50 protein-coding genes, 1 tRNA gene and 1 riboswitch (2 of these 52 cut by a window edge) are annotated in these 57,671 nt (G+C 44.8%); of the genes, 28 read left to right on the top strand and 23 right to left on the bottom strand.

Going from position 1 to position 57,671, the window contains the following annotated elements; genetic code table 11:
- The 7 genes from secA to ACFPIK_RS07420 form a co-directional block, all read left to right on the top strand.
- Window positions 1-3,326, top strand: partial view of a preprotein translocase subunit SecA gene (gene secA, locus ACFPIK_RS07390; protein ID WP_377913769.1) — the 3' portion only. 55 nt of this gene lie to the left of the window's left edge; only the last 3,326 of its 3,381 coding nucleotides appear in the window; its start codon lies off the left edge, out of view; the stop codon is at window positions 3,324-3,326.
- A gap of 6 nt (window positions 3,327-3,332) precedes the next feature.
- Window positions 3,333-3,875 (top strand): hypothetical protein, encoded by a 543-nt coding sequence (locus tag ACFPIK_RS07395; RefSeq protein WP_377913771.1) that lies wholly within the window; start codon window positions 3,333-3,335, stop codon window positions 3,873-3,875.
- Entirely contained in the window at window positions 3,856-5,046 is a 1,191-nt protein-coding gene (locus ACFPIK_RS07400; RefSeq protein ID WP_377913773.1) for a M20 metallopeptidase family protein, read from the top strand. The genes ACFPIK_RS07395 and ACFPIK_RS07400 overlap by 20 nt, the downstream gene beginning before the upstream one ends.
- A gap of 56 nt (window positions 5,047-5,102) precedes the next feature.
- Window positions 5,103-5,876, top strand: a complete 774-nt coding sequence (locus ACFPIK_RS07405) for a S1/P1 nuclease (RefSeq protein WP_377913775.1) — start codon at window positions 5,103-5,105, stop codon at window positions 5,874-5,876.
- 83 nt (window positions 5,877-5,959) lie between these two features.
- Complete coding sequence (locus ACFPIK_RS07410; RefSeq protein WP_377913777.1) at window positions 5,960-6,610, top strand: response regulator; 651 nt, start codon at window positions 5,960-5,962, stop codon at window positions 6,608-6,610.
- Between the two features lie 82 nt (window positions 6,611-6,692).
- Window positions 6,693-7,193 carry a type II RES/Xre toxin-antitoxin system antitoxin gene (gene parS, locus ACFPIK_RS07415; protein ID WP_377913779.1) on the top strand — a complete coding sequence of 167 codons (501 nt, stop codon included), beginning with the start codon at window positions 6,693-6,695 and terminating at the stop codon, window positions 7,191-7,193.
- A gap of 14 nt (window positions 7,194-7,207) precedes the next feature.
- On the top strand, window positions 7,208-7,651 hold the full coding sequence (locus ACFPIK_RS07420; protein ID WP_377913781.1) for an RES family NAD+ phosphorylase: 444 nt from the start codon (window positions 7,208-7,210) through the stop codon (window positions 7,649-7,651).
- 74 nt (window positions 7,652-7,725) lie between these two features.
- Here the strand turns inward: ACFPIK_RS07420 and ACFPIK_RS07425 are convergent, their stop codons facing one another.
- From ACFPIK_RS07425 to ACFPIK_RS07440, 4 genes are all read right to left on the bottom strand, one after another.
- Window positions 7,726-9,861: a protein-disulfide reductase DsbD family protein gene (locus ACFPIK_RS07425; RefSeq protein ID WP_377913783.1), complete on the bottom strand. Its 2,136-nt coding sequence runs from the start codon at window positions 9,859-9,861 to the stop codon at window positions 7,726-7,728.
- 164 nt (window positions 9,862-10,025) lie between these two features.
- The gene (locus ACFPIK_RS07430) at window positions 10,026-11,414 is read right to left on the bottom strand and encodes a dipeptidase (protein WP_377913785.1); all 1,389 of its coding nucleotides are present in this window, start codon (window positions 11,412-11,414) and stop codon (window positions 10,026-10,028) included.
- A gap of 147 nt (window positions 11,415-11,561) precedes the next feature.
- Window positions 11,562-11,885 carry a type II toxin-antitoxin system PemK/MazF family toxin gene (locus tag ACFPIK_RS07435; protein ID WP_111391436.1) on the bottom strand — a complete coding sequence of 108 codons (324 nt, stop codon included), beginning with the start codon at window positions 11,883-11,885 and terminating at the stop codon, window positions 11,562-11,564.
- Window positions 11,882-12,109, bottom strand: a complete 228-nt coding sequence (locus tag ACFPIK_RS07440) for a DUF2281 domain-containing protein (RefSeq protein WP_377913788.1) — start codon at window positions 12,107-12,109, stop codon at window positions 11,882-11,884. Before ACFPIK_RS07440 ends, ACFPIK_RS07435 begins: the two co-directional genes overlap by 4 nt.
- Before the next feature lie 95 nt (window positions 12,110-12,204).
- On the opposite strand from ACFPIK_RS07440, the gene ACFPIK_RS07445 reads away from it, so the two are divergent.
- The gene (locus ACFPIK_RS07445) at window positions 12,205-13,179 is read left to right on the top strand and encodes an NADPH:quinone oxidoreductase family protein (protein ID WP_377913790.1); all 975 of its coding nucleotides are present in this window, start codon (window positions 12,205-12,207) and stop codon (window positions 13,177-13,179) included.
- Between the two features lie 221 nt (window positions 13,180-13,400).
- Here ACFPIK_RS07445 and ACFPIK_RS07450 read toward each other — a convergent pair.
- A tRNA-Val gene (locus ACFPIK_RS07450) sits at window positions 13,401-13,475 on the bottom strand.
- 114 nt (window positions 13,476-13,589) lie between these two features.
- On the bottom strand, window positions 13,590-16,406 hold the full coding sequence (uvrA, locus tag ACFPIK_RS07455; protein ID WP_377913792.1) for an excinuclease ABC subunit UvrA: 2,817 nt from the start codon (window positions 16,404-16,406) through the stop codon (window positions 13,590-13,592).
- Between the two features lie 239 nt (window positions 16,407-16,645).
- On the opposite strand from uvrA, the gene pnuC reads away from it, so the two are divergent.
- Window positions 16,646-17,263 (top strand): nicotinamide riboside transporter PnuC, encoded by a 618-nt coding sequence (pnuC, locus tag ACFPIK_RS07460; protein WP_377913794.1) that lies wholly within the window; start codon window positions 16,646-16,648, stop codon window positions 17,261-17,263.
- Window positions 17,250-17,783 (top strand): AAA family ATPase, encoded by a 534-nt coding sequence (locus ACFPIK_RS07465; RefSeq protein WP_377913796.1) that lies wholly within the window; start codon window positions 17,250-17,252, stop codon window positions 17,781-17,783. Before pnuC ends, ACFPIK_RS07465 begins: the two co-directional genes overlap by 14 nt.
- A gap of 64 nt (window positions 17,784-17,847) precedes the next feature.
- Here ACFPIK_RS07465 and ACFPIK_RS07470 read toward each other — a convergent pair whose 3' ends face one another.
- A complete protein-coding gene (locus ACFPIK_RS07470) occupies window positions 17,848-19,917 on the bottom strand; it encodes a S9 family peptidase (RefSeq protein WP_377913798.1) in 2,070 nt (689 codons plus the stop codon).
- 57 nt (window positions 19,918-19,974) lie between these two features.
- Here ACFPIK_RS07470 and ACFPIK_RS07475 point away from each other — a divergent pair, with 57 nt between their 5' ends.
- A complete protein-coding gene (locus tag ACFPIK_RS07475; RefSeq protein ID WP_377913800.1) occupies window positions 19,975-20,952 on the top strand; it encodes an alkaline phosphatase family protein in 978 nt (325 codons plus the stop codon).
- 164 nt (window positions 20,953-21,116) lie between these two features.
- Here ACFPIK_RS07475 and ACFPIK_RS07480 read toward each other — a convergent pair whose 3' ends face one another.
- On the bottom strand, window positions 21,117-22,679 hold the full coding sequence (locus ACFPIK_RS07480; RefSeq protein WP_377913802.1) for a M20/M25/M40 family metallo-hydrolase: 1,563 nt from the start codon (window positions 22,677-22,679) through the stop codon (window positions 21,117-21,119).
- Between the two features lie 71 nt (window positions 22,680-22,750).
- Complete coding sequence (locus ACFPIK_RS07485) at window positions 22,751-23,326, bottom strand: sugar O-acetyltransferase (RefSeq protein ID WP_377913804.1); 576 nt, start codon at window positions 23,324-23,326, stop codon at window positions 22,751-22,753.
- A 200-nt stretch (window positions 23,327-23,526) separates the two neighbouring features.
- Here ACFPIK_RS07485 and ACFPIK_RS07490 point away from each other — a divergent pair, with 200 nt between their 5' ends.
- From ACFPIK_RS07490 to ACFPIK_RS07515, 6 genes are all read left to right on the top strand, one after another.
- A complete protein-coding gene (locus tag ACFPIK_RS07490; protein WP_377913806.1) occupies window positions 23,527-24,414 on the top strand; it encodes an EboA domain-containing protein in 888 nt (295 codons plus the stop codon).
- 45 nt (window positions 24,415-24,459) lie between these two features.
- A complete protein-coding gene (locus tag ACFPIK_RS07495) occupies window positions 24,460-25,377 on the top strand; it encodes a TatD family hydrolase (protein ID WP_377913808.1) in 918 nt (305 codons plus the stop codon).
- 3 nt (window positions 25,378-25,380) lie between these two features.
- Window positions 25,381-26,295: a UbiA-like protein EboC gene (eboC, locus tag ACFPIK_RS07500; protein WP_377913810.1), complete on the top strand. Its 915-nt coding sequence runs from the start codon at window positions 25,381-25,383 to the stop codon at window positions 26,293-26,295.
- 71 nt (window positions 26,296-26,366) lie between these two features.
- A complete protein-coding gene (locus ACFPIK_RS07505) occupies window positions 26,367-27,521 on the top strand; it encodes a 3-dehydroquinate synthase (RefSeq protein WP_377913812.1) in 1,155 nt (384 codons plus the stop codon).
- A gap of 14 nt (window positions 27,522-27,535) precedes the next feature.
- Window positions 27,536-28,753 (top strand): metabolite traffic protein EboE, encoded by a 1,218-nt coding sequence (gene eboE / locus ACFPIK_RS07510; RefSeq protein WP_377913814.1) that lies wholly within the window; start codon window positions 27,536-27,538, stop codon window positions 28,751-28,753.
- A gap of 172 nt (window positions 28,754-28,925) precedes the next feature.
- Window positions 28,926-30,296 carry an alkaline phosphatase family protein gene (locus tag ACFPIK_RS07515; RefSeq protein WP_377913816.1) on the top strand — a complete coding sequence of 457 codons (1,371 nt, stop codon included), beginning with the start codon at window positions 28,926-28,928 and terminating at the stop codon, window positions 30,294-30,296.
- Here ACFPIK_RS07515 and ACFPIK_RS07520 read toward each other — a convergent pair.
- The 5 genes from ACFPIK_RS07520 to ACFPIK_RS07540 all read right to left on the bottom strand — a co-directional run bounded on the left by ACFPIK_RS07520 (window position 30,293) and on the right by ACFPIK_RS07540 (window position 34,048).
- Window positions 30,293-30,874, bottom strand: a complete 582-nt coding sequence (locus ACFPIK_RS07520; RefSeq protein WP_377913818.1) for an HD domain-containing protein — start codon at window positions 30,872-30,874, stop codon at window positions 30,293-30,295. The two genes, ACFPIK_RS07515 and ACFPIK_RS07520, sit on opposite strands and share 4 nt — an antisense overlap.
- A complete protein-coding gene (locus ACFPIK_RS07525) occupies window positions 30,874-31,767 on the bottom strand; it encodes a YitT family protein (RefSeq protein WP_377913820.1) in 894 nt (297 codons plus the stop codon). The genes ACFPIK_RS07520 and ACFPIK_RS07525 overlap by 1 nt, the downstream gene beginning before the upstream one ends.
- Window positions 31,768-31,907: 140 nt before the next feature.
- Window positions 31,908-32,510 (bottom strand): trimeric intracellular cation channel family protein, encoded by a 603-nt coding sequence (locus tag ACFPIK_RS07530; RefSeq protein WP_377913822.1) that lies wholly within the window; start codon window positions 32,508-32,510, stop codon window positions 31,908-31,910.
- Between the two features lie 34 nt (window positions 32,511-32,544).
- Window positions 32,545-33,159: a class I SAM-dependent methyltransferase gene (locus ACFPIK_RS07535; protein WP_377913824.1), complete on the bottom strand. Its 615-nt coding sequence runs from the start codon at window positions 33,157-33,159 to the stop codon at window positions 32,545-32,547.
- Window positions 33,146-34,048 carry a patatin-like phospholipase family protein gene (locus tag ACFPIK_RS07540; protein WP_377913826.1) on the bottom strand — a complete coding sequence of 301 codons (903 nt, stop codon included), beginning with the start codon at window positions 34,046-34,048 and terminating at the stop codon, window positions 33,146-33,148. Before ACFPIK_RS07540 ends, ACFPIK_RS07535 begins: the two co-directional genes overlap by 14 nt.
- A gap of 58 nt (window positions 34,049-34,106) precedes the next feature.
- On the opposite strand from ACFPIK_RS07540, the gene ACFPIK_RS07545 reads away from it, so the two are divergent.
- The 4 genes from ACFPIK_RS07545 (at window position 34,107) to ACFPIK_RS07560 (ending at window position 37,724) form a co-directional block, all read left to right on the top strand.
- Window positions 34,107-34,529 (top strand): VOC family protein, encoded by a 423-nt coding sequence (locus ACFPIK_RS07545; RefSeq protein ID WP_377913828.1) that lies wholly within the window; start codon window positions 34,107-34,109, stop codon window positions 34,527-34,529.
- Window positions 34,530-34,537: 8 nt separating this feature from the next.
- Window positions 34,538-35,602: an aminotransferase class I/II-fold pyridoxal phosphate-dependent enzyme gene (locus ACFPIK_RS07550; RefSeq protein WP_377913830.1), complete on the top strand. Its 1,065-nt coding sequence runs from the start codon at window positions 34,538-34,540 to the stop codon at window positions 35,600-35,602.
- Window positions 35,599-36,831, top strand: coding sequence for a serine hydrolase (locus tag ACFPIK_RS07555; protein WP_377913832.1), 1,233 nt, complete (start codon window positions 35,599-35,601; stop codon window positions 36,829-36,831). Before ACFPIK_RS07550 ends, ACFPIK_RS07555 begins: the two co-directional genes overlap by 4 nt.
- A gap of 308 nt (window positions 36,832-37,139) precedes the next feature.
- Window positions 37,140-37,724, top strand: coding sequence for a hypothetical protein (locus ACFPIK_RS07560; RefSeq protein WP_377914072.1), 585 nt, complete (start codon window positions 37,140-37,142; stop codon window positions 37,722-37,724).
- 314 nt (window positions 37,725-38,038) lie between these two features.
- Here ACFPIK_RS07560 and ACFPIK_RS07565 read toward each other — a convergent pair whose 3' ends face one another.
- Window positions 38,039-39,481 (bottom strand): DASH family cryptochrome, encoded by a 1,443-nt coding sequence (locus ACFPIK_RS07565; protein ID WP_377913834.1) that lies wholly within the window; start codon window positions 39,479-39,481, stop codon window positions 38,039-38,041.
- Between the two features lie 174 nt (window positions 39,482-39,655).
- On the opposite strand from ACFPIK_RS07565, the gene ACFPIK_RS07570 reads away from it, so the two are divergent.
- Both ACFPIK_RS07570 and ACFPIK_RS07575 read left to right on the top strand, forming a co-directional pair.
- Window positions 39,656-42,061 carry an alpha-L-rhamnosidase-related protein gene (locus ACFPIK_RS07570; RefSeq protein ID WP_377913836.1) on the top strand — a complete coding sequence of 802 codons (2,406 nt, stop codon included), beginning with the start codon at window positions 39,656-39,658 and terminating at the stop codon, window positions 42,059-42,061.
- Window positions 42,058-42,876, top strand: a complete 819-nt coding sequence (locus ACFPIK_RS07575; RefSeq protein WP_377913838.1) for a hypothetical protein — start codon at window positions 42,058-42,060, stop codon at window positions 42,874-42,876. Before ACFPIK_RS07570 ends, ACFPIK_RS07575 begins: the two co-directional genes overlap by 4 nt.
- Before the next feature lie 5 nt (window positions 42,877-42,881).
- Here ACFPIK_RS07575 and ACFPIK_RS07580 read toward each other — a convergent pair whose 3' ends face one another.
- The 3 genes from ACFPIK_RS07580 to ACFPIK_RS07590 all read right to left on the bottom strand — a co-directional run bounded on the left by ACFPIK_RS07580 (window position 42,882) and on the right by ACFPIK_RS07590 (window position 46,462).
- On the bottom strand, window positions 42,882-45,098 hold the full coding sequence (locus tag ACFPIK_RS07580; RefSeq protein WP_377913840.1) for a carbohydrate binding family 9 domain-containing protein: 2,217 nt from the start codon (window positions 45,096-45,098) through the stop codon (window positions 42,882-42,884).
- A gap of 86 nt (window positions 45,099-45,184) precedes the next feature.
- Window positions 45,185-45,613, bottom strand: coding sequence for a secondary thiamine-phosphate synthase enzyme YjbQ (locus ACFPIK_RS07585; RefSeq protein ID WP_377913842.1), 429 nt, complete (start codon window positions 45,611-45,613; stop codon window positions 45,185-45,187).
- Between the two features lie 3 nt (window positions 45,614-45,616).
- Window positions 45,617-46,462, bottom strand: coding sequence for a fumarylacetoacetate hydrolase family protein (locus tag ACFPIK_RS07590; RefSeq protein WP_377913843.1), 846 nt, complete (start codon window positions 46,460-46,462; stop codon window positions 45,617-45,619).
- Window positions 46,463-46,818: 356 nt separating this feature from the next.
- Window positions 46,819-46,915, top strand: a riboswitch (TPP riboswitch).
- A gap of 143 nt (window positions 46,916-47,058) precedes the next feature.
- On the opposite strand from ACFPIK_RS07590, the gene ACFPIK_RS07595 reads away from it, so the two are divergent.
- Window positions 47,059-49,446 (top strand): TonB-dependent receptor, encoded by a 2,388-nt coding sequence (locus ACFPIK_RS07595; protein WP_377913845.1) that lies wholly within the window; start codon window positions 47,059-47,061, stop codon window positions 49,444-49,446.
- Window positions 49,447-49,735: 289 nt separating this feature from the next.
- Here ACFPIK_RS07595 and ACFPIK_RS07600 read toward each other — a convergent pair whose 3' ends face one another.
- Together ACFPIK_RS07600 and ACFPIK_RS07605 are read right to left on the bottom strand one after the other, a co-directional pair.
- Window positions 49,736-50,848 carry an amidohydrolase family protein gene (locus ACFPIK_RS07600; RefSeq protein WP_377913847.1) on the bottom strand — a complete coding sequence of 371 codons (1,113 nt, stop codon included), beginning with the start codon at window positions 50,846-50,848 and terminating at the stop codon, window positions 49,736-49,738.
- 93 nt (window positions 50,849-50,941) lie between these two features.
- A complete protein-coding gene (locus ACFPIK_RS07605; protein WP_377913849.1) occupies window positions 50,942-53,494 on the bottom strand; it encodes a M14 metallopeptidase family protein in 2,553 nt (850 codons plus the stop codon).
- A gap of 93 nt (window positions 53,495-53,587) precedes the next feature.
- On the opposite strand from ACFPIK_RS07605, the gene ACFPIK_RS07610 reads away from it, so the two are divergent.
- Genes ACFPIK_RS07610 through ACFPIK_RS07620 form a run of 3 tightly spaced genes read left to right on the top strand, consistent with a single transcriptional unit; the run spans window position 53,588 to window position 54,245 of the window.
- The gene (locus ACFPIK_RS07610) at window positions 53,588-53,854 is read left to right on the top strand and encodes a PLD nuclease N-terminal domain-containing protein (protein WP_377913851.1); all 267 of its coding nucleotides are present in this window, start codon (window positions 53,588-53,590) and stop codon (window positions 53,852-53,854) included.
- Complete coding sequence (locus tag ACFPIK_RS07615; protein WP_377913853.1) at window positions 53,851-54,078, top strand: PLDc N-terminal domain-containing protein; 228 nt, start codon at window positions 53,851-53,853, stop codon at window positions 54,076-54,078. Before ACFPIK_RS07610 ends, ACFPIK_RS07615 begins: the two co-directional genes overlap by 4 nt.
- Window positions 54,078-54,245 (top strand): PLD nuclease N-terminal domain-containing protein, encoded by a 168-nt coding sequence (locus ACFPIK_RS07620; RefSeq protein ID WP_377913855.1) that lies wholly within the window; start codon window positions 54,078-54,080, stop codon window positions 54,243-54,245. The genes ACFPIK_RS07615 and ACFPIK_RS07620 overlap by 1 nt, the downstream gene beginning before the upstream one ends.
- On the opposite strand, the gene ACFPIK_RS07625 is transcribed toward ACFPIK_RS07620, so the two are convergent.
- Window positions 54,242-55,138, bottom strand: a complete 897-nt coding sequence (locus tag ACFPIK_RS07625; RefSeq protein WP_377913857.1) for a TIGR01777 family oxidoreductase — start codon at window positions 55,136-55,138, stop codon at window positions 54,242-54,244. The two genes, ACFPIK_RS07620 and ACFPIK_RS07625, sit on opposite strands and share 4 nt — an antisense overlap.
- A 164-nt stretch (window positions 55,139-55,302) precedes the next feature.
- Between ACFPIK_RS07625 and ACFPIK_RS07630 the strand changes: the two genes are divergently transcribed.
- A complete protein-coding gene (locus tag ACFPIK_RS07630; RefSeq protein ID WP_377913859.1) occupies window positions 55,303-56,502 on the top strand; it encodes a voltage-gated chloride channel family protein in 1,200 nt (399 codons plus the stop codon).
- On the opposite strand, the gene ACFPIK_RS07635 is transcribed toward ACFPIK_RS07630, so the two are convergent.
- Window positions 56,499-57,308, bottom strand: coding sequence for an ion transporter (locus ACFPIK_RS07635; protein ID WP_377913861.1), 810 nt, complete (start codon window positions 57,306-57,308; stop codon window positions 56,499-56,501). The genes ACFPIK_RS07630 and ACFPIK_RS07635 overlap by 4 nt on opposite strands.
- A 24-nt stretch (window positions 57,309-57,332) precedes the next feature.
- On the bottom strand, window positions 57,333-57,671 hold the 3' end of the coding sequence (locus ACFPIK_RS07640) for a bifunctional UDP-N-acetylmuramoyl-tripeptide:D-alanyl-D-alanine ligase/alanine racemase (protein ID WP_377913863.1). Its footprint extends 2,133 nt past the window's final position; only the last 339 of its 2,472 coding nucleotides appear in the window; its start codon lies off the right edge, out of view — the gene reads right to left on this strand; it ends in the stop codon at window positions 57,333-57,335.

Genomic DNA, 57,671 nt, shown 5'->3' on the forward strand with positions numbered 1-57,671 from the left:
GAGATATCAAAGAACTTCTCCCGAAAGTCACAGAGATCAATCAGATTTTTTCGGGATTAAAATCACTCAGTGATGATGGGCTGAGGGAAAAAACCCAAGAGCTCCGATTGAAAATCAACGAGCGGCTCAAGTCCATCGATGATAAAATCGTGGATCTTAAAAACCAAATTGAATCACTTCCTTCAGAAGCAATCCATCAAAAGGATCAGCTTTTCAATGAAATCGACAAGCTCGAGAAAGAGCGAGACTCCGAATTAGAAAAAGTCCTTGATGAGGTGATGACCCATGCTTTTGCAATTGTAAAAGAGACAGCCCGCCGATTCAAAGAACATGGAAAGCTCGAAGTATCAGCCAATATCTACGACAGAGAACTTGCAGCCCGAAAGCCAAATGTGGAAATCCAAGGCGAAAAAGCCATCTGGCATAACAAGTGGATCGCTGCCGGCAACGAAGTGGTGTGGGACATGGTCCATTATGACGTTCAGCTCATTGGTGGAATGGTCCTTCACAAAGGTAAAATCGCCGAAATGGCGACAGGTGAAGGAAAAACCTTGGTTTCAACCTTGCCAGCTTTCCTCAATGCGCTTTCTGGTAGGGGCGTGCATTTGGTAACAGTCAACGATTACCTCGCCAAGCGTGACTCCGAATGGAATGCTCCGATTTTTGAATTTCATGGATTGACAGTAGACTGCATCGATAAGTACCAGCCTAATTCTCCGGGGAGAAAGAGAGCCTATGCTTCTGACATCGTTTACGGTACCAATAATGAATTTGGCTTTGACTATCTCCGCGACAATATGGCCCGCGAAGCAGGTGATTTGGTGCAGGGTAAGCATCATTTTGCTATGGTTGATGAGGTTGACTCCGTATTGATTGACGATGCGCGTACACCATTGATTATTTCGGGCCCGGTTCCTCGAGGGGATGTACATGAATTTGATCAGATGAAGCCTAGGGTATCTACCTTGGTAGATGAGCAGCGAAAGCTGGTTCAGGGTTTTCTCGCTTCAGCCAAAAAGCATATTGCCGATGGAAATGAAAAAGAAGGAGGGTTGGCGCTTTTCAGAGCTTATCGAGGCATCCCGAAATATAAGCCATTGATCAAATACCTTTCTGAACCAGGCGTACGCGTAATCCTTCAGAAAACAGAAAATTACTACCTACAGGACAACAAGCGGAACATGCCTGAGGCAGACGAACCGCTTTTGTTTACCATTGACGAAAAAACCAATGTAATAGATCTGACAGATCGTGGTATCGAAGCCATGACTGCCAAAAACGAAGATCCAACCTTCTTTATTCTTCCGGATATCGGGGTTGTAATTGCAGATTTGGAGAAAGATTCCACTCTTGATGACAAAGAAAAGCTCATCCGAAAAGAAGAAGTAATCAAAGATTACAGCGTAAAAGCTCAACGCATCCATACTGTCAATCAGCTTTTGAAAGCTTATTGCATGTTTGAGCGTGATACGGAATACATCATCGTTGACGGCAAGGTAAAGATTGTCGATGAGCAGACTGGCCGTGTGATGGAAGGTCGTCGTTATTCTGATGGCTTGCATCAAGCCATCGAAGCCAAAGAAAATGTAAAAGTCGAAGACGCTACACAGACTTACGCAACGATTACGCTTCAGAATTACTTCAGAATGTACCACAAGCTAGCCGGTATGACGGGTACTGCGGAGACTGAAGCTGGAGAATTCTGGGAGATTTATAAGCTTGATGTAGTCGTAATTCCTACCAATAAGCCAATTATCCGTCAAGACAGAGAGGATAAAGTTTATAAGACAGTAAGAGAAAAATTCAATGCGGTCACGGATGAAATCAATGAGTTGGTAGCTCAAGGAAGACCTGTATTGGTGGGTACTACTTCCGTAGAAATTTCTGAAGTACTCAGCCGAATGCTGACGCTTAAGAAAATTCCTCATCAAGTATTGAATGCTAAGCAACATGCCCGAGAGGCCGATATTGTGGCAGAAGCTGGTAAGCCGGGCACTGTGACCATTGCGACCAACATGGCAGGACGTGGTACGGATATCAAGTTGACTCCTGAATCCCGAAAGGCCGGGGGTCTGGCGATCATCGGTACTGAGCGCCATGAGTCTCGACGAGTAGACAGACAGCTTCGCGGTCGATCCGGTCGTCAGGGTGATGTGGGTTCCTCTCAGTTTTTCGTTTCTCTAGAAGACAGCTTGATGCGACTTTTCGGTTCTGACCGCATCGCCAAGCTTATGGACCGAATGGGTCTTGAAGAAGGAGAAGTAATTCAGCATAGGATGATCACCAAGTCGATCGAGCGAGCACAGCGCAAGGTCGAAGAGAATAACTTTGGTACTCGTAAGCGCCTTCTGGAATACGATGATGTGATGAACTCACAGCGCGAAGTGGTATACAAGAGAAGAAGAAATGCACTGAAGGGGGATCGATTGGAGCTGGATATTCTCAACATCGTCTATGATGTCTGCGAGAGCCTCATTACAATGGGCAAATCGACCGAAGATGCCGAAAATCTCAGAATGAACATCTTCACCACTCTTGGGGTAGACTATCACCTTTCTGAAGGTGATCTCAAAACCAAAGATGCTGGCAAGTTGACTCAAGAGCTTTATGCCACAGCGTTTGAGACTTACCAAAAGAAAAATGGTCTCATTGCTCAGACAGCATTGCCTGTGTTCACCAGAGTTCAGGAAGAAAGAGGAGGCACAGTCAAAGATATTATGGTGCCAATCACGGATGGTATTAAGCAGATCGGTGTGGTGTGTAATTTGGAAAGGACAATTCAGACTGAAGGCCACGAATTGATCCGGGCTATTGAGAAAAACGTCTCCCTAGCTATCATAGACCAAAACTGGAAAGAACATCTACGAGACATGGATGATCTGAAGCAGTCGGTACAAAATGCCGTTTACGAGCAGAAAGACCCGCTTTTGATCTATAAGTTTGAGGCATTTGAGATGTTTAAGCGATTTATCGGCAAGCTAAATGAGGATATGATTTCCTTCCTGACCAGAGCTGATTTGCCAAAGCAGGATCCTGCTCAGGTCCAACAAGCTCAGGTACAGCGTGCTCCTGAGCCCAAAGTTCAAGCATCGAAAGCAGAAGTAGGAAGTACGTTGAATCCTGGAGCAAACCGTGCAGTAGCAGCCGCAGCTTCTGCAGGAAGACCTGCTCCACAGCCGGTGGCTCCTCGCAAAACAGAAAAAGTATATGGCAGAAATGATAAAGTCTCCGTTCAATACAAGGATGGAAGTACTAAGCTGGATGTGAAATATAAAAGTGTGGAGCAAGATATTTTGGACGGTGTTTGTGTGGTTATTGAAAATTAAAATTCAATGAAAAAACTCTGGGTAATTGGAATCTCTTTATTGGTCTTGGGATGCAAGTCCACAGTGATGGTGTCTTCGGATGGACCTACCTCATTTTCCGGTTATCAAGAAAATTTGGTTGCTTCCTTGCCTGAATATCCCGAATTCAAGTCGCCCGTTGATAAACCCAAGCCAGAGACCCTTTCTTCTTCACAGGCAGTAGACGGCCAATTGAGAGAATTGCAAAAGAGGATCTATGATAAGAATAAGTCCGAACCGTATTTTAGTGGTTTCACGGTGTTGGTCTATTCGGGAATTGATCGCAATGCTGCATTTAAATCCAGAGACGATCTTACCCTCTATTTTCCGGAAATAACTCCTGAGATGCAATATCAGCAGCCCCGGTATTTGGTAAAAATTGGTCAATACACCTATAAAGTGGAGGCTCAAAAGGCATTTTCCAGAATCAAAGCTCAATTTCCCACTGCACGAATTATTCAAGATAGATTCTTGAGAAAAGAATACGTGCCACCCGTTACTACCGATCAAAATGCTCAAGGACAGAATTAAATCCCTGGCAAAGGAATACAAAGAAGAGGTGATTGCCACACGCAGACATCTTCATGCAAATCCTGAGCTCTCTTTCAAAGAATTTAAGACCGCAGTATTTGTAGAAGAAAAACTACGCCAAATAGGTATTACCGAAATTGAATCTAAAGCTACTACAGGCTGGTCTGCCCTCATCAAAGGAAAAAACCCTGAGAAAAAAGTCCTAGCTCTGCGTGCAGACATGGATGCTCTCCCAATCGTGGAGGCTAATGATGTTCCCTACAAATCACAGAATCCTGGAGTCATGCATGCCTGTGGGCATGATGCGCATACTGCCTCTCTTTTGGGCGCTGCCAAAATTCTCCATGAAGTCAAAGACCAATTTGAAGGCACAATCAAGCTCATTTTCCAACCCGGTGAAGAATTGGTTCCTGGCGGCGCTTCCTTGATGATTAAAGATAACGTGTTGGAGAATCCCCGTCCCAGTTCGATTATAGGTCAGCATGTGATGCCTATGATTCCCGCAGGGAAAGTGGGTTTTCGTCCTGGTCTTTACATGGCTAGTACAGACGAGATATACATCACCGTAAAAGGAAAAGGAGGACATGGGGCGATGCCGGAGACATTTATCGATCCGGTATTGATTTCATCTCACATGATTGTGGCCCTTCAGCAGATTGTCAGCCGAGTAGCAAATCCCAAAATTCCATCTGTGCTTTCTTTTGGACGTGTTGAGGCATTGGGTGCTACAAACGTGATTCCCAACGAAGTGAAAATTCAGGGCACATTCAGAACACTTGACGAAGCATGGAGAGCCAAAGCACATGAAAAAATGCTTCAAATCGCTCACGGTATTGTAGAAGGAATGGGTGGTCAGTTGGATTTCGAAATCAGAAAGGGTTATCCATTTCTTAAAAACGAACCTGAGTTGACGGCTAGATCCATGGAGGCTGCCAGGGATTACCTCGGCGAAGAAAATGTTCTGGATTTGGATATCTGGATGGCTGCTGAGGATTTTGCGTTTTATTCGCAAGAAATTGATGGTTGCTTTTACCGATTGGGTACCCGAAATGAAGCCCGTGGAATTACCTCTGGAGTCCATACGCCGACCTTTGACATTGAAGAAGATGCGCTGGAAATTGGCGCAGGGCTGATGGCTTGGTTGGCTGTGTCCGAGCTCTCCAAAGGATAATTTTCCCTTAACTCAAAAATTCAGCGAAGGCATATCTTCGCATTTTTATTACAATTATGAAGAGAATACAAACCTTAACGCTTACACTTTTCTTCAGCCTTTTGGTTTCCCAAGCATTTGCATGGGGACAATTGGGTCATTACCTGATCGGGTATATGGCGGAGAAGCAAATGAAAAAATCCACGAAAAAGAAGATTGAAAAAATCCTCTTTCCCATGTCTTTGGGGAAAAGTGGTACCTGGATGGATGATATCCGATCTGATCGAAGCTATGATTATGCGACCACCTGGCATTACCTCAATAGTAAAAACGGAGAATATGATCCCAGTACTCAGGAGAAAACAGGCGACGCATATGAAGCTATTCAACGTATTAAAGCAGAGCTAAAGGCTGGTGGTTTGGATCCAAAGACAGAATCTGAAAAGCTGAAAATGCTCATTCATATGGTAGAGGATATTCACCAACCGCTGCATGTGGGCACTGGTGATGACCGTGGTGGGAATGACGTGAAAATTGAGTTTTTCAATCAGCCAACCAATCTTCATGCGCTTTGGGACAGTGGAATGATCGATCGTCAGGGAATGAGCTATACCGAAATAGGTGATGAACTTTTCCGTAGATTGACTCCTGAAATGCAGGCTAAATACCGTTCAGCTACGATGCTGGATTGGCTGAAAGAAGCCGTGAGCTACCGACCTATGGTTTACAAATTGCCAGAAAACAAGAAAATCAGTTATCAGTATATGTACGAAAATTACCACATTGCTGAGGAACGAATGATCGCAGCGAGTGTAAGGCTAGCTCAGATTTTGGAAGAAATCTACCCGTAATAGATCTAAAAAAATTTTCGAACGGCTTTTGTCTCCTAGGATGGCAGAAGCCGTTTTTTTATTTTCAATCAAACTTTTCAATTATGTCCATCAAACTTGCCATTGCTGAAGACAACAGCTTTTTGCTGAAAGCAATTCTTGAAAAAACAGCAATTTTTTCAGACATCGAAATCAAGATTCTTGCTACCAACGGAATAGAATTATTGGATAAGCTTGAAAAGAATTCCAATATCCACCTCATCTTGATGGATATCGAAATGCCCAAGATGAATGGGATAGAGGCCGTAGAAAAAGTTGCTCAAAAGTATCCACAAATCAAGGTCATTATGCTAACTGTCTTTGACAATGACGAGCATATTTTCAAAGCAATTCAAGCAGGAGCTCATGGTTATTTCCTGAAAGAAGTTGACCCTCCTACGCTGCATCAAGGAATTTTGGATACTCTCGAAGGTGGTGCTGCTATGACTCCATCTATTGCGATGAAAGCACTCAAGCTCTTGCGAAATCCCCCAAACTTTGAACAACCCAAAGAGGATATCTCTCTCACATCGCGCGAAATTGAAATTCTAGAACAAACCTCAAAGGGTCTCAATTACAACCAGATTGGAGAAAATCTATTCATTTCTCCCAAAACTGTCCGAAAGCACATCGAGAATATCTACGCCAAACTCCAAGTGCATAATAAGTTGGAGGCCGTACAAAAGGCGGTGAAAAATCGAATCATAGAGGGGTAATTTTTAAGATTCGATAAAAAAATAAGTAGAAGGAAATCATTTTTGGAAAAATGTCGTAAATTAAAAGACAAATTTCTTAGCAATGAGTGATTCAGACTATATCCAACTAATTTCCGTAGCCGAGGAGATGGCTACCTACGTGACAAGTCTTCCTCGCTATTCAAAATATCCAACGCTACATGGTGTTCCTTTGAGACGATTTTTCACAGATAGGATGATGGTTGTAGATGTGATCCGTCAGGGCATTCCGAATCCGCTTTTTATGTCGATCAAGGAATTGGCCCCATTTTCTGATCAGGAGTGGTCTGATTTTTTGGATATCTCACTTAAGTCTTTGCAGCGTTACAAAAAAGAATCGGATTACGTCTTTCGCTCGATTCATTCTGAAAAGATCATTGAGCTAATGGAGGTGACGGTTTTAGGCTTGGAGGTGTTTGATTCTGCGGAGGATTTCGGGGCTTGGCTCAATGCCAGCAGCCATGCACTCGGTAATCGACGTCCCATCGAGTTGCTTCGGGACTCTTACGGCAAAGAGTTAGTGCTGAGTGAGCTTCAGCGGATTGATCAGGGTGTTTTTGTCTGATGCGGGTTTTTCGATTGATTCGGAAAAAGTATGGAATAGAACTGTCAGGAAAAGGTGCGGCTCTCTGCGGCAACCGCTGGAATTCCAAAGGAACAGAGTTGATTTATTGTGCAGACAGTCGTGCTTTGGCCATGGCCGAGGTGGCAGTTCACCTTTCCTTATCCATTTTGCCAAAAGACTATGTGATGGTGGAGATTGATATTCCGAGTTACCTTTCTATCTCAATCCTTTCAAAGGAAGATTTACCTGTCAATTGGAGAAGTTTTCCACATGTTTTAGATACTCAACAGATTGGAGATGCATTTGTGGCTGAGCGGAAAATCTGTGTTCTGAAAGTACCTTCAGCCGTGGTTCCTGGTGATTTTAACTTTTTGATCAATCCGCAACATCCGGATTTCCCAGCGATCCAAATTGTCGGTCAGGAAGATTTTCCTTTTGATTCAAGACTTTTTCAATGATCAATTTTCAATAACCAAAACTCAATTTTCAAGGAAAAAAAATTGAAAATTGACCATTGAGTTTGATAATTGATTCATTGTCTTTGCTCATTGAATATTTTCTTCGCCCCATCCAAAAACTCGACAAAACCCGTAACATCGGTATTATACCCCCTTGGCTTAGCCAAAAGCTGCTCATTATGGTCAAGAATGACATAATACGGCTGGGCGTTGTTGTTGAATCGGGTGATCTGGAAATCGGCGTTTTGCTTGCCAAGGGTTTTTTTCAATTTTCCGTCGTAGCTCGAGGTGTACCATTCGCTTTCAGGAAGTTCCAATCGCTCGTCAATGTAGAGGGCTACCATGACAAAGTCCTCTTTCAGCCGCTTCAAAACTTGAGGATCGACCCAGACATTTTCCTCCATTTTTCGGCAATTCACACAGCCATGTCCGGTGAAGTCGATCAAGAGAGGTTTACCTTCACGCTTTGCTGCCTCCAAAGCTTGTTCGTAATCGAAATAGCCCGGAATTCCGTGGGGAATTTTCAGGAGATCAGCGTATTTGATCACTTCGGTGGAAGTAGAGGGAGTTTCCCCTGAAGCGATCCCTCCTTCAATTTTGAATTGTTGCGTAGTGATCGGAGGCAGATAACCGCTGAGTATTTTGAGCGGAGCTCCCCAAAGTCCCGGAATCATGTGAACCACAAAAGCAAAGGTAAGTAAGGCCAACAGCAGTCTTGGTACGCTGATGTGGTCCAGCTTGGAATCGTGTGGAAGTCTGATTTTTCCCAAAAGGTAAAGTCCCAAAGCCGAGAAAATCACAATCCAGATCGCCAGGAAAATATCCCGATCCAGAATGCCCCAATGGTAAACCAGGTCAGCGATGGAAAGGAATTTGAATGCCAAAGCCAGTTCCAAAAAGCCCAAGACTACTTTGACAGAATTCAGCCAACCGCCAGACTTCGGCAAGCGCTGCATCCACTCAGGGAAAATCGCAAACAAGGTAAACGGAATCGCAAAGGCTAATCCAAAGGAAAACATGCCTAACACAGGCTTGACCAGTTCTCCGCCTGCAGAGGAAATCAGGATAGAACCCACAATAGGCCCGGTGCAGGAGAAGGAAACTAAGACCAAGGTAAAGGCCATAAAGAATACGCCTCCCAAACCTCCTTTTTCCGCTTTCGCATCGATCTTATTCACAAAGCGGGAAGGCAAAGTCAATTCAAACATCCCCAAAAATGCCAAGGCAAATACAATGAAGATCAAAAAGAAGAACACATTTGGAATCCAATGTGTCGCAAGCCAGTTAGCAAACTCAGGACCCTGAATTGCAGCAACGGCCGTTCCGGCAATCGTGTATATTGAAATGATGGAAATCCCATAAATAAATGCCTGACGGATACCTTCGGATCGTTTTTTGGAGCGTCCGGTAAAGAAGCTTACCGTCATCGGAATCATCGGAAACACGCAAGGAGTAACCAATGCAGCAAGCCCAGCCAGGAAAGCAAGTACCATAAATCCCCAAAGCGATTCAGTTTCGCCTTCCGCGGTGAAGTCTTGGGGAATTTCAGTTTCCTGTTCTGCTTCTCCTGTTTGCTGTCCTGCTTCTCCAGAAGCAGGACTTAAAGCAAATGGTGATTCAATTGAAGTCGAATCACTCGCTGATTGTTTATTTTCTCCTTCAATTCCGACTGTTTGGTTTGCTGCTGCTACAGGAGAACTTGCAGATTGTGTTTTCGGCGTGCTTTCCTTTGCAGTAAACTTGATTTCAATATCCTGCTCGTAATTGATGCATTGTCCGGTTAGATCGGAGCACATTTGGTATTCGAGAGAGCCTTTGATAGTTCCGGAAGTGACTTTGATGGTCAAAGGCTGCTCAAAACGCCCTTTTCCCATAAAATAGGTCACATCTCCTTCCCAGACCTCGTCTAATTTTTTCTTCGGATTGATGGCTTTAAGTTTAGAGGCTATCACAAAATCTCCGGATGAGGCCGGTACAAACTCGGTCAAAAGCGGGCCCAAATCCTTGTCAAAATCATTGGAATACACGTACCAACCCATCGGGATCTCCGCCTCCATGATCACTGTAGCTTTTTCTCCCACTTGCAATTCCTTTGGTTCAAGAGTAAAGGTCCACTTGGGTGGCTTTACCAATTGAGCTTGGGCAAGAAAGGAGATCAAAAGAAAAACCGGAAGCAGAAGCTTACCGATCTTTTGAGGAGTTGGGTTCATGCAAGGTTGGGATTTACTCAGGTAAACAGGGATTTTGGAATTAGGGTTCTGCTTAAGAGGTTGTCAAATTGAGCGAAGTCGAAATGTTTTACTTAATTAACTGCCTTCGACTCCGCTCAGGCGGACGGCCATTCCTAAATGACAGCCGATTTAGGCGACTTTGATCACTTTCCGCTCAGACTTTTGAAGTGCCTGAAGAAAGCTGCAATGGTCTCGATTCCGATGAAGTAGTTTTTCACGCCATAATGCTCATTCGGAGAGTGAAGAGCATCGGTATCCAGGCCAAAGCCGAACAGGATCGGATCGCTTCCCAATTCTTTTTGGAACAATGCCACAATCGGAATCGAACCCCCTTCACGTGTTGGAATCGGTCTTTTTCCGAAGGTTTCTTCCATCGCTGCTTCTGCTGCCTGATAGCCGATTGATGAATCAGACACTACTGCAGGAGCTCCGCCATGATGGGCTTTGACCTTTACTTTGACGGATTTTGGCGCAATGGCTTTGAAATGAGACTCGAAAAGCTGCGCAATCTCATGCCAATCCTGATCCGGAACCAATCGCATGGAGATTTTTGCATAGGCCTTGGAAGGCAATACTGTCTTCGCCCCTTCTCCGGTATAGCCACCCCAAATGCCGTTCACATCCAAGGTTGGACGGATACCCACGCGCTCGATGGTGGTGTAGCCTTTTTCGCCGTGAACATCTTCGATATCGAGTTTGCCTTTGTATTCTTCAAGGTCAAAAGGTGCTTCATTCAGTCGCTGACGTTGCTGAGCGGTCAGTTCCTGGACTTTTTCATAAAATCCCGGAATGGTGATGTGCTCGTTTTCGTCTTTCATAGAAGCGATCATTTTGCACAGTACATTGATTGGGTTGGCGACAGCACCGCCGTAAGTTCCTGAATGAAGGTCGCGATTGGATCCTGTCACTTCTACTTCCATGTAAGCCATGCCGCGAAGTCCGACTGTGATGGACGGATCCTGCATGCTGATCATGTGGGTATCGGAAATCAAAATCACATCAGCTTTCAGTCGCTCTTTGTTTGCTAAGACGAACTTGTCCAAGTTGTCCGAGCCAACTTCTTCTTCCCCTTCGATCATGAATTTGACATTGCAAGGCAAATCTCCGGAAGCCATCATGGCCTCGAATGCCTTGATGTGCATGTAGAATTGTCCTTTGTCGTCCGCAGATCCACGGGCAAAAATGGCTCCTTCGGGATGGGCAGCTGTGTTTTTGATCACCGGCTCAAAGGGAGGAGAATCCCAAAGCTCATATGGGTCAGCCGGCTGTACGTCGTAGTGCCCGTAAACAAGGACTGTTGGTAAAGCCGGATCTATGATTTTTTCACCGTAAACGATCGGGTAACCGGCCGTTTCGCAGATTTCGGCTACATCCGCACCGGCTTTTTCCAGTGATTCTTTGACAAACTGGGCCGCTGCAAAGACATCGTTTTTGAATTTGGGATCGGCGCTGACGGAAGGAATCCGGAGGAGATCCAAGAGTTCATTGAGGAATCGGTCTTTGTTGGAGGCGATAAAAGCAGCTACGGACATAGTTAGGGTGATTTAGTTTTCTAAAGGCCTCAAAATTATTCCTTTCGGGAGGATTTGCCTAGGAATTTTTGATTTTACCGCAAAGGCGCCGAGGTCGCAAAGAATAATGCTTAAGGAGAAAAAGTTTAAGCTGAATATCAGGTTAATTCAAGGCTTAATATTGAACAGATCAATCAAGCATTGGTCCACATCATATAACTCTTTTTGGGATAATTCCCCCAACTTGCCCAAAATTAGGTCTTTACTTATCGTTGCCATTTTACTAAGTCTAACAAGCGATTTCACTTTTATGCCGTTTAGTAAAGACGGGAATAAAACGATGTCATGGTTTGAGGACCATTTGATTTGAGAGGTGATAAAAGAAACGGTTACATCTAATTCGTTGGAAAATAATACTAGAGCAGGTCGATTTTTAGTTCCTGTCAAATCAGAAAAGGGAAATGGAATTAGTATCAAATCGCCTTTCTTCACTTGTACTTTTCTTTAAGGTCTTCCTCAGAATAAATCTCCTCGTCATCTTCCAAAAAATCGAAAGATTTGGACTCAGAAACCATTTTTTGAATTCCTTCGGTTAGGATCTGATTGTCAATTTTGAATAGTAAAAACTCAGCAAAGTCAGAGACTTCTTTCACTTTCTGATCTGGTAATTGTTCCAAATGCTGAAGAGTCTTTTGGATTAGGCTTTCCCGAGTCATTTCTTGAATTTTTGATAATAACCGAAATTAAAAAGAAATTGGTTTACTATAAGTTATAAGTAGCACATTCTTGCCTTCGTGGCAAAACTCAAACTATGAAAGCACTACTCTGTACCCAATTTGGCCTTCCTGATACCTTAACGGTAAAGGAAATTCCAGACCCCAGTCCTGCCTCAAATCAAATCCTGATCGCTGTCGAAGCCTGCGGGGTTAATTTTCCCGATGTGCTGATTATCCAGAATAAGTACCAGTTTAAGCCGGAATTGCCTTTTGCGCCGGGAGGAGAAGTAACGGGAAAAATCATCGGTTTGGGTGAGCAAGTTCAGGGATTTCAGATTGGGCAGCCGGTTTTGGCGCTTTGTGGATGGGGTGGCTTTGCCGAAAAAGTTGCTGTAGATACAGACCGGGTGTTTCCTTTGCCTCCCGGTCTATCAGCAGAAGTTGCAGCTACCACGCTTTACACCTATGGCACTTCGTACTATGCGCTAAAAGACCGAGCAAATCTCCAATCCGGAGAAACGTTGCTGGTGCTGGGTGCGGCAGGCGGAGTAGGTTTAGCCGCAGTAGAGTTGGGAAAAGTAATGGGTGCCAAAGTCATTGCGGCGGCTTCTTCGGAAGAGAAGCTTGCCCTCTGCAAGGAAAAAGGCGCCGATCTCACGATCAACTACGAAACGGAAGATCTCAAAACCCGCATCAAGGAACTCACCACCGGCAAAGGGGTAGACGTGGTCTATGATCCTGTTGGAGGAAAATTCACCGAATCGGCACTCCGAGGTATGGCTTGGAAAGGTCGCTACCTGATTGTGGGCTTTTCCAATGGAGAAATCCCCCAAATCCCAATGAACCTGCCTTTGCTCAAAGGCTGTTCGATTATGGGCGTCTTTTGGGGACAGTTTTCCAAAGTGGAAGCAAAGGCGAGTTTCCAGAATATCCGCCAACTGGTGGCCTGGATTCAGGAAGGAAAGATCAAGCAGCATATCGGGAGGACCTATTCTTTGGAAGAAGCTCCCGAAGCCTTACAGGCAATTTTGGATCGGAAGATGCTGGGAAAAGGGGTGGTGGTGATTTAATGGTTTTATTTCACGCAGATAGGCGCAGATTTCTTTCGCTGATGTCCGCTGATTTTATCAGCGAAAATCTGTGGCTTTTTCTGTGAGAATCTGCGGGAAACACAACTATTCAAAAATTTTTACCATGAAATCCGTAAGTCAAACTTTCGATTTTCATGGTAAAATGAAATTAAAAAAGGCACAAAACCTTGTCGACTTTGTGCCTTAGTGGTTGAACCAAGTGGAATCTAAGGGATTCGAACCCATGACCTCTGCTCTGTCAAAGCAGCGCTCTAAACCAGCTGAGCTAAGATTCCAATTTTGACCGATCTAAACCTCCCGATAGCTATCGTGGATGAGCTAAGATTCCTGATTGTGCTTGCGAAGATAGAAAAACCTGTTAGGTTTCCGAAACCTGACAGGTTTGAAAATCAAACAAAACTCTCCCTCACATACTTCGCCGTGTAATTCCCCTCTTCTCTTGCCAAATCCTCCGGCGTGCCGGCAAAAGTCAGATGACCTCCTTTATGTCCTCCTTCTGGACCCAAGTCGATGACCCAATCGGCAGATTTGATTACTTCGGTATTGTGCTCGATGATGATCACGGAGTGACCCTGATCGATTAGCGCATTGATGCTGTGTAGGAGCTTGCTGATGTCATGGAAGTGAAGCCCGGTTGTAGGTTCATCGAAGATAAAGAGGATATGATCTCCGGTTTTGGTGCCGCCTTTTCCCAAGAAAGAAGCCAGCTTCACTCGCTGGGCTTCTCCTCCGGACAGTGTATTAGAACTTTGGCCCATGCCGATATAGCCCAACCCTACTTCCTGCAGGGGCTGAAGTCGGTTGACGATTTGGGTTTTTCCTTTGAAAAACTCCAGAGCTTCGTCGATCGTCATGTCGAGGACCTCGGAGATGTCCTTGTCCTTGTATTTGACCTCAAGGATTTCATTTTTGAAGCGCTTTCCCTTACAAGACTCGCAAGTCAGATGGATGTCTGCCATGAATTGCATTTCCACGGTGATGGTGCCTTCACCTTGACAGGCTTCGCATCTGCCTCCGTCCACATTGAAGGAGAAAAAGGCGGGTTTGTACCCACGCTGCTTGGATAGCGGCTGCTCGGAAAAGAGATTCCGGATCGCATCATAAGCCTTCACGTAGGTTACCGGATTGGATCGGGAGGATTTGCCTATGGGATCTTGATCCACAAATTCCACTTGCGTGATTCGCTTATAGTCGCCTTCGATCTTATCGTATTTTCCGCCCTCGTCTATCACAGTGCCCAGCATTTTTCCCAAAGCGGGATAAAGTACCTTTTTGATCAAGGTGGATTTACCTGAACCGGAAACGCCCGTGACGCAGGTGAGCGTATTCAGCGGAAACTGTACCGTCAGATTTTTTAGGTTGTTTTCCCGGGCACCTTTGACGGTGATGGAGTCTTTCCACTTCCGGTTGCCCGTTTTGGTGAAAATCTTCTCTTCACCGCGGAGATATTTGGCGGTGTAAGTGGTGCCGCTAGTAATCAAATCTTCGATTTTCCCCTGGAAAAGCAATTCTCCACCTTTCACCCCTGCATCCGGGCCGATATCAATGATCTGATCAGAGGCCTTCATCACTTTTTCCTCGTGCTCCACCACGATGACCGTGTTGCCTAGATTTTTGAGTTCTTTCAGCACTCCAACTAGGCGATCGGTATCTCTCGGATGCAGTCCGATGCTGGGTTCGTCAAGAATGTACATGGATCCGACCAGCGCCGAACCCAAGGAAGTAGCCAATTTAATTCGCTGATATTCCCCACCGGAAAGTGTGGAGGTCAGTCTATTGAGCGTGAGGTATCCCAAACCCACCTGATCCATAAATTCCAGTCGGCTCGTGATTTCCTTCAGCAGTCGGTTGGCTACTTTGGCTTCGTGCTCGGTGAGTTGGAGGTTTCTAAAAAAAGCCAAGGCATCCTCGATGGGCATGAGCACCAAGTCGGTGATGGATTTCCCTTCAATTTTGACATAGCCTGCATCTTTTCGCAGGCGGGTTCCCCGGCAATCCGGACAAGTCGTGCGTCCGCGGAATCGGGAGAGCATCACCCGGTATTGTATTTTGTAGGTTTTTGTTTCCAGATCTTCGAAAAAGGCATTCAACCCTTCGAAGTACTTATTTCCGGTCCAAAGTAATTCTTGTTCTTTCTCCGTGAGTTCATTGTAGGATCTATGAATCGGAAAGTCAAATTCGATCCCTTTTTTCAATAGCGGTTCCAGCCACTGCTTGCTGGATTCTCCTCGCCAAGGTGCGATGGCTCCTTCATAGACCGAAAGTTCTTTGTCCGGTATGACCAAGTCACGGTCGATGCCCAAAACATTTCCGAATCCTTCGCATCGCTTGCAGGCTCCATAAGGATTGTTGAAAGAGAAAAAGTTGACCGAAGGAAGCTCGAAGCTCATTCCGTCAAGCTCGAATCGGTCTGAAAATGATCTGGTTTCTACATCTGGAACGGTGATTTTGCAATCGCCATGCCCTTCAAAAAGGGCAGTCTGCACCGAGTCTGCGATTCGGAATTGATTGTCTTCATCGTCCTTTCGCACCGTGGCCCGATCGATCAGGATTTCGTAGTTGCCTTTGGGAACTTTCTTTTCTCCCAACAGATCCTCGACGAAATAGACCTCTCCATCGATCAGGATTCGGGTATAGCCTTTTTGAAGCAAAAGCTCGAGTTCCTGTTCGATTTTTCTTCCTCTGACTAACTGAAGCGGACAGGAAATCATGACTTTGGCTCCCTCTTCAAAGGAAAGCACATAATCAACGATATCGGTGACGGTGTGATGTTTGACTTCTTTACCAGAGACCGGTGAAAACGTTTTTCCCACTCGGGCGAAAAGCAATTTGAGGTAATCGTAAATCTCCGTGGTCGTGCCGACGGTGGAGCGTGGATTTTTGGTGCTAACTTTTTGCTGGATGGCAATCGCAGGGGCTACGCCTTTGATGTATTCCACGTCGGGTTTTTCCATCCGACCGAGGAATTGGCGGGCATAGGAGCTCAAGCTTTCCACATACATGCGCTGGCCTTCGGCAAAAAGTGTATCAAACGCCAAGGAAGATTTGCCCGAACCGGAGAGTCCGGTGACGACCACAAACTGGTTTCTGGGTATGGCGACGCTCAGGCTTTTGAGGTTGTTGACCCTAGCATTTTTGATGATGATGTATTCTTTGGGATCGAGGGAATCGATGTCGATTTTAGCGGGTAAAGTGCTTAAAGTCATAGCGGGCAAAGTTAGCAATCAAACCCGGCAAGTGTGAGAAAAGTTGGGAATGTTGAATGAAATGGTTGTCAATGTTGTCTGCTTCGCGTTATCAGGTTGTCATGTAAGCCCTGAAGATTTTACCCAACCATTGAATTGAGGTGCCAAAAATTTCACTCTTCCAATCCGAAAATCTGATAAACAACTCTACAACTTGAGAACTCGACAACAAAGACAACATTTTTCTTTTTCTTCGCATCATGGATTTTCAATTTCTCCTCGACGGATTTGCTCAAGGCATTCAAAATATGACTTGGCTGGAAGCGGTGGCGGTATTTTTTGGGATTGCTTCGGTGTTTTATTCAATGCGGGAGCATATATGGGTGTATCCCACGGGAATTGTTTCTACGCTGATTTACGTTTGGATTTGCTTTGAATACAAGCTCTATGCAGACATGGGAATCAATGCCTATTATTTTGCCATGTCTATTTACGGCTGGTATGTATGGACCCATCCCAAAGAAAATCAAGATGTCCTGCCCGTGACTTGGCTGGATGGAAAAGGCTGGCTGATTTCGGCTGCCCTATTTGCGGTTTCCTACCCTACTTTGGTCTTTGTCCTGAGTAAGTTTACAGACAGCGATGTGCCCTATTGGGATTCATTTACCACGGCTTCTGCCTTTGTAGGTATGTGGCTGATGGCCAAAAAGAAGGTGGAAAACTGGATTTTTTGGATCATTACAGATCTGGTTTCAGTGCCTTTGTACTTCTACAAAGGCTTGGTGTTAACCTCATTTCAGTTTTTATTTTTTACCGTGCTAGCTACCATTGGCCTGTTTGCCTGGATCAAATCAGCCAAAACCTATGCAAAAGCCTAAGCGGATATTGATTCTGGGTCCGGAGTCTACAGGGAAAAGTACCTTGGCGGAAGATCTGGCCCATCATTTTGGAGAACCCTGGGTCCCCGAATTTGCTCGGGAATATCTGGAAAAAATAGACCGGCCTTATCGATTTGAAGACTTGGCTGAAATCGGAGAGGGGCAAGTTAAGTTGGAAGATCAATTGGCTGAAAAGGCCCAAAAATTCCTTTTCTGCGACACCGATCTACGAGTTATCCACATTTGGTCTGAGCATCGGTTTGGGAAGACGGACCCTTGGGTGTTGGAAGAAATCCAGCAGAGAAAATACGAGTTGATTTTGCTCACAGATACCGATTTGCCTTGGGAACCCGATCCGTTGCGGGAATATCCGGAATTGGAGATGCGGCAGTATTTTTTTGAGAAGTATCGAAAGTTAGCAGAGCAAAGTGGCTTTCCCTATTTGATCGTTTCCGGGGATCGGGAAAAGCGATTAAAAGATGCAGTTACTGCTGTGGATAACTCGGCCATTCAATCCTGACAGGTTTTAAAAACCTGTCAGGATTTTCCTTAATTTTTTCCTCTAGTTTCTGTGTATAACCCTCCTATTTCGCCAAAGAATGTTTTGTTATGAATTGGTAAGTGGCATCAAAAGCCTTCACCCAATTTTGGTGCAGCAGGAAGGCATGAACTTCATCCGGAAACACTAATTGTTCCACCTCAACCCCCTGCTTTCTAAGGACTTCGGCCAGCTCCACACTTTCTGAAAAGAGCACATTTCGATCATCATCCCCATGGATTAGGAGAACTGGGTCTTTCCAGTTTTTCACATAGTTCATGGGTGAAGATTTGAAGGCAAGGTCTGCCATTTTTGGAAATTTCTCCGGAGCGTACCAAGGAGCAAAAACCGGAATATCATTGTTCCAATTGTGTACGCCATGGATATCCACACCGACATGGAATTTCTCAGGGGCCTGAGAAAGGGCATGGGCTGTCAGATAGCCTCCATAGCTTCCACCCCAGGGGGCGATTCTTGAAGCATCCACATCGGATCGGGCGGCCAGAAAATCCGCTGCTGCCAAGACGTCCTGCACTTCGCTGGCACCTCCGGCTCCATAATTTTCTTCCTCACGGAAATCCATCCCATAGCCGATTCCGCTTCGATAGTTAATCGTCAAAGCAATATATCCCTGAGAAGCAAAAAACTGCTGTGCGCCGTAGGTATGCGAATAGTAAAGCCCATAATTGTAGCCCAAAAGCATCTGTCTTCTACTGCCTCCATGGATAAAGATGACTGCCGGATATTTCTTTCTGGGATCGTAATTGGCTGGAAGGAAAAGTTGAGCAGACGTTTCAAACCCGTCCTTAGCTTTGATTTTTATCGCTTCGGGTTTGCTGAGAGTTTTGGGAAAATTGGAAGGGAAATAAGATTCAGCCAGCATTCTCTTTTTTCCATCCGTTTGGATCATGGGCCAACCAGGTTGGTTCCAGTCGGATTGAAACCAAGCCAATCCATTTTCTACCCGCACCGGAGCCCAATTGATGGTTTGTGGATCGGACAGGAGTTCCAGGTCAAATGTGGATAAGTCCAGTCGGGAAACTTGTCTTCGATTAATGTTTCCGATATTATGAGTGACCAACAATTCGTTTTTGGTAAAGGAACTTTGAACCCATTCTACTTGTCCTTCGCCGGGAGTCAAGTGTCTAACTTCTTTGGTTTTAGGGTTTACAGCATAGAGTTGCATCCAATTGTTCTTTTCCCAAGGGAAAACCAAGGAACCGTTTGGAGTCCACCAAAGGCGTTCGCTGATGGCCGGTAGATCATCTACCATGACTGAACCCCGACCCGGATCTGCTTTCCAAACTTCTCCGGCTTTCATGCTTGCCAAGTCCAAAACCCGAATACTCCAAGGATTGGCTTCTTTGATGGAGGTGAAAGGCAAAAGATTTAAGATGTTTGGTATTCTTAGGTAGGCCAGTTTTTTCCCGTCAGGGCTCCAGGTCGGATACGAATCAAAATCCAGACTGGCTTCGGGATATTTCAATTCCTTTTTCTCCAAATCCCAAATCCCCACAAAGGAATGGTCACCTCGTCCCGAAACGAAGGCTAAGTATTTTCCATCCGGAGAAAATGAAAGCATGGAGGCACTTCCTCTTGCAGTAAAAAGTTGCTTGACGGAATCCGTCCTATCTGAGCTTGCTTTGAGATAAACCGAACCTCCGATCAAATATGCAACTTGTTCCCCATTTGGGCTGAAAACAGGTGAGGTTCCTGGAGCGAACCAGCTGGACTTTCCACTTTCCAAATCCAATTTGAAAATCTTCTTATCTGTGTTTTCCTGCAATTGAGCAGGATTGGCCGGTTGGCCGTTTGAATTTCTACCATTGCCACGGACGAAAAGCAGGGTTTTTCCATCCGGAGAAAAAACAACAGGTCCAAGATCCACCCCGATGTCTCCTTTGTAATCAGTCAATTTTTTGGCTTCGTAGTCAGGTGCTTTGGCATAGAAAACATTTCGTTCGCCTTTGTCATTGAACACCCAAGCCACTGCTTTTCCATCGGGAGCAGCAGTCATGTAAGTGGGAAAAGGGGCGGAAATGTAATCGGCGACAGATTGTGCCTTGACCTGTATTGCCAACAGAATCAAGATGGAGGCAAAAAGGATCTTTCTCATAAGGTTGGGGTTTGGTAAAAGGTACAAATTCCGCTTTATTTCTAAAAAGTAATTCTAATGGACAGGTTTATTTGGTATCGGCTTTTGCTGTTTTTTTCAATCAATCTATGGGTTCAGCCGAGCTTTTCTCAGGAGAAAAAGGTGGTGTTTATTATTCTCGACGGGATTCCTGCTGGAGAATTGGAAGCTACTTCTACTCCCAATTTGGAAAAAATTGCCGCAATAGGCGGCTATGCTCGAGCGTATACCGGAGGAGAAAAAGGAGGGGCTTCTGAAACTCCTACCATTTCCGCCGTGGGTTATAATTCGCTCCTCACAGGCACATGGGCCAATAAGCACAATGTATGGGATAATGACATTGCAGCGCCCAATCATTCGTACTGGACGATCTTTAGGTTGATGCGAGAGGCAAAGCCAAATTCCAAACTGGCGATTTTTTCAACTTGGGAAGATAACCGAACCAAGCTATTGGGAGAGGGGCTTAATGAAACTGGAAACTTGAAATTGGACTTTGTTTTTGATGGATTTGAAAAAGACACCCTTACTTATCCACATGATAAGGATAAGGATTACATCCGTAAGATTGATAACCTGGTTTCTTTTGAAGCAGCCCACATTCTAAAAACTCAGGCTCCGGATTTGTCTTGGGTATATCTGGAATTTACCGATGATATGGGACATCGATTTGGTAAAAGCCCGCAATTGACCTCGGCTATAGAATTGGCTGATGAGCAAGTGGGAAGAATCTGGGAAGCCATTCAGATTAGGGAAAAGAATTTTGGAGAGGAATGGTTGATTTGGATTACTACCGATCATGGGAGAAAAGCCCCTGACTTTAAAGACCATGGAGGTCAAAGTGACTCCGAGCGGGAAATCTGGATGGTGACTAATGCTAAGAATTTATCGAATCGGTTTCATTCTGGAAAAGCGGCCATGGTGGATATTTTGCCAAGTTTGGTTGACTTTTTGGGAATACCCGTGCCTGAAACACAACAGAAAAATTGGGATGGCAGCTCGCTTTTGAAGAAAAAGTAGGTCTGATTTTGAATCAATTTAAGGGTTTTTAAATGTCAGCCTGAGCGAAGTCGAAGGCCTTTTCCAGTATTTTGGAAAACTTTCGACTCCGCTCAATTTGACAAACTTTAAATTTTATACCGACTTAATGACTCAGGTAGGAGGCATAATTCGACAGGCCTGTTTTATCTCGCGATACGTTGAAATAAAATTCCGCCTTTTCGGGTCGGAGATCTCTTGCTCGGCCATTCGGTAGGTTCGCCGGTGCGGAAATCAACAGGAATTCTCATTTTTTTGGATACCATGTTTTCTTCTTCGCAAGCCATGTAAACCAGGATGGCGGTTAGGATGGCGTTATTTTTTATGTCCTCGAAAACCAATTTGTCGTAGGTGTCCAGGTTGGTATGCCAAGTGATCGTGCCATAATCCCAAGCCAAAGAGCTTAGGTTAAAGGCAGGAACTCCAGCTGCCACAAAGGAAACGTGGTCTGTTCCACCCGAGCCCGGATTGCCTGGGAAGGAAGTCTCGATGTCTCTGGTGATCTCTCTTGGGACTTTGCTTAGCCAACGACCGAGGTATTCGTAGCTGTCCACGAAACCTTGACCTGAAATATTGGCAATTCGGCCGGTTCCGTTGTCTTGGTTGAAAAGCACTTGGATTTTTTCCAGCATCTCGGGATGATCTTCAACGAAGGCTCGGGAACCGTTAAGGCCTTGCTCCTCAGATCCCCAATGGCCAACCAAGATGGTTCGCTTGGGATTTGGATATACTTTTTTCAGGATGCGCATTACTTCCATCATCAGGATAGTACCACTCCCGTTATCTGTAGCTCCGGTGCCGCCCTGCCAAGAATCCAAGTGTGCCGAAAGCATCACATATTCCTCTGGTTTTTCGGTTCCTTTGATCTCTGCAATCGTGTTAAAAGTGGGCTGTAATCCAGTTTCTTTCGACTGGGCATTGACGTGGATTTTTGGTTTTTTGCCGCTTTCTACCAATCGAAAGAGCATTCCATAGTCTTCGATCGAAAGATCAACTGTAGGGACTTGCCTGGTAGAGGCAGAGAAGATTTTATTTGCTCCCAAAGCTTTAGACCAGTAGGAAGTGATCACACCTACAGCGCCTGCATTTTCCAGCGCGATAGGAAGAGAAGTGCGGTTTTTCCCGGTTTTTTGGGTGCGCTCCAACCAAGCTTTCTCCAAAGCATCTCTTTCCTTTTTTAGGGCTTCAAAAGAAGGATCGGTTGCCCATTTCTCCCAGTTATCATCCGGACGTCCGGTGAGCTGGGGAGCTGAAATCATGACGTATTTGCCTTTGACGGATGGGAGCCATTTTTGGAAAGCCACTGAGTCTGCCAAATCCGGCAAAACGATCACCTCGGCGGTTAGACCTCCGGCAGGAGATGCAGGACTCCAGGAAAGCTGGGTTCCAGCCAAGGTTCTCACCCAAGGCTCAACCATATCGATATGCGTAGTTCCTCGATCCCAGCCTCTCCATTCTCCCCATTTTTCATTCTTGGCTTGGATGCCCCATGCTTCGTATTGCTTCACGGTCCAATCATGCGCTTGTTGCATTTGGGGAGTGCCGACGAGTCTTGGGCCAATGCCGTCGAGGAGTTCATGGGCGAGTACTTCCAGTTTGGAATTTTCGTTTGCTTCTTTGATAATAGCATCGATGACCTGGTTTTGAGCTTGTACTTTGACAGAGACCAAAAGCAACAGCCCGAGGCCATAGCGGTAGAGTTTGTTCATTGGATTTTAGGTTAAAGGTTAAAAATAGAATAGCCGACTAGAATATGGCTAACCACTGGTGGATATTTCATTTACAGCTTCTTCAATACTTGACAGGGATTCCCAAAAGCTAATACATCATCCGGTAGGTCTTTGGTCACCACCGAACCTGCCCCGATGGTCACATTATCTCCGATCGTGACACCGGGAAAAATGACTGAATTTCCACCAATCCAAACATTATCGCCTATCGTCACGGGTTTGGTGGAAGTATGATATCGTGTGCTTTCGCCCTCCTTATAGATTCGGTCGGAAGCTTTTAGCGGATGGGTAGCAGTATAAATCTGCACATAGGGAGCGATCAGTCCATTTTTTCCAATGGTGATTTTGTTGTCATCGAGAAACATGCAATTGGTGTTGACAAAGGTGTTTTCCCCAATTTCGATGTTCATTCCGTAGTCGCAGAAAAAGGGAGTTTCGATCCAAACGCCTTTTGTCACCTTTCCCAAAAGTTGACTGATTAGCTCATTTCTCCTGTCCAAATCCCGGCTATCACACGTATTGTAAGCTAAAATTAAGGCTCTTGCCCGATGGTACAGCTCGAGGAGTTCCGGATCTCGGGAGTCATAAGCCTCTCCGTCTAGCATTTTTTGGAGGTTGGTTTTCATAAAAATTCAAACGATTTGTTCCCTAAAATAGAAATAATTGCACGACCTCGATTTTGAAAAGTAGATTCCCTTAGACCCAATGTCAAATACACATGATTTTTATCAGAAACCGTCGTTTTTCTTTCCTTTTACCACATTTCCTTTGGCTTTTCTAAGGCTTTTGGATTTACTTTAACTCCGCTTCAAACCCGGAGGAAAACATGCAAACCCAAACTGACTTACTGGCTTTTTTTGAAAGCGTCTTGGCGTCACGAGCGGAGACCAAAGCGCTTGATTGGCTAAGCTCCCAAACCGAAAAAATCAATGCTGACGCATCGCCCACCAAGTTTTTCTTGGCGTTTTCCCAAGCTTCCCGGTTTTTCAAAAAGGACAATCTCAATTTATCAGAGACCGAGAAAGAAACAACAGGTAGCTTGGTCTCAGGTTTTGATCCCAGTCATTGGGATGTATTGCAAACTGTAAGAACGTATTTACTATTAAAATTTGCCCCTGGAAAAGAGGCTTGGCTGAAAGTAATTAACCAACTCTTCGAAACCGGCGACATGCACGAGCAGCAGGCGTTATATGCAGCCTTGCCTGTGATGCCTTATTCGGAAGACTTGCTTACTCGGGCGATTGACGGCTGCCGAACCAATATGACCCTGATCTTCGATGCGATTGCACTGAACAATCCGTATCCACCAGCTCATTTTCCCGAAGCAAATTGGAATCAATTGGTGCTGAAGTCCATCTTTATGCAGCGACCGATTTATCGGATTCAGCAATTGGACGAAAGGAGAAATCAGGCTTTGGCGGAAATTGCTTCGGATTTTGCCCACGAACGTTGGGCTGCTGGTCGATCGGTCATGCCTGAACTTTGGCGTTTGGTGGTTCCTTTTCTCAATGAGCATTTGCTGGAAGACTTGAAAAAAGTCGTCTTTTCAGAAGACCAATTGGAGGTTGAAGCCGGATTGCTAGCGGCCTACCAATCTGACTTTGCGCCAGCAAAAGATCTGCTCAAATCCTTCCCTGAGACGGTCTCCGCCATTGAATATGGAGAAATCTCTTGGGAGAAAATCGGTAAGGATTTTCAAGACAAAAAAGCCTAAACAGGCCAAATTCGATTAATTTTAAAAAACTAATTCCCCAAAGCCATGAGCAAGGAAATGTATATCGATCCACATATTCACCTCGTCTCCCGTACCACAGATGACTACGAAGCCATGCGAAAAGCTGGTATCGTTGCCACTATTGAACCTGCCTTTTGGCTGGGTCAGCCGCGTACGGAAGTAGGATCCTTCAAAGACTACTTTTCCACTTTGGTCGGCTGGGAGCGGTTCCGAGCCAGTCAGTTTGGAATAGTGCACTATTGTACGATAGGTCTGAACTCCAAGGAAGCTAACAATGTGCCTTTGGCCGAGCAGGTGATGGAATTACTTCCGCTTTATGCAGGAAAAGAAGGCGTGGTGGCTATCGGGGAGATCGGCTATGATGATCAAACCGAAGCTGAAGATCGTTTTTACCGCCTTCAACTGGAACTGGCTAAAGATGTCAATCTTCCCGTACTTATCCACACTCCTCATCGGGATAAAAAGAAAGGAACAACCCGCTCTATGGACGTGGCCGAAGAGCATGGCATGGACCCAGGATGGGTGGTCGTCGATCACAACAATGAGGAGACGGTTAAAGAAGTGTTGGATCGAGGATTCTGGGCAGCTTTTACTATTTATCCACATACCAAAATGGGTTCCGAGCGAATGGTTGAGATCGTCAAGCAATATGGACCCGAGCGAATCATCGTGAACTCAGCTGCGGATTGGGGAATTTCTGACCCGATTGCTGTTCCAAAAACGGCGGCTCTGATGCGCAAAATGGGAATTCCTGAGGAGCATGTGCGTCTGACTACTTATCAAAATGCATTGACGGTATTCGGTCTTAGCGGTCAAATGCATGAAGACGATTGGCTCAAGGCGCCTCCGATCGATCAGACCAAAAAATTGGGAGGAAATTCCGTACTTCGCGGAGGTCAGGTTCCTCGCGTCGAGGGTCCTGCCGATCGGGTAGAAAATTAATCCATGAAAAATACCAAGCTTTTCGCTTATCTACAGCTAACCCGCCCAGCCAATGTGATCACCGCGATCGCAGACATCTGGGCGGGTTTTGCCATTGCAGGTGCCTGGGATTATATGGCCACCAACTGGATCTATGGAGACCAGCAATTTTGGTGGAATCTCCTCTGGCTTTCATTGAGTACAATTGGTTTGTATGCAGGTGGAGTAGCCTTCAATGATGTAGCGGATGCAGACTTGGATGCCATCGAGCGGCCTGAGCGCCCTATTCCAAGTGGAAGGGCTTCTAAAAAAACTGCTTTTTGGATGTCCTCCCTTCTTTTGGTTTTTGGAGTGATTTGTGCCTTTCAGGTTAATCCAACCGCCGGATTTTTAGCCATCGCCGTGGCCGCATGTGCCGTGCTGTATGATTATTGGGGCAAGCATCAGCGGATTTTAGGTCCGATCAATATGGGACTTTGCCGCTCCGGAAATCTGCTGCTTGGGATTGGCGTAGCGCCAGAAGTACTTGAAAAAATCTGGCCCGTCGGCCTTTTGCCCTTGATCTATGTAGCTGCCATCACCATGATCAGCCGGGGAGAAGTACATGGGAAAAACCGAAAAGCGCTTTTCGCAGGTGGGGCTATGTATGCGTCCATTTTCGTGGCCATTTTTGGCTTGGCTTATCTGGAGAGTCCGGGATACCTGCAAGTGATTCCTTTTTTAGCTTTACTTGGCTATATGATCTTTCCTCCTTTGGCCAAAGCGATCCGAACTCAAGAACCCAAATTCATCGGCAAATCGGTGAAAGCAGCAGTAATCTCCTTGATCATCGTCAATGCTGCTTTAGCTTCTGCATTCTCCGGTTGGCCCATTGGAATCGTCGTTTTGCTCCTTCTTCCGATTTCCCTTTGGTTAGCTAAAAAATTTGCTGTAACCTGAGTAAAAAATAAACCGAATTCTTTCACAACTTGTCTTGAAAGAAATCCCGAATAACCTATTGCTTGCAAACCATGAATACGATTCTCGAACAGTCCTTTTCGGTTCCCTTTCGCTACCCGGTAGCTTTTACCGAGAATCTATTTGATCCACAAAATCAAATCCTAGCTAATGTCCTTCGTGGCGATCGTGTGCCTAAGGTACTTTTTGTCATCGACAGCGGTGTGGCCGATACGCATCCCCATTTGATTGCAGAGGTGAAAAACTATGCTTCTGCCCATGCAGAGGTTTTCACTTTGGCTGCTGAACCCCTCATTGCGATTGGCGGAGAAGCCTGCAAAAACGAGGAAACCGAATACCACAAGATTGTGGAGGCGACCCATCTCTATGGCATCGACCGTCATTCCTACATTGCAGCTATCGGTGGCGGTGCAGTATTGGATATGGTGGGCTTTGCAGCGGCAATTTCCCATCGGGGTATTCGACTGATTCGGATTCCGACCACGGTTTTGTCCCAAAATGACTCTGCGGTTGGTGTGAAAAACAGTGTCAACGCCTTTGGTAAAAAGAATTACCTCGGCACGTTTGTCCCTCCCGTGGCGGTATTGAATGATTTCAATTTCCTCAAGACACTGGATGATCGTGACTGGAGAGCGGGAATTTCGGAGGCCATCAAAGTAGCTTTAATCAAGGATTTGAGCTTTTTCGAGTGGTTGGAAAATGCGGGAGAAGCACTTGCCCGCCGAGAGATGGAACCCATGAAAGTCCATATCATTCGCTCTGCGAAAATGCACATGGACCATATCGCCGGCAAGGATCCATTTGAGTTTGGAAGCTCCCGACCCCTGGATTTCGGACATTGGGCCGCACATAAATTGGAAAAATTGAGCGATTTCCGCATCCGTCACGGGGAGGCTGTGGCCATCGGGATTGCCTTGGATTCTGCCTATTCCTATTTACAGGGGAGAATCACCGAGTCGGATTTCAACCGGATCATTCAACTGATGCATACCCTGGGTTTTGAGCTTTTCGCGCCAGAACTTCAGGGAGAAAATCTGATTAAAGGGTTAAAGGAATTCCAGGAACACTTAGGCGGTCAGTTGACCATCATGCTCTTGGAAAAGTTGGGCAAAGGCGTGGAAGTCCATGAAATGGATCACGACTTGATCTTTAAATCTGTGGAAATTCTCCGTAGGTTAGAGAAAAAGTCTGCCGTTCACGCTTCCTGATTTTTTCCCAGCCTATGAAAATCCATGACTTTCACCTAAGCTATTGTAGCAATATCCATCCCGGAGAAACATGGGATGCGACCTTCGAAAACCTCAAGATCTATATTCCTGAGGTCAAAAATCGCCTCAAACACAAAGGCCCTTTTGGCATCGGGCTTCGGCTTTCCCATGAGGCTTCCTTGATTTTGCAGCGTCCGGAGCGGATGCGGGAGTTTCAGGACTGGCTGAAAAAAGCCAATGCCTATGTGTTTACCCTAAATTGCTTTCCGTATGGAGGCTTTCACCGCACCAAAGTGAAAGAAAATGTCCATACGCCGGATTGGACTACCGCGGAACGAAAGGATTACACGATTCGGAGTTTTCGGATTTTAGCCCAACTGCTTCCTGAGGGAATGGAGGGAGGTATTTCCACATCACCGCTTTCCTACCGGCATTGGTTTTCCTCCGAAAAGAAAAAAAATGAAGCGATCCAAAAATCTACGGATCACCTGATCGAGGTAGTGCTGGAGTTGGTGAATATCCATCAGGAAACCGGCAAGCTCCTGCATTTAGACATTGAGCCCGAACCGGATGGGATTTTGGAAAATTCCGACGAGTTGGTCAGCTACTTCCAAAATTGGCTGTTGCCAAAAGGGAAAATGGCCTTAGCCGAAAAGCTAGGAGTTTCAACTGATGAGGCGGAAAAGCTGATCAAAACCCACATTCAGGCTTGCTACGATGTATGTCACTTTGCGATCGTGTATGAAAATCCTGCTGAGACATTCCAGAAGTTGTCAGCAGCTGGAATTCAAATTGGAAAGATTCAGATTTCGGCTGCGCTGAAGGTGATGATTCCGGAGTCCGCCGTGGAGCGGTTTACACTCAGCAAACGATTGGAAGAATTTGCCGAATCGACCTACCTGCATCAAGTCGTCGCTCGAAAAAAAGACCGACAGTTTGCCTCTTATCCCGATTTGCCTCAGGCCATCGAACACTTGGGAAAAACCAAGGATTTGGAATGGCGAATCCACTTTCATGTTCCGGTCTTTTTGGAAAATTATGGCTCATTCCAATCCACGCAGCACGATATTTCCCTTGTACTCAATCAAATTTTAACCAACCCAACCCTCACTAAACACCTCGAAGTTGAAACCTATACTTGGGAAGTTTTGCCAGAAGACACACACCTGACCCTAGGCGAGTCGATTGCCAGGGAACTCAGCTGGGTGATCGAAGAATTGGGTAAGGAATAAAGGATCGTGTAATTACGATTTTTGATTTACGATTTACGAGGAGCAGAGTAGTTTTGGGCTTTTTCTCAGGATTTAACCTTTTTGAGAACAAGGTTTGAAGTTCAATTTGATGTCGTAAATCGTAAATCTGAATTCGTAAATAAAATTTGGTTTTGCCAAATGATTTAAAACAATGAAGAAGACTTTAGTCCTAGATATCGTTGCTTTGTCTCCCCGAGTGATCGGAGAGCATACGCCTTTTTTGAAAAACTGGATCGCGTCCAAGAAGCAAGCCGTCATCGAACCTGTACTTCCTGCGGTGACTTGCTCGGCCCAATCCGTGTATCTGACCGGAAAGTGGCCCACCGAAAACGGCATCGTGGGCAATGGGTGGTACTTTCAGGATGAGTGCGAAATCAAGTTTTGGCGGCAGTCTAATAAGCTGGTGCAGGCCGAAAAAGTGTGGGAAGTTCTGCGGAAGGAGAATCCTGAGTTCACGGTGGCGAACATGTTTTGGTGGTACAATATGTACTCCTCCGCCGATTATGCCGTGACTCCCCGGCCACTTTATCCAGCCGATGGACGCAAATTGCCCGATTGCCATAGCCAACCCATGGAGCTGCGAGACCGGCTTCAGGCCGAGTTGGGCCAGTTTCCGCTCTTCACCTTTTGGGGACCGAATACGACCATTGAATCCAGCAAGTGGATCGCCGAAGCAGCCAAAAAGGTGGAAGAATGGTACAATCCCACGCTCAATCTGATCTACATTCCGCATTTGGATTATAACCTGCAGAAGTATGGAATAGACTTCTCCAAAATCTCCAAGGACCTTCGCGAAGTTGACGACTTGGCTAAAGACTTGATCACCTTCTTTGAAAATCGGGGTGCCGAGGTTCTGCTACTTTCTGAATATGGCATCACGAGTGTGAGTAAGCCGATTCACCTCAACCGGATTTTCCGTAAAAAAGGCTGGATTCAGGTGAAAAATGAGTTGGGTCGAGAGACGCTTGATGCCGGCACATCGGCAGTATTTGCGGTAGCGGATCATCAAGTCGCCCATGTCCATGTCAACGATCACTCCAAACTTGCCGAGGTCAAAGCCCTGCTGGAAAAGACTCCCGGTGTGGAAAAAGTGCTGGATGCCCAAGGCAAAAAAGATTTCCACATCGATCACGCCCGATCGGGTGATTTGGTGGTGATCGCCGATGCGGACTCGTGGTTTACCTACTATTTCTGGCTGGATGATGCCAAAGCGCCTGATTATGCTAGATGTGTGGATATCCATCGCAAACCGGGGTACGATCCGGTCGAGCTGGTTCTCGATCCCGCAATCAAAATTCCGATTCTGAAAATCGGCTCCAAGGTGCTGAAAAAAAAACTGGGTTTTCGCTACCTGATGGATGTGATTCCCTTAGATGCTACGTTGGTGAAGGGGGCGCATGGAAGAATTCCAGAGTCCGACTTGGACAAGCCGCTTGTGGTGGGGGATTCTAGGTTAATCACTTTAGGGAAAATTCAGCCAACTGAGATTTTTGAGTTAATCATAAAATCTGTTCGTGGTTAAACTACCCCCAACCGCTTTTTCACCTTCAATAGGTTTTCCTGCTTTTTAGGCTCCCGGTACTTTTGGCAGTAGTCAGTGTGGTAATTGTGCTTTTGCATAAAGACCAGCTGCAGTTCATCCCATGCCTGCGCGGTAAAGTTGGGATTGAAGTGCTTGAGTTCTTCGAATAGACTTTCTCCGATTTGTTCAAAAAGGTCAGTTCCGAGGTATTCCAAATCGGCGTCTGCTAGAATTTTTTCCAGATGATTGGTTGGGCTTTGAGGGATTTTCGTAGCCATGATCATCCCGTAGATTTTGGTGAGATCTGATTTAGAATACTCCATTGAGAGGTATCCTTCGGCGATTTTACAGCCTTTTTCTTCATGATCTTTGGGATTGTCGATGAAGCCTGTGTCGTGAAAAAGCGCAGCCAACTTGAGCAATTCTAAATCTGATGAACTTACCCCGGATTGTTCTGCGAGAAAAATTGCCTTATCTAGGACATAGGCAGTATGATCTAGGTTATGATAACTGAGATGAGAAGGCAATTTTTCCAAAATGTCTTCGTAAATCCTGTTTTTTATTTCTTCGAAAACCATCAGCTGTGTTTGCTTCCTATTTGTTTGACTACTCCTCCTTTGACTTCTTTGATTGTCTGTACATAAAAGAACGCCTTAGGATCTATTTCTTGTATGGCCAGTTTGATGCGATGTACTTCCAGTCGGGTGACTACCGTCATAATGATATCACAGGGATGATGGATGTGGAAGGTATCAGGGAGATAACCTCTCTCTCCTTTATAGACCGAAATCGCTTTTCCAAACTCCTTCACGATGAGCTCTTTTACCTTATCATCCTCTTTTGAAATAATGGTAAGTGCTGTGTACTCCTCAAAACCTTCGACCACATAATCGGTCATTTTAATTGCTGTGAAATAAGTCAAAATGGAGTACATCGCTGCTTCAATTCCGAAAAACAATGCCGCAAAAAGCATGATCAGGGAATTGAGGAACATGGTGATTTCGCTTGCAGAGAGCGCGGAATTTTTCTGAAAATAGGTGGTAATCACTTCAAAGCCATCAATCAATCCTCCCCCTCTGATGATGAGACCAATTCCAAGCCCCATCATCACTCCACCAAAAACAGCGATGAGTACCTTGTCCTCTGTGACAGTTGGGATTTCGAGAAATTCCAAAACCAGTACGAGTAAAAAGACTGAAAAAATGGATTGAACGGTAAAGGTTTTCCCTATTTTTTTCCATGCCATTACAAAAAAAGGAGCGTTGATCAGAACCAACAGTAAGTTGAGATCCACATCATAATGCAAATTGACAATGATGGCCATACCAGTGACACCACCATCTAAAAACTTGTTTGGAAGCATAAACGCTTCCAATGCAATCGCAGAACAAAAAACTCCCAAAATGATCAAAACCAATGATCTCGGATCAAAAACAGCTTTCCAGTTTACTTTTTCTGTTTTGGTACTCATTAAGCGCTATGTTGAAAAATGAAAGGATTTAGAGGGAACAGGGTTATATGGCTTAAAACAAATTAAATGCTTTTTGGAAATTAACTTTTAAAATTTTCAAAAATAAGCATAGGATAAAAAATTTTCTTTTACCCAAGCTCTCAATCAAGAGTTGGTAAGCTCAACTTGTACTTCATGGCGATTAATCTTATGGAAATGATTACACTCATTGAAATCAGGAGATTGTAATTACGATCTGTCTCCAGGTGATCTAATACTAAATAAATCACTGCGCCAGCAAGACATGCTGAGGCGTAGATTTCTTTTCTAAAGAGGATAGGTATTTCATTGGTTAGCGTGTCACGAATCACCCCTCCCATCACTGCGGTAAACATGCCCATAATTGCCGCGATCTCCGGCCTGACTCCCAGGCTTAGGGCTTTTTCCACACCTAAAACCGTAAAAAAGCCAATTCCCAGCGTATCAAATAGAAAAAAGGTTTTCCTCAACCGGCTGAGAAGGTTTGGAAAAATAAAAGCGGCCAAGATTCCTGTCAATATCGCATACAAAAAGTGGATGTCTCCAATCCATACCAGCGGATAGCTGTCCAGCAAAATATCCCGAAGCGTACCACCTCCGATAGCGGTAATAAATCCGGTAAATCCGGCCCCAAACATATCGTGTTCTTTTTCCCTCACTGCCAATGCCCCTGAAATGGCAAAAACAAAGGTTCCTATGAGTTCGAGGGCATATTGGAGAGTCATATTTTGCAACAGTTCTGAAACTTCAAGTTAACGATTAGATTTTCTCCATTACCATAATACCCATTTCTCTTTGCCCTGGGATCAGTACGGTTTTCATGGGTTCCAGAAATCTAAAGCCGATATTCTCTAACTTATCCACATAGGCTGGCAGGAACAAAAACCGCTCAGATTCATCCGGAAGGATATATTTCCCCTCTCCAAGGGCTGAACTGTGCGCTAAAATTCCTCCAAACGCAGTAGTCATCCGAAACCAAAAGACACCTCCCGGCTTCAAGACACGATGGATTTCATGGATCATTTGCCAGAAGTTATCCACACTCTCTGCAAAGTGAAGGACTGCCGAGCAAATCACCGCATCAAAAGCTCCGGCATGGAACGGAACGTCTTCCAACTTTGCCACCTGAAACCGATGGGTGTCGAATGCTGGATTCAAACTCGTAGATAGATATCGACAATATTGAATCGCTAAATCGTTGGGGTCAATGCCGAAAATCTGATAATTCTTTTGAATGAAATAGATTGCATTTCGCCCTTCTCCACAGCCTGCATCGAGGATCTTCATTTCCTTGGTGAATCTCCCTTTTAGGATTTGATCCAAGAGGTAGATATCCACATTGCCTAATAGACGAATCAGCTCATTGATTTCCATGCTTGAGTTGGTCTAAGGCTTCTTTGGCCTTCAATCGGCCAATTTCGATCATTTCGGCAGATCGATGAAACTCCAAGGTTCCGGCTTGTTTTCTGGAAATTTTGATTTTCACATCCACTGGATATTTTTCCAGAAGTAGTTCACAAAACCGATCCTGAAGCAGGTCAAATGACCGAGTCACCAATTCCAAAGATGAATAGGCTGTTTTAGATTCGGCCTTTTTCTCATCGGGAAAAAACTGTCGCATTTTAGACTGATATTCCTTCAGCCAACCTGGTAAGGTGATCAACTGCTTACCGGACTCGTCTTTTTTGGGAGGTGAAATAAATTCATTTTCCAATCCGTTGACATCCACAACTACAACCAAGCTTTTTGCAGGGTCTGAAATAAGTGAAATGGGCACAGGATTGAGAACTCCACCGTCAATAAAATGATTCTTTTCGATTTTGGCGGGTAAGAAGACTGAAGGAATACTTCCGGACGCGCGGATGGCTTTGTATAGGCTTCCCTTTCTGAATACATATTCTTTGCCGGAATGAACTTCTACTGCATTGCAAGAAAACTGGATTGGTAAGTCTTCAATTTGACAATCGGGTACCACTTTTTTCAAAGCACTGTATACTTTTTCTCCCTTTATGAATCCCCGACTTGAGAATGTGAAATCCATCAGAGAAAATACATCTACCCGATCCAAATTGCATATCCATTCTTTGAATTCAGGCATTTTGCCGGTAGCATACATGCCTCCTACCAACGCACCTGCGGAGCAACCGGCGATTTCGATGATCTCATATCCTCGCTTTTCCAACTCTTCGATCACTCCTACATGCGCCAATCCCCTCGCACCGCCACTGCTCAAAACCAATGAAACTGTTTTCTTTTTTGACATATATTTAGGCTTCAAAAGTTGTCTGAACACTTAAAAATCACCTACAATACTAACTAATATGAGTGAATTTAAACCCTTTCACCTCGCTTTCCCCATCCGTGACATCGAAGAAACCCGCCAGTTCTACGGAGACTTGTTGGGTTGCGAAATCGGCCGAAGCACTGACAAATGGATCGATTTCAACTTTTTTGGACATCAACTCTCTGCCCATATCAAGCCTGAAGAATTGGCCAATGCCAAAACAAATGAGGTGGACGGAAAAAATGTTCCAGTTCGTCATTTCGGAGCAATTTTAGGTTGGGACGAGTGGCATCAGCTAGCCGATAAGCTCAAGGCGCACGGAATGGAGTTTGTCATTGAACCTTACATCAGATTCAAAGGTGAAGTGGGTGAGCAGGCTACCATGTTTTTCCTCGATCCTTGCGGAAACGCACTGGAGTTTAAATCCTTCCAAGATCCTACACAGATTTTTGCCAAATAGTCCAGATTGTGAATAATCTGAACCTCGATCGGCGTATTGGCCCGACTTTGCAAGTTGGGAAAAAGAGTTACCTCTTTTTCAGCGGAACCTCTTATTTGGGAATAGATCATGACTCCCATTACCAATCCGTTTTGTTTGATTGCATTCGGCGGTATGGCTTTAGCCATGGACTCAGTCGGGTCAATAACGTTCGATTAAAGGTTTTTGAAGAGTTCGAGCACTTTTTTGCGAAGCATGCCAAGGCAGAAGATGCTGCTGTGATGAGCTCAGGCTATCTGTCCGGCATTACTGCCATCCAATACCTATATCCTCAAGCTGACCTCTGCTGGGCAGCGCCTGATACACACGCTGCTATTTTACCTTTTGGGTTTACTACTGATACTCAATTGAATTTTATACAATGGAAAAATCAGTGTTTGGAGAAATCCGAGCAGCTTTCTCCCAGTAGGATCCTGATTTTGGGAAATGCTGTAGATCCACTTCGGGCAGAGATTCATGACTATTCTTGGGTAAAGGAAGTAGCCAAAAAGCATGAGGTTACACTCTTAATTGATGACAGTCACGCCTTTGGGGTGTTGGGGAAAAGTGTCTTTGGTACTTATGCTGAAAATTCGTTTCCAAATGTAAACTTGGTCATTTCCGGTTCCTTGGGAAAAGGCTTGGCTATGCCAGCAGGGATAATTTTGGGAAATAAGGAGGTGATTCAGGGAATCAAAAGTCAGGTGATTTTTGCGGGAGCTTCACCCTGTTCGCCTGCTAATCTCCAGGCTTTTCTGGAAACTCAGGATATCTACAAAGCCCAAAGGCAAAAAATCAGAGACTTTACCGGTGTTTTCTATCAAGAAACAGCCGACTTATCCACAGTTTCAGGTTCAGCAAAATTCCCTGTTTTTATCCTAAAAGATCCCACTTGGTCTGATAAGTTGGAGAAAATGGGATTTATCACTTCGTCTTTTTCCTATCCTACTTCGGAAAGTCCTCGTATCAGTCGTATTGTCATTTCGGGTTTTCATTCACTTTGGGACTTGATGGCCTTAAATGAAGCCCTTCATCAACTATCCGAAAAATCATGAAAAAGCTACTCTATCTCCTCGCCTTTTCTTTTGGGATGATTTCTTGCGAGAGCAAAGACCCTGTGCTTTTTGAGGAAGGATTGGAAAACTACCCGACTTTGAAAAAAGTACTTTCGGATACGTCCAAATTCCAGGTTCAGATTATCTATACGCAGATTGACCGAAATGAACACGGGAATCCGCTTTTTACAGACCATTCCTTTAATCTGAACGATAATCACTATTTCTATCCTGCTTCCACGGTGAAGTTACCGATTGCTTTGTTGGCCTTGGAGTGGCTCGAGGAGCAAAATATTGATGGATTGACCATGGAAACCGCCATGCTCACAGATTCGGTGAGGCCTTCCCAGCTACCTGCCTACAACGATTCAACAGCTCAAAATGGATTGCCTAGCATTGGGCATTACATCAAGAAAATTTTGCTGGTTTCTGATAACGATGCTTCTAACCGACTCTATGAGTTGATGGGGATGGACTATATCAATCAAAAGCTAAGGGAAAAGGGTTTACTGAATTCAGTAATCACCCAGCGTTTGAGTTTTCCTATTTCTCCCGAAGAAAACAGACATTTCAACCCGATTCGATTTGTGGACAACTTCGGAAAAACCCTTTTAGAACTGCCTGCCAGGCACTCGGACAGTGCGTATGTGGTGCCGGGGAATCCAAAAATCGGTCAGGCTTTTTATCGAAATGATTCCCTTATACAGGGCGGAATGGATTTTTCCTATAAAAACAAGTTTGCCCTTTCAGACCTTCATGGAGTAGTTAAGCGAATCGTCTTTCCAGAAGCTTTTGTAGGGATCGAGCGATTTAATCTGAATGAGGAGCATCGCAACTTTATATTGAAGTACATGAGTATGCTTCCCCGAGAAAGTGATTTTCCCAAGTACGACACCACGGAATACTACGACAGCTACTCCAAGTTTTTCAAGTTTGGGTCAGACAAAAACCCGATTCCTTCCAGATTTCGGATTTTCAACAAAACAGGTTGGTCTTATGGCTTCCTGATTGACGGATCTTATTTTGTGGATTATGAAGCAGGCGTGGAGTTTTTTGTTTCCGCTGTGGTCTATGTCAACGAGGATCAGATCCTCAACGATGACAAGTACGAGACCGAGGAGATTGGCTTACCTTTTTTCGCAGAGGTGGGCGACTATTTGTACCAAAGAGAATTGAAAAGGAAAAAGCAGATACCGGCGAAACTGCCGAATATTAATTGGAATGATTAAATTGGTTAATCCTATTAAGTAGGTAATAAGCTATTTTTCAAACAAACTTTTATTGCTATGAAGTCCGATGAAATTAAAAAACTGTTTGCTTAGTTTGAAGCTGCGGCTGCTGAGTTGGAAGGTGTAGAATGTTGGAGTGCCAGGGAATTGCAAAAGCTCTTAGGCTACAGCAAATGGGAGAATTTTGAAAAGGTAATTCAAAGAGCAAAGGAAGCTTGCCAACATGCCGGAGAGGAAATACAATACCATTTTCCTGACGTCAGGAAAATGGTAAAATTGGTTCTGGGGCAGAAAAAGAAATCGATGATATTCTTTTAACCCGATATGCCTGCTATCTGATAGCACAAAATGGAGATAGCCGTAAAGAGGAAATCGCCTTTGCACAAAATTACTTTGCTGTTCAGACAAGAAGGGCAGAACTAGTTGAGCAGCGATTATTGGCCTATGAACGCGTAAAAGCAAGGGAAAAATTGAGCCAAACCGAAAAACAACTCTCAGGGATTTTGTATGAAAGAGGAGTCGACAGTCAGGGCTTTGCATTGATTCGAAGCAAAGGCGACCAAGCCCTTTTCCGTCTATCCACCCAGCAGTTAAAAAAGAAATTGGGAATACCTGATAGCCGCCCGGTTGCTGATTTTTTGCCCACGATAAGCATTAAATCCAAAGATCTAGCCAATGAAATGACGGGGTTGAATGTGCAAGCCAAAGACTTGAGAGGCCAGAACAAAATCGAAAAGGAACATGTAGACAACAATCTTGCTGTGAGAAATATGTTAACTCAAAGGGGAATTGTTCCTGAAAATTTACCTCCAGCGGAAGATGTTAAGAAATTAAAGCGAAGATTGGAAGGAGATGAGAAAAGTGTGTTGAAAGAAACTAAGAGAAAAAAGTAGTATTTCATCATTCAAGACCGAATTTAAAATTTAGATAGAAAGGAGAGATTTCATCGACTACCTTAAATGGAAACCAACTTGGATAGGAATAATAACTTTCAGTATATTTTTCTTTCTTCTTGGACAAGCTTATGTCTATCCTACGCACGGTTTTGATTTTTCGGTGATATATGAATGGGAGACTTGGATTCAGTTAATTTTTATAAATACTGGAATGACTGTTTTGAATTACTTATGGATTGGAAGGTTTAACAAGAATAAATTCCAAAAGAAAAAACCCCAGAACTCTGAGGTTTAACGGGTAATCAGCAACTTTAATAAGACTTTTCAAGCGTCGGAATTTTCACTTGAGGCTGTGGATAAGTATGACCTAGTTGAATCTTTAATGCTCTCAATTGGGATGTGGATAACTCCCAAGGCTGATGAATATCAAATCCCTTAATCGACTGTAATTCAGGAATCCAAAGCCTTACAAAATCGCCTTTTTTATCGTAATTGTTGGCCTGTCTGAGGATGTTGAAATACCGATTTTCTCGAGGATCATTTCCCACGCCTCCCACATACATCCAGTTTCCCCAGTTGGAGCAGACATCGTAATCGATCAGCTGACTTTCGAAGTAGCTTGCTCCCCAAGTCCAGTCAATTCCCAGGTCATTGACCAAGAAGCTCGCCACATTTTGACGGCCACGATTGGACATAAAACCCGTTGCTTTCAATTCACGCATATTAGCATCCACAAAAGGAACTCCTGTCAACCCCTCAACCCAGCGCTGAAATTGCTCCTGATCTCTCCTCCAGGAGTCCTTTTGATGACGGATGCCTTGAATATCAAATATTTTGTTCCCGTGTTTCTTGGCTATAAACCGAAAATAATCTCTCCAAATCAATTCGAAAATCAGCCAATACGTGCTATCGTTTTTCTTTCGCTCGCGCTCATACTTTTTCACCTCTTCATAGATAGTCCTAGGAGAGATGCAGCCCAAGGCCAACCAAGGAGAAAACTTGGAGCTGTAATCCATCCCGATCAACCCATTGCGGGTTTCTTTGTAGACTTTCAGTAAATCCTTTTCCCAGAAATAGGACCGGAGTCGCCCCAGCGCGGATTTCTCTCCACCTTTTATCTCCAACCACGATTTGACATCTTGCTTGGGTTCCTCCAGTCCATAGGCTTTTAGGTTTGGCAATTCTGATCCACTGGAGTTCAGTGCCTCTTTTGGGTAATTTATCTTCTTCAGTTCAGGATAAGTCAATCTGATTTTCGATTGCTTTTCCACCTCTTTCCGGAATTGAGTAAACACTTCCGGAGTTTGCTTAGCTGGAAATGGCAGATCATCCAAATGGTAAAGTGTGCTTTGCCAGAAGCTTTCACAGGCAATTCCATTGGCGAAAGCGAACTTTTCTAAAGACTTATCCACATTTCGTTCTTCGGAAGTGACTTCTTTCGAGAAGAAAATGGCCTTTGCTTCAACTTTTTTAGCTAATTCAATTACTGCTTCTTCTGGCTTCCCCTGAAGAATCACCAGATCTCCGCCCAGCCTTCGAAAAGAATGCCTCAAATCGGCAACAGATTCCAACAGGAATTTGGCTCGAAAGGAACCTGTTTTAGGAAATCCCAATTCGGTTTTTTCAAACATTCTAGGATCAAGGCAATAAACAGGTATCACTTCTTTCCCTTGCAAAATAGCACGAGTCAGCACCTCATTGTCTCTTACTCTAAGATCGTTTCTAAACCAAACCAGGACTCTGTTGTACTTCATGTTTGGCGAACAGGCTGTTTAAGAAAAGTGTTTGAAAACTTCCACAAAAAATCTTTTTGGGTAATGTATCAAAGTTTTTTAGAGGAAAAAGCGAGTTACTTTTTACAAGCCCATGCGTTTTGATTTCCTTATTTCAAGCGATTTGGCTTATCTTTTGGCTTAAATCTATTCTCAATGACCCTTAAATTTTTGCCTGTTAGCATTTTGTTAGCCCTGGTTTCCTGTCAGACCTCTCTTACTCCTGAACAAAGTTTATTTGAAGATTTAAGCACGCAGGAAGGACTAAAAGGAAAATCCGAATACCTCGCTTCCCCTTTTGTGACAGCTGGTGATCGGGTGTATTTGATCGGTCACCAAAATGGGTCTTTCCCGGATTTGGGTTGGCATGTGGAGGGAGAGATGGGGGGCATTTGGCTTCATCCGATCAAGTTGATGGATGGGTTTACCGCCTCCGTAAAAGTGGATGGTCATTCTTTTTGTTTGGATCAGGCGAGATCTTTTACCAATTATCCTTTTACCAATGTGCTTCAATTTTCTTTGGAAAACTCAGGTATTGAAGTCGAACGTTTGCACTTCGTACCTGATGGAAAAGAAGGGATGACCGTTTTATTCCGGGTTAAAAATGTGGATAAGTCTGAAAAGACAACCCAATTTCAGTTCAACGCCTTTGTGGATTTGATGCCGGTTTGGCTAGGCGATCGTACCGGAATGATCGATCAAGCTGATGTGATTTCTTTTGACGAAATGACAAATACCTTTTCTGCAAAAGATGAAGGCAATCCTTGGTTTACGGTTTGGGGAACGGCGGAAGGAATTTCGATTTCTCCTCAGGAAGAATGGACCTGTGCCTATTCACCCAAAGGAAAAGGGGCAGCCGCTGGATTTTCTCTGCAAGTGACCTTGCCGGCAGGTTCTGAGCAAATTATCCCAATATTTATCGCCGGTTCTACCGAAAGCGAATTAAAAGCCATGGAAACTTTAGTTGATCTTAGGCAAAACTTGGATTCGGATTGGTTTACCAAAAAGAAGCGATATGAAGTTTTTGCCCACCAAGCAGAAATACAGATTCCCGATCCTGAATTGCAGCGAACGTTCCAATGGATCAAATACAATACGGATTGGCTGGTGCGGGATGTGCCGGGAATTGGGAGGGGTTTTGGAGCAGGCCTGCAGGATTATCCTTGGTTTTTTGGAGTCGATAGTGAATACACGATCCAGGGTTTGATTGCAACGGGAAGAAAGGACCTCGTTTACTCTACCCTCGAACTTATCCACAGTCTATCTGAAAAAGAGAACGGAAATGGCAGAATCATCCATGAGGTAAGTACCAATGGAGCGGTATTTAATCCCGGAAATATCAATGAGACCCCACAATGGGCATCCACGATTTGGGAAGTGTATCGCTGGACTGGAGATCGGGAATTGTTGGAAAAGTATTTCCCTTCTATTGAAAAAGGATTGGACTGGCTGCTTCGGGAAAATGACAAAGACGGCAATCTCCTCGCTGACGGGTATGGAATGATGGAAATCCACGGGCTCAAATCCGAAATGATTGATGTAGCTGCTTATTCCCAAAAGGCATTTGCAGATGCCGCGAAAATGGCTGAAATCCTTGGAAAAACCGATCTTTCGAAAAGTTATCAACATACTTCCGATGCCCTGGCAGCTAAGATCAATTCTGATTTTTGGGTTGAGGAATTTGGAAGTTATGCGGATTTTATCGGGACCGTAGACGAGGCTTTGCACTTGGTGGATGATGCAATCATCCGTGCGGATACGCTGAAAAAACCTTGGGCAGTGGAGGAGCTCAAGGCAACCAAGACTAAGTTGTCCACATTGCCCAAGAATCAGAAACAGGGTTTTGTACTCTTTCACAATTGGGTAGTCAATACCCCGATGGAAACGGGAATCGCTGATCCCGAAAAGGCTAAAATAGCTTTGGCTACCGCAAAAAAATACACCAATCCTTTCGGAACCTTTGTGACGGGTATCGATCGGGACGAACAGGCCGAATATGAAGATGGATCTTTTGCAGGAAGCAAGAGCTTTTCCTACACGGGTGCGGTGATGACTTTGCCCACGGGAGTAACTGCCATCGGAGAAAACAACTATGGCAATCCGGATGCAGCGCTCGACTACCTGAAGCGAATGACCCGAAGTTTTGGATTTGCCTTGCCGGGATCGATGTATGAGGTTTCGCCTGATTACGGGATGTTTACCCAAGCTTGGAATCTCTACAGTTTTAGTGTACCGATTGTGATGCAGTTTTTCGGGATTCAGCCTGATGCCGGAAATAAAGTGATCCACATCCGCCCTCAGATGCCAACAGCCTGGGAGGAAGCTTCTATCCAAAAAGTCATGGTGGGTGATAATGAAATCAAAATCAGCTATGTGGATAAGTCAGGAATTCGAGCCATAGAGGTCGAGCAAACCCAATCGAAATGGGGTATTTCCATTGAGATTCCTGAGGAATTTTCCAAAGTAAAAGTTCTCGGGAAAGAAGTCAGTTCGGATACAAAAGGTGGGTATCGTAGAATATTGATGACAGGTAAAAAAGTAAGAGTGGAGGGGAGTAAATGAGAGTAGTTATATTTTTCATTCTTGTTTTCGCGAATTCCTTTTTCTCAAATGCTTCTGAATGTAGCTGTGTGCCGGATTTTGACCTGAGAATCAATCAATTGATAGACGCTGACATAGCCTTTAAAGGCCATTTGATTTCAATTAGAAGGGAGTATTTCGTTGATTTAGGATTTAGAGAAGTAGCCACTTTTTTTATCGATGAACTAATTAGTGGGCATTTTGAATCAAATACTTTAGATATTGAATTTGCCAATCGATCGTGGCCTTGTTCTCCAGATTTTCAGCTATTCACTACGTATTTGGTTATTTCAAAAAAAGAAAAAGCTTTCCCCTATTTCCAAACTGGCTATTGTTCGGGAAACAAAAAATGGAAAGACTTGTCAAAAGGAGACCATCAATTACTTTTTGATTTTCAAAATGAGAAAAATCAATCTGAATGGACAAACCAATTCGATAGAGTATATGCAGGAGGTAAATTGATTCAAAAAAAACCTGTTGGACTTTGGGAGTATTTTTATTTTGATGGAAAAATAAGTGAATCTGGTTCTTACTTATTTGGCAAGAAAGAGGGAGAATGGTTCAATTTTTTTCATCCATTAGGTGTTTGTGTAGTCTTAGATTTACCTTTTATCGGTCCATTATGTGACCTTTCACGAGTAATTCCGCCACATCCTGCCGGTTGGGTATCTTTGATTACTCCTTATAAAAATGGTAGAATAGATGGAACTGTTCTCATGTTCACTGAATCAGGGTGTATTCAATCTGAAACTCTATATAAAGAAGGAAACAAGATTGGATCTGTGAAATATTATTAAGTGTCCTACAAATTCAACCAATAATTCAGCTTAAACACAAGCGAACGCTGTTTGGGCATAAAGTCTCCCGGGAAATAGTTATCGGTGTACACCAGGAAGAAATCCGAAACCGGTGCATAGCGCCACTGTAGTCGGGTGTTAATATTGATATTGTTGATCTGATTGTTGTACTGGATAAAGGTCGTCCAGAACAGATTTTTGGTAAAAGTCAGGTCGATTCTAGGTCCTACCAACACCAAATCCGCATCGTTTTGAGGCTTTGGCATTCGGATTCGGGCATAGTTGAAATTCATTGAAATATTGGCCAAATACCCTAATCGGATGCCTGTTTGGGTGGTAATCCGCTGAATATTTCCTGTGAAATACTGCCCAAATTCCCCGAGCAATTGAAGGTTGAACATGTTTCTGGGATTGCTTCGGTAATCCACCAGTACATTTCGGAACCGATACTCTGTGCCCGCAGCCAAAGGTTCACCTCCCGTTCGGGTGGGGTCAAAATCACTGAAAAGGTATACAAAACGGTTTCTTTGGCTGATTTCAAGTTCGGCCAATGAGTTAAACCGAACAATGTATCCAAGATTGATATCCCTATCGGTGGTTCCGAGAGTTTCATTCCAATAGCCTTCAAACTCCAGCTTTGGACCATGTCGGTTGATCAACTTGGATTTGGGATAAAACAAGTAAGTCACGTCAGGATTTAATCGCTTGAAGTCCACGCGAGGCACAAAGCCTACTTCGGGATTAAAGGATTTTCCTACATCCTGAAAGCTAAAGGTCCAGTTCCAATGGATGTCCGTAAAGAGCATGTAGGCATTAAAGGAATAGGGTTTTTCCACATCCGCTGACTCAAATGTCCGATGGTAGAAGACCTTTCCAGTCCACTTTCCATTGGACGAGTTGAGGTTGTAATCTGCACCGATTAGTCGGTTATAGGCAGTGGGATCAAATAGCTGTTTGAATTCATCGAGTGCCAGCGACTCCTTATTCACGTAGATCAGCCCTAGATTAGATCGGGTAAATACCTTCTTCTGAAGGGCCAGCACGGTGAAATTTTTTCCAACGATTCCGGCATCTTCATCCGTAGCCGTTTGCATGTTCATGGCACCGATACGCCAGTTTTCATTAAGTTTTCCGCTGAGTCGGGCGCCGTAGATGATTTTGCTTTGCACATTTTGACCGGTTGCGGAGTCTATGTCCACTCCGATTCTTCTGGAGAAAAAGGGTCTGGATCGGGGTTGTCCAAAGCTTTCAAAGAGGTCAGCATTTTCAAGGAAGAACTGTCTTCGCTCCGGGAAAAAGATCTCAAAACGATCCAAATTGGTCACTTGTTGATCTACTTCTACCTGAGAAAAATCCGGGTTGAAGGTAAGGTCGAGGTTCAACGCAGGTCCTATCCCGATTTTGGCGTCACCACCTACTGCCGGTGTTAGGTTTTCTTGAGTTCCTTCCAAGAAATTACGGGAAGTTCTACCGGCCACATAAGGGATGAGGGAGACGTTGGCCGAACCTTTTTTCTTGAGAGGCTCTTCGAAAATGAGCTTTTGGAGAAAAGCTGTGGAAATGATCGGGATATTTCTCGGGATGGGAGACCATGTACTTCGCTCGCCGTAGTGACTGTCTATTCGATAAAAATTGACATTCCAGTTTTGGGCACCTTCATTAAACCGAAGCGTTGAAAGCGGAATAATTACTTCGACCTGCCAATGTTGTTCAAAGATTTTTGCCTCTGAAAACCATTTGTTATCCCATGCTAAGCTTAGGTCTTCTGACCTTGTACCTCCGTTCGACACAAGTCCTTCCCTTTGTACCCCGTATGGGTTTACTCCAAACTGAAATGCGTTGGTTTTATCATTGAAGGTGTCCAAAACAAAAACAATCGCATCGTTTTGCTCTCCCCGAAAGTCCCTTCTAAGTGAAGTAGATACATAGTTTCGTGGGCCGTTATTTTCCATCACGGCAGCCAGGTACAGATTTTCAGCATCGAATGCGACCTTGACACGGGTATTTATCGGGGATTTGGAAGTGTCTGAGGGAAAATATTGTCTGAAGTTCCCGTTCCAACCTTCCGGATCTGTCCATATTGCCTCATCAAGAATGCCATCCAATTGGATAGGTTCTTTGAGTTTAAATGCAAATGCGTTCCGAGCAGGTAAACTTTGAGATCGAGCATGACTGACTAAAAGAAATCCTGTCAGTATAATCAGTACAAATTTAATTTTCATGTAAGGTCGTAATCGTGCAAAAATAAGTTTGCTTCAACAGCCAATCCAAGGAATTTTATTAATGGTGATCAAGGATTTTCAATGGATTAGGAAGTGCCAAAAGCAGTAAGGACTAAGTTTCGAAGGCCTCCATGGTGCCTAAATTCACAAAGATAAATCCCCTGCCAGATTCCTAAGGCAAGTTTTCCACCGCTGATGGGAATCTGAACGCTTGTACCGAAAAAAGCACTTTTGATATGCGCCGGCATGTCGTCTGCACCCTCATCTTTGTGGACAAATCGTGGATAAGTCTCTGGTATTAATTCATTTATGAAAGTCTTAAAATCCTTTCTTACCGTCGGATCAGCGTTTTCATTGATGCACAGCCCCGCAGAAGTGTGCTGAATAAACACCTGCAAAAATCCGATTCGGATTTCCTTTATTTCAGGAATAGACCGTACCACCAGATCAGTAATCAGGTGGTAGCCTTGAGGATAATTAGGAAGTTTGAGTTGTTTTTGAAAGTAAAGTGACATCGTTTAGATCAATCCTACCTTATTTTCCAATGTTCCGATGCCTTCAATGGTGATCTTCACCACGTCACCAGCCTGTAAGGTAAAATTGTCCGGCACAATGCCTGTTCCTGTCATCATCAGGCAACCGATCGGGAAGGTATTGGCTCGGAACAACCAATTGGCAAGTTCCTGTGGCTTTCGTTTCATTTGAGCCAAAGTGGTTTCACCTGATGCTTCGGTTTTTCCGCCTCTTAGAATTTCCAAACTGATTTTGGTGGAGTCGTCAAGCATTTCTTCCTGAAGTAAAATACAAGGTCCAACCGATGCGCAGCCCTGATACACCTTTGCTTGAGGCAAATAGAGCGGATTTTCGCCCTCGATACTTCGGCTGCTCATATCATTGCCTACCGTGAATCCTTGTACTTTTCCCGACGGGGATATCAACAAAGTCAACTCAGGCTCGGGCACATCCCAAGTGGAATCTTTTCGAATATTAACCGTCTCACCCGGATTGGTAACTCGGCTGGCCGTGGCTTTGAAAAATAGCTCGGGTCTATCGGCTACATACACTTTGTCGTAAAAATCCGCTCCTCCAGCATCTTTGGATTCCTCCATGCGGGCTGTTCGGCTTCGGTAGTAGGTCACTCCAGCAGCCCAGATTTCCTGATTTCCCATGGGTGCCAAAAGGCCTTCAGATTTGAGTTGCTCGGCTTCTCTTTCAGAAATTCTTTCCCAATGGGTAGCCTCAGATTTAAGCAATTGGGGCAAATGTTCCCGTCCTAGGAGTTGATCCCAATCCAATTCGGGACCCAGAAAAATCTCAGAATCAGTCTCCAAAAGGGTTCCGGAAGTCAGTTTGTAAAGGCGCATTTGGTTATGGGTTTGAGGTTTGAATTTGAAGTTATAAAAAAGTGATTGATCAGGGAAATTGCATTAAACATTTGGTTTTTTAAAAGATGGAAGGAAAGGATCTAGTAAGTTCCTTTTGAAAATCAATAGATGTAAACCATTGAGAAAATTAAGAACATCGACTAATCTTTTTCTGGGGAAAATTCCACATTTATTAGCTTTAAAGGCAACTCTTAATGTCCTTAATTCTCTTCATGGTGAAATTTTTGACCTGCTTTTTTTTCACATTAGGATAGAATGGTAATTATTGAAAGAGATTACCCTGTTCGATTGATCAGAAGGCCTTGGAAAAAAACTTTTCGCTCGTACCTTTGCTTCTAGATCATAAGGGGTGCCTTAATACAACGGGCTGAGATCATACCCATACGACCTGATCCGGGTAATGCCGGCGAAGGGAAATGAGAAAGCGTAGCGTACATGTGAATTGATTCTGCCGAAGTGCTAGCCTTCGTTGGATTTGTTTGCTGTACCGCTTCGCAAAACGGGTAAACAATCACGGAAAACCTCCCCTGGGTTTTCTAATGTTTCACTCAAACACCCGAAAGGGAAAAGTAATCATGAATAAAACAGTTCTAGGCTTGATTCTTTATCTGGCCAGTTTGACTGCTTGGGCACAAACCAGCCTCAGCGGAAAAGTAGTGGATGCCAAAAGCAATGCGCCTTTGGTGGGAGCATCGGTATGGACCGAAACAGCCAATCGGGGCACGGTTACCGATGAAAATGGACAATTTACCCTCAATAAACTACCACAGGGAAATCTTGAAATCCGGGTTTCTTACCTTGGCTATGAGACCGAGCGACTGACCATTGCCATTCCTTTCACCGGTGACTTGGTTGTCAAACTTGAAGCAAAAGACTTCCTGACAGAGGAGTTTATCGTATCGGCAACAAGAGCTTCTGGCAGTACCCCAACGACGTTTTCCAATGTGGATAAGTCTGAAATTGCCAAGCGAAATTTGGGACAGGATATTCCCATTTTGCTCAATTTTACACCATCCGTAGTGAGCTATTCCGATGCCGGGGCGGGCGTTGGCTATACGGGACTTCGAATCCGTGGTTCTGACCAAACTCGAATTAATGCGACCATTAATGGTATTCCACTCAATGATGCAGAATCACATGGAGTCTTTTGGGTAAATATGCCGGACTTTGCTTCCTCGGTCGAAAATGTCCAAATCCAGCGTGGAGTGGGAACTTCCACCAATGGGGCAGCCACTTTTGGCGCTAGTCTCAACTTTCAGACAGACACCCGAAGGGATGAAGCCTATGCAGAGCTGGACAATGGTTTCGGATCTTTCAATACTTGGAGACATACCGTCAAAGCTGGAACCGGCCTACTTAATAACCGTTTTGCAGTCGATGCCCGCCTCTCCAAAATCACATCTGATGGCTATGTGGATCGAGCCTTTTCTGATCTAAATAGCTGGTTTGTATCTGGTGGATATTATGGAGAAAAAAGCGTCATTAAGCTCGTTGCCTTCTCAGGAAGGGAGCAAACTTACCAAAGCTGGTATGGTCTTCCCGAATCCAAGCTGAAAACAGACAGAAGAGATAATTTTTACACCTACGACAACGAAACCGACAATTACCAGCAGGATCATTACCAGTTGATTTACACCGGAAAAGTCGGATCCAATTGGAAAACGAATCTCGCTCTTCATTACACCTACGGCCGAGGCTATTATGAGCAGTTCAGGGAGAATGATCGTCTATCTCGTTACAATTTACCCAATGTGGTGGTTGGCAATGAGGTCATTTCCCGGTCCGATATCATCCGCCGCCGTTGGCTGGACAATGATTTCTACGGATTCGTCGGTTCGGCAAATTATGTATCTACGGATGGTAAGCTGGACTTTATCATCGGTGGCGGTGCCAATCGCTACGATGGAGGTCATTTTGGAGAAATTATCTGGGCTCGATTTGCGGGTAATACCAATATCCGCGATCGGTACTACGACAACAATGCCATCAAGGATGATCGGAATATCTACACCAAAGCAACCTATGAGATCAAGCCGGGCTTGAATCTCTTTGGAGACTTACAGTTGAGAGGGATCAATTACTCCTTTATCGGTGTCAATGATGATCTGAGAATTGTGGACGGACAGGCCAATTATACCTTTTTCAATCCCAAGTTTGGATTCTCTTATGAAAAAGGAAATCAAACCTGGTACGCAAGCTATGCCGTGGCCAACCGAGAACCCACCCGTTCGGATTTTACAGACAATCCCATCACCGAAGTACCCAGACCTGAGCGCCTGAATAACGTGGAGGCCGGTGTCCGTGCCAAGGCAGGAGGCTTCAGCTACAATGCCAACTTCTACTACATGGGCTACAAAGATCAGCTGATTCTAACTGGTCAGATCAACGATGTAGGTGCCTACATCCGCGAAAATGTAGCTTCTTCCTACCGTGCGGGTATCGAATTGGATGGTGCATACCAACTTTCATCTGCTTGGACCTTTGGAGGAAATCTTACGCTCAGCCAAAACAAAATCCGGGAGTTTACCGAGTTCATCGATGACTACAGCGTGGATGATTTCAGACAAGAAACCTTTACTTATACGAATACAGACATTGCCTTTTCACCGAATGTGGTGGGCTCGGCGATCATCGAGTACAAGCCTAGCAAAAACTTGTCTCTCAACTGGCTGAGCAAATACGTAGGCCGACAGTTTTTGGACAATACAGCCAATGAAGCCAGATCACTGGACGCATTCTTTACCAACGATTTGCGAATCAGCTATTCGGCTACACCGAGATTCTTCAAAGGATTGGAAGTCAACTTGCTGATCAACAATCTCTTCAATGAACTCTATGAACCAAATGGCTACACCTTTAGCTATTTTGTTCCAGGAGGAAATGGCCGTGAATTGGTGACGGAAAACTTCTACTATCCACAGGCAGGGACGAACTTCCTATTGGGATTGAGGATGAAGTTTTAAAGGAAAGGTGCCACAGATTCCCAGATTTTTTATCTGTGCATCTGTGGCAACTCTTCCAAGCTGTCCTGCTTTTCCTCCGATTGCTATCGGAGCAGGACTTTTTTTGAAAGGTAATGGACATTTTCCGCAGATCTGCGCAGAAAAAGTCGCGGATCTTCGCAGATTTTCTAGATCAGCGAAAATCAGAGGAGAGGTAATTTATTTCAACATCTAAGAAAAAGCCACGGATGCACAGACCATTATTTATCTGTGCATCCGTGGCTTTTCTACTGAAAGCAATGGTCTGCGATTACTCAGGAAACAAGGTCTTATCCAATCCTGGGACAATGCGGAGTGCGTTTTTATAATAGACTTTTTTCAGCACATCGTCTGGCAGGCCCAATCCATACATGCTCCAGAAGGCGTGGTACTTTTTGTAGTAAGGGAAATACTCATCCTCTGTCTCTAGCACTCGGAAGTAGGTGTAAAACTCCTCTTTATTGTAGGCATCTTTTCCAAAAAGAATGCGATCCTGATACTTGATGAAAAACTCCTTGGCCCGACGGGGTTGACGGCCGAGCTCGGCAATGATGGCTCCGATTTCATAGTTCACATTCGGGTATTTGTCCAAATGGGCACCGGCGGCATCGAGGTCATTGGCCATCCAACCCATGTGTGCATTGATGAACGTTGTCTTAGGATGCTTGGCAAACACACGGTGCTGCTCAGCAATGATCTGCTCAAACGGAGCAGGATCAGTATCAGATCGGCGACGATTGGGGTGAAGTTTTAGTTCCAACCAACGCTCATTGTTGGCATCCATCGGCTGCCAAAACTGAGCAGGGTCTGCTGCGTGAATCAGTACAGGGATTCCGAGTTCTCCAGCTTTTGCCCAGACCGGGTCCAGATCAGGATGATCCACCGGGATACGATTACCCTTATTGTCTTTGGAGGTGAGGCCCAGACTTTTGTAAATCTTGAGACCAACAGCACCTGCCTTTACATCTTCCTCAAGTTCTTTTACTGCCAACGCAGTCCAGTTTGGATCACCAAACCCGTTAAAATTTAGGTTAGTGAAGACCATAAATCTGCCAGGAGCGTGCGTCTTAAACTCACCCATCATGCCTCGGATGTATTCCTGCTGGGCATTGCTGTTTCCTTGACCAAAACCCCGCCCGCTTAGGTTGATCATGATGCCCATGTTGAGCTCGTCCATTTCGGAGCGAAGCTGATCGATTCGGGATTTGTTGATTCCTCCCTGATGGCTGTGGATGTCAATAAAGGGGAATTTTGCACGTGTCACCGGGTTTTGGGGGACTTTCAGCGTGGAGGGCGGATTATATTCCTCAAAGCCCATTTCTTGGGTGGTGAGTATTCCTGCAGAAAGGAACAAGGCAGCGAAAATGGGTAGTGCTTTCTTCATGAGCGGTTAAACTTAGATCAGTTCAATTTAGATTTAAATTTCCTTGAGTGGAAAAAAAGAAATCCCGGAGGCAAATCCGGGATTTTTGATGTCTCATCGAGTAGTGCCTCCGTCGATCACTTGACCGAAGAAGATGGAATTCATAAAGAGTTTGTTCGTGCCAAACCAAAAGGCGCGGAAGTTGGGATTGTCCGCAAAGCCGATAATTCGGCCACGGCCTTGACCCGCAACTCGGATTACAGCGCTTTCTTTCACCCCGGGTAGATTACTTGCGTGAAGGTATCCCGATGCCAGCGGGTTGGCAGTGTAGACTAGTGGATTGGCATATGGATTTGCTGATGGCTCAAGGAAGAAATTGTCATTTCGGAAAGTATAGATTTCCTTTTCTGTGTAGCCATAGCCTATTGGATGGGTCGTGTCCAAGTTTGCTTTGAAAATCGCCCCAAACGTCTGCTTGGATCCCGTGGCATTTTCGAAGTCAGCATAACTCTTTTGAAGTCCTTTTTCTTCGTTTTCCACCGTGCGGAAAGTGAAATTACCGATTTCATTCTGAGCCAACCAGCGCAAAGCCCCACCTTTGGCCACGAGTGTATTTCCTTGACTTACCCAATTTTTGATGGCTGCAGCTCCCGCCTGACCAAGTCTGCTGTAGCTTCCGTCCGCCATGAGGATGACATTGTATCTTGCCAAATTGGAACTGGCGACTGCATCCAGGGGAAGAAGTGTTACCGGCATTTTCATCCGCTGATCGAGCAAATGCCAGATTTCGCCCGCTTCGCCACTGTCTACTCCACCATCCACCAACAGCGCGATGGTCGGAGTTTTCAAAGGAGCCATGAAGGTGGATCCCAAATTGGCACCACCGGTATATCCGGTCATCAGCGCATGAATGTCTACGTGGGATCCTTGGGCGATTTCCTGGAGCTTCGCAAAAAAGCCTTGATTATCCATTCCACTTTCTCCTTTATCGATCAGAAGGGTTCCTCTTCCAAAGGTTTTTCCTTCAGCCGTAGAAAATTCAGCATTGGATACTCTCACTAAAAATCCTGCTTTCAATAATTGATAAGCCGCTTTAGGAGCGTAATAATCGGTCCATTCCATCGCATACTGATAGGCGCCGGGCTGTCCGATCACTTTTCCGGGTGCTTGCGCAAAGCTGTTTTTGTCCACCTGACTGACACTGGCAAGGTTTAGAATCTTGCTGTTCAGAGCCATGAAGTCCAAGTGGAAAGCCATGGGATAGGTCCAAGCCGAAATGTCATAAAACAAGCTGTCCTGGAACGTGGTCCGTGTCTCAAACATGGCCTTGATCAATCGATACTGGGGCTGATCGGCAGGTACGATGTAGGAACTTTCTTTTTTGAACTGTTTTCCGTTAACGGTGATATCCTCTTTCAAGGCAAACACCTTGATGTCGTGCTGAAGAATCAGGTCTGCCAGGTGAAAGCTTCGGGCGTCATCCTCTTTAGCTCCGAAAATGTAGGCTTTGTTGACATCCGCAGTGGTTTCGTTTTTGATTTCGGTGTAGAAATCCTTCATCCACTGATTGAGCTCTACCCGCATTTCCTTGGCTGCCTGATACGAAGATAGGTTGGCGGTAAACTGATTTCTGATCGTGAATGGGAAGCTCAGCATGCCATTGGCACTTTCCTGCAAGTGACCTCTGGAGCTGGCTTGCTCAAACAAAATCCCGATTGATCCCTGTACATCCGGATAGGTGGAGCCTTTTCCATAATAGAAATCATCGTAATTCTCCTGATTATAGTAGAGTGAACCAATTTGGTCGAGGGCTTTGGCGTGATAGGTGCCAATTTTCTCGGTGAGTTCAAAGTTTTTCTTTGGAGTCAAAGGATGGACTCGAGAAGGTACTCCGGGCTGGAAAAAGAAGGTACTGTTCGTCCCCATCTCATGAAAATCCAAGTGGATATTGGGCAACCAGCTTTGGAAGACCTTCACACGGTTTCTGGATTCGGGATGCTGTACGGGCAACCAGTCTCGGTTGAGGTCAAACCAATAATGATTGGTACGTCCTCTAGGCCAGGCCTCGTTGAGTTCGCGCTGAGCGGGATCACCGTTCATGATGTACGCTTTGTGGGAATTGACCCAAGAAGCAAAACGATTAAGTCCGTCGGGATTGATGGCTGGGTCTAGGAGAAGGACGATATTTTCCAACTCAGTAGCAATTTCATTAGCTGCCGCAAAGTGATAGGCAGCGACTAAAGCAGCGTTGGCGCCGCTTGGTTCATTGCCGTGCACAGAATAGCCCATGAACATGACCGCAGGCATAGTTTGGATATTCACAGAGGAGCCAGGTATTCTGAGTTTTGCTCGTTCGGCTTTGATTTGATCGAGTTTGCCTAGGTTGGCAGGGGAAGTGATCGTCAGCAGTGTCTGCGGACGCTTTTCGTAGGATCTTCCTGTTTCTTCAAATTTCACCCGATCGGAGGAGGCCGCCACGGCTTTCATGTAAGTGACCAGCTGATCATGTGTCACATGCCATTCGCCTACTTCATATCCTAAGACTTGCTTTGGAGTAGGTACAGCAGGGTTGTAGGTGTAGCCTTTTGGCAGGTAGAAGCTCAGGTCTTGAGCCCAGCTGAAATTGGCAACTAGGGCCAAAAGAAAGACAAAGGAAAATCGTCTCATAGGGTAAATTGGTAAACTTTCGACTAAATTCTTGTTTAAAACTTTAGAAAAAAGCTATTTTAGATCGGTGGTAAAAATAATAGAAGAAGCAATATGGATTTGATAATTCCTGGATACGGATTGATGCTTTGGCAACTTTCGGGCCTATTATTGATTGGACTTTGGGTGTATACACTTTTCGATTGCTTGAGAAGTGAGTTTGTGGAGCCCAATCAAAAGTTGATATGGGTCATCCTGATCGTTTTTGTCCCATTTCTTGGACCACTTATGTACCTGGGATTGAGTAAAAAAGGGAAAGTAAAACGTAGCTTCCAAGCTGATTTCACCCGATTTTCATCTGATAAATTCAAGAAAAAATGACACTCACTTTTATTCAAAACATCGGCGGCGGATTTCTGATCATCATGCTGCTTTTTTCCCTGATCTATTTTCTCCTTTGGGTGTATTGTGTGATAGATGTGATCAGGTCCAACTTCAAAGATCAGAACATGAAGCTGATTTGGATTGTGATTTTACTGTTTGCCCATATCATCGGTCCTTTGGTTTATCTGGTTTTGGGTAAAAACACCAAAGTAGGCTACTGATGTGGAAGGCCCTCGGATTATTGGTTTATGCCTTCACCATATATGATGTGGTCAGGAGCAGGTTTGCCAATCAAACCGACAAGTTGATCTGGATTTTGATCGTCTTCTTGGTGCCTTTTCTTGGTACTGTTTTATGGTTTGCAATAGGTAGAAATAGACGCCTTTAAGATTTTCTTGAAAAAATATCCTTCAGCGCAGTTTTCAACTCTGGAAACTCAAACTCAAATCCTGCCTTCTGAATTTTTTGACTGGATACCCGATTTCCACCTAATACCATCGCGGCCATTTCACCTAGGACCAGTTTCAGGGCAAATCCTGGCACGCCAATTCCCAAATAGGGTTTTCCTTTTGCGGCTGCGGCTTCTTTGGTGAGTTGTTGATTGGTGGCTGGATTTGGGCCGACGGCATTAAATATTCCTTGCAGGGTGGTTTTTTCCAAAGCAAATACAAACATCCTCGCCAAATCCTCGATGTGAATCCAGCTCATCCACTGGTCACCCGAACCCAAAGGAGCTGCCACTGGAGGCTTCAGCATTTCTCCCAAGGCACCTCCCTCAGCGTCGAGCACGATTCCGATTCGTAGCAGAACGGTACGCAACTGGAGGGATTCCATTTTTTTCACTTCGTTTTCCCAAGCGATGACCACCTCTGCCAAAAAATCACTTCCAGGCCTGCTACTTTCATCTACCAGAGCAGTACCGGTATTGAATCCATAATACCCCACTGCAGAAGCAGAGATAAAGGTACTTGGCTTTTTCGCTGATTTTTCAATGGCTGAAAAAAGCAATTGAGTGCTTTGAGTTCTGGATTCCAAAATGAGTTTTTTCCGCTCAGGAGTCCAGCGCTTTTCCGCTACTCCCGCACCTGCTAGATGGATGATTGCGTCAGCCCATTCAATGGCATTGGGATCGATCTCACCTTTTTCAACATTCCATAGGAACGACTTTTTTCCTTGAGCGCTCCGGCTTAGCCAAGCCACTTCATAGCCTTTCTTTTCCAGTAGCTGGGTGATTTGCTGACCTACCAGACCTGAGCCTCCTGTGATGAGAATGTGTTGCATACTTCGTTTTTTTACTTAACCCATAATCACGGCTTTGGTTGACCTGTTCGCTTTTGCGACAGGCGTCCGTTCAGTGGAGTTGGGCCAATATTCAGATTTTTATTTCAAATTATTGGACACGCTCCGTTCTTTGTGCCATCTTAAGATCCTTCAACTAGCATCCCTTGATAAGATACCTTTTGAATTGGCTCGGATTAGGCACTTTGGTGGGCATTTTGTCCGGTACTGCTTCAGCTATTTTTTTGGCTTTGCTTTCTGTAGCTACAGATTTTCGAGACAGTCACCAATGGCTTTTGGCTCTTTTGCCTGCCGTAGGATTCGGTATCGGCTATATCTATCACCATTATGGGGCCAATTCTGTGAAGGGTAATAATTTGCTTCTGGAAGAACTGTACCAAAGTAAAAATCCCATTCCGCTTCGAATGACTCCCTTGGTGCTTTTTGGGACTATATTCACCCACCTCTTTGGTGGATCAGCCGGACGAGAAGGTACGGCAGTTCAGATGGGAGGTTCACTTGCCGATCAACTGACCAAGTGCTTTTCGCTGGATGTGGAAAGCAGGAGAATAATCCTCATTTGCGGCGTAGCGGGAGGCTTCGCATCCGTTTTTGGGACTCCATTGGCAGGAGCTGTCTTTTCACTGGAATGGATGTTCAACCGAAAGTTTCGTCCGAGATCTATTTTTCCAGCGTTCTGGACTGCCTTTGTAGCCCATTGGGTGTGCGAGTTGGGCTGGGGCATTGGGCATACAAGCTATGCCATTGCTGAAATTGCTCCTCATACTTTAATTAACTTACTGTGGATTATTCCTGCAGGAATAGCATTTGGACTTGCTGCGAGGCTTTTTGCTGAGACGGGTCATTTGGTCGGTGATGTTTTCAAAAAAACTATTTCCTACCCTCCGCTTCGTCCTGTCATAGGTGGAGCAATAGTGGCCATGATTGTTTTTTCAACAGGAGCCTACACCTACATTGGGCTGGGAATCCCTAGAATCATGGAGGCATTTGAGACCCCGTTGCCTTGGTATGATTTTCTGGCCAAAACAGGATTGACTGGGCTTACACTAGGTTCAGGATTTAAGGGTGGGGAAGTGACCCCATTATTTTTCACTGGAGCGACTCTGGGAAATGCACTTTCCGCTTGGATACCTCTGCCTTTGGCCTTGTTGGCAGGATGTGGTTTTGTGGGAGTTTTTTCCGGAGCGACCAATACCCCTATAGCCTGTACTGTGATGGGAATGGAGCTCTTTGGATACCAAGCGGGGATTTATCTGGGAATAGCTTGTTTGGTTGCTTTTGTATTCAGCGGGCGGGGAAGTATTTATTCGGCACAGCAGGTGGGTTGGAAAAAGAGGTTGCCTTAGTTAACTTCATTTCCGCATTTTCTACAAAAAGAATCTCCTTCTTCCACCCGCTCAAATCCGCAGAAGGTGCAGGATTTGAGTGATTCAAAATGCTCTGGCTTTCTCCTGCGTACCATTTCCGAGCTCACAATCCCTGTGGGAACAGCGATGATCGCATAGCCAAGTAGCATGATGAGCGAGGCCATCAATTGGCCCAGCGGCGTGGACGGGGTAATATCTCCAAAGCCCACTGTGGTCAGGGTGACAATAGCCCAATACATGCTCACGGGTATGCTTGTAAATCCATGCTCGGGTCCCTCAATCACAAACATCAGGGTACCCATGACCAAGACAATGGTCAATACGGTGAATAGGAAAATCTGAATCTTTGCAGCGCTGGCTTTCAGCGATTCTCTTAAGAAATCCGCCTCAGCAAGATATCTTCCCAGTTTTAGAATTCGGATTACTCTGAGTAATCTCAGCGCACGGATGACAGATAGAAGTTGGGTATTGGCAATGAAGAAACTGAGGTAAACAGGCAAAATGGCCAATAAGTCAACGATACCATAAAAGCTGATGACATACTTCAGGGTTTTGCTGGTTAGCCAAACCCGAAGAGCATATTCTACGGTGAATAAAAAAGTAAAGGAAAGCTCCAGCACATAAAACAGTCGCCCATATTCCCGATGAAGATCTTGCACCGAGTCAAGGACAGCTACCATGATAGATCCAATAATGATCCCCAAAAGGGCAATATCAAACGTTTTTGATGCGGGATCATTTGACTCAAAGACGATGTGGGCGAGGTATTTTTTACTCAGCTTCATTCAGGAAGTTAAGAAAATTCATCCTCAATCGAGGTAATAAACCCGCTTGACTCGGGTGCTGATATTGGTCAAAAGTTCATAAGGGATCGTCCCTATCTGGTCTGCAAGCTCCTTGAGTGAAATTTGCTCGCCATAAATGATGGCTTCATCACCTGCTTTTACCTCAGAAAAATCAGAGACATCTACCATGACCATATCCATGCAGACATTCCCGATCACCGGGGCTTTTTTTCCTCGAATAAGCACATAGCCATTTCCTCCGGAGAATCTACGATCATATCCGTCTGCATAGCCGATAGCCAGAGTGGCGATTTTCCCTCCAAAAGGCAAGATTCCCTTTCTGGAATATCCTACGGTGGCACC

Source organism: Algoriphagus aquatilis (assembly GCF_042657405.1).
In the GTDB taxonomy this organism is placed as follows: Bacteria; Bacteroidota; Bacteroidia; order Cytophagales; family Cyclobacteriaceae; genus Algoriphagus; species Algoriphagus aquatilis.

What these genes read in the sequence shown, in the direction of transcription:
- ACFPIK_RS07545 (WP_377913828.1), top strand. Translation starts at nt 34,107, where the DNA reads ATGAGTGAATTTAAACCCTTTCACCTCGCTTTCCCCATCCGTGACATC.
- ACFPIK_RS07635 (WP_377913861.1), bottom strand. Translation starts at nt 57,308, where the DNA reads ATGAAGCTGAGTAAAAAATACCTCGCCCACATCGTCTTTGAGTCAAAT.
- ACFPIK_RS07505 (WP_377913812.1), top strand. Translation starts at nt 26,367, where the DNA reads ATGAATACGATTCTCGAACAGTCCTTTTCGGTTCCCTTTCGCTACCCG.
- ACFPIK_RS07490 (WP_377913806.1), top strand. Translation starts at nt 23,527, where the DNA reads ATGCAAACCCAAACTGACTTACTGGCTTTTTTTGAAAGCGTCTTGGCG.
- ACFPIK_RS07625 (WP_377913857.1), bottom strand. Translation starts at nt 55,138, where the DNA reads ATGCAACACATTCTCATCACAGGAGGCTCAGGTCTGGTAGGTCAGCAA.
- ACFPIK_RS07515 (WP_377913816.1), top strand. Translation starts at nt 28,926, where the DNA reads ATGAAGAAGACTTTAGTCCTAGATATCGTTGCTTTGTCTCCCCGAGTG.
- ACFPIK_RS07540 (WP_377913826.1), bottom strand. Translation starts at nt 34,048, where the DNA reads ATGTCAAAAAAGAAAACAGTTTCATTGGTTTTGAGCAGTGGCGGTGCG.
- ACFPIK_RS07610 (WP_377913851.1), top strand. Translation starts at nt 53,588, where the DNA reads ATGGATTTGATAATTCCTGGATACGGATTGATGCTTTGGCAACTTTCG.
- pnuC (WP_377913794.1), top strand. Translation starts at nt 16,646, where the DNA reads ATGGATTTTCAATTTCTCCTCGACGGATTTGCTCAAGGCATTCAAAAT.
- ACFPIK_RS07595 (WP_377913845.1), top strand. Translation starts at nt 47,059, where the DNA reads ATGAATAAAACAGTTCTAGGCTTGATTCTTTATCTGGCCAGTTTGACT.
- ACFPIK_RS07400 (WP_377913773.1), top strand. Translation starts at nt 3,856, where the DNA reads ATGCTCAAGGACAGAATTAAATCCCTGGCAAAGGAATACAAAGAAGAG.
- ACFPIK_RS07585 (WP_377913842.1), bottom strand. Translation starts at nt 45,613, where the DNA reads ATGTCACTTTACTTTCAAAAACAACTCAAACTTCCTAATTATCCTCAA.
- eboC (WP_377913810.1), top strand. Translation starts at nt 25,381, where the DNA reads ATGAAAAATACCAAGCTTTTCGCTTATCTACAGCTAACCCGCCCAGCC.
- ACFPIK_RS07465 (WP_377913796.1), top strand. Translation starts at nt 17,250, where the DNA reads ATGCAAAAGCCTAAGCGGATATTGATTCTGGGTCCGGAGTCTACAGGG.
- ACFPIK_RS07570 (WP_377913836.1), top strand. Translation starts at nt 39,656, where the DNA reads ATGACCCTTAAATTTTTGCCTGTTAGCATTTTGTTAGCCCTGGTTTCC.
- ACFPIK_RS07440 (WP_377913788.1), bottom strand. Translation starts at nt 12,109, where the DNA reads ATGACTCGGGAAAGCCTAATCCAAAAGACTCTTCAGCATTTGGAACAA.
- eboE (WP_377913814.1), top strand. Translation starts at nt 27,536, where the DNA reads ATGAAAATCCATGACTTTCACCTAAGCTATTGTAGCAATATCCATCCC.
- ACFPIK_RS07445 (WP_377913790.1), top strand. Translation starts at nt 12,205, where the DNA reads ATGAAAGCACTACTCTGTACCCAATTTGGCCTTCCTGATACCTTAACG.
- ACFPIK_RS07485 (WP_377913804.1), bottom strand. Translation starts at nt 23,326, where the DNA reads ATGAAAACCAACCTCCAAAAAATGCTAGACGGAGAGGCTTATGACTCC.
- ACFPIK_RS07520 (WP_377913818.1), bottom strand. Translation starts at nt 30,874, where the DNA reads ATGGTTTTCGAAGAAATAAAAAACAGGATTTACGAAGACATTTTGGAA.
- ACFPIK_RS07590 (WP_377913843.1), bottom strand. Translation starts at nt 46,462, where the DNA reads ATGCGCCTTTACAAACTGACTTCCGGAACCCTTTTGGAGACTGATTCT.
- ACFPIK_RS07395 (WP_377913771.1), top strand. Translation starts at nt 3,333, where the DNA reads ATGAAAAAACTCTGGGTAATTGGAATCTCTTTATTGGTCTTGGGATGC.
- ACFPIK_RS07525 (WP_377913820.1), bottom strand. Translation starts at nt 31,767, where the DNA reads ATGAGTACCAAAACAGAAAAAGTAAACTGGAAAGCTGTTTTTGATCCG.
- ACFPIK_RS07430 (WP_377913785.1), bottom strand. Translation starts at nt 11,414, where the DNA reads ATGTCCGTAGCTGCTTTTATCGCCTCCAACAAAGACCGATTCCTCAAT.
- ACFPIK_RS07405 (WP_377913775.1), top strand. Translation starts at nt 5,103, where the DNA reads ATGAAGAGAATACAAACCTTAACGCTTACACTTTTCTTCAGCCTTTTG.
- uvrA (WP_377913792.1), bottom strand. Translation starts at nt 16,406, where the DNA reads ATGACTTTAAGCACTTTACCCGCTAAAATCGACATCGATTCCCTCGAT.
- ACFPIK_RS07530 (WP_377913822.1), bottom strand. Translation starts at nt 32,510, where the DNA reads ATGACTCTCCAATATGCCCTCGAACTCATAGGAACCTTTGTTTTTGCC.
- parS (WP_377913779.1), top strand. Translation starts at nt 6,693, where the DNA reads ATGAGTGATTCAGACTATATCCAACTAATTTCCGTAGCCGAGGAGATG.
- ACFPIK_RS07600 (WP_377913847.1), bottom strand. Translation starts at nt 50,848, where the DNA reads ATGAAGAAAGCACTACCCATTTTCGCTGCCTTGTTCCTTTCTGCAGGA.
- ACFPIK_RS07425 (WP_377913783.1), bottom strand. Translation starts at nt 9,861, where the DNA reads ATGAACCCAACTCCTCAAAAGATCGGTAAGCTTCTGCTTCCGGTTTTT.
- ACFPIK_RS07565 (WP_377913834.1), bottom strand. Translation starts at nt 39,481, where the DNA reads ATGAAGTACAACAGAGTCCTGGTTTGGTTTAGAAACGATCTTAGAGTA.
- ACFPIK_RS07480 (WP_377913802.1), bottom strand. Translation starts at nt 22,679, where the DNA reads ATGAACAAACTCTACCGCTATGGCCTCGGGCTGTTGCTTTTGGTCTCT.
- ACFPIK_RS07615 (WP_377913853.1), top strand. Translation starts at nt 53,851, where the DNA reads ATGACACTCACTTTTATTCAAAACATCGGCGGCGGATTTCTGATCATC.
- ACFPIK_RS07470 (WP_377913798.1), bottom strand. Translation starts at nt 19,917, where the DNA reads ATGAGAAAGATCCTTTTTGCCTCCATCTTGATTCTGTTGGCAATACAG.
- ACFPIK_RS07495 (WP_377913808.1), top strand. Translation starts at nt 24,460, where the DNA reads ATGAGCAAGGAAATGTATATCGATCCACATATTCACCTCGTCTCCCGT.
- ACFPIK_RS07475 (WP_377913800.1), top strand. Translation starts at nt 19,975, where the DNA reads ATGGACAGGTTTATTTGGTATCGGCTTTTGCTGTTTTTTTCAATCAAT.
- ACFPIK_RS07580 (WP_377913840.1), bottom strand. Translation starts at nt 45,098, where the DNA reads ATGAAAATTAAATTTGTACTGATTATACTGACAGGATTTCTTTTAGTC.
- ACFPIK_RS07535 (WP_377913824.1), bottom strand. Translation starts at nt 33,159, where the DNA reads ATGGAAATCAATGAGCTGATTCGTCTATTAGGCAATGTGGATATCTAC.
- ACFPIK_RS07555 (WP_377913832.1), top strand. Translation starts at nt 35,599, where the DNA reads ATGAAAAAGCTACTCTATCTCCTCGCCTTTTCTTTTGGGATGATTTCT.
- ACFPIK_RS07575 (WP_377913838.1), top strand. Translation starts at nt 42,058, where the DNA reads ATGAGAGTAGTTATATTTTTCATTCTTGTTTTCGCGAATTCCTTTTTC.
- ACFPIK_RS07410 (WP_377913777.1), top strand. Translation starts at nt 5,960, where the DNA reads ATGTCCATCAAACTTGCCATTGCTGAAGACAACAGCTTTTTGCTGAAA.
- ACFPIK_RS07605 (WP_377913849.1), bottom strand. Translation starts at nt 53,494, where the DNA reads ATGAGACGATTTTCCTTTGTCTTTCTTTTGGCCCTAGTTGCCAATTTC.
- ACFPIK_RS07620 (WP_377913855.1), top strand. Translation starts at nt 54,078, where the DNA reads ATGTGGAAGGCCCTCGGATTATTGGTTTATGCCTTCACCATATATGAT.